Origin of the sequence: Pseudomonas sp. R3-56 (genome assembly GCF_051132075.1) — a bacterium.
GTDB lineage: Bacteria > Pseudomonadota > Gammaproteobacteria > Pseudomonadales > Pseudomonadaceae > Aquipseudomonas.
This window is the reverse complement of record NZ_CP071657.1, coordinates 5,852,964-5,910,200: the sequence shown is the minus strand read 5'-3', so window position 1 is coordinate 5,910,200 and position 57,237 is coordinate 5,852,964. Positions and strand designations below refer to the sequence as shown.

The window sequence follows — 57,237 nt, the reverse complement described above, 5'->3', positions numbered from 1 at the left end:
CGGTCGAGGCGATGCGTATGCCCAGGACAATCTGGTGCTGTTCAGCTGGGCCAAGCAAAACCCCGGCTATCGCGTGCTTGAGCAGAAACTGGGTGCCGAAGCGCCGATTGCCCCGGCGGTGAAGAAGGGCAATATCGAGCTGCGCGACTGGGTCAATGCGGAACTGGCGAAGCTGGGTGAAGAGAAATATTTGCTCAAGCTGTACGACCAGTACGTGCGCAAGGAACTGAGCGATGACACCAAACCTGAAAGCGTGATTGTCGAGGGTGGCAAGTGGCAGGGGTGAGCCGCTGATTTTTGGGTAAATCTTCCGATCGCCATCGCGAGCAAGCTCGCTCCCACATCTTCAGTGAACACAGTTCTGTGGCCATACGGAAATCCTGTGGGAGCGAGCCTGCTCGCGAAAGCGTCAGTCCAGGCAACCGAAAACCCCGTGGCGAGGGAGGAACACCGACCACTGTGGGAGCGAGCCTGCTCGCGAAAGCGGTTTGTCAGTCACTACTTATTCAGGCCAATGCCACGCCGGCTCATCCAGCATCCGCTGTCCGACGATTGCGGTCTGTCCCAAGTCTTTTTCCAGCACGATGCAATTGCAGTTTTCATCCTGCTCCAGCGCGGCGATCAGGCGTGTGGCATGGGACACGACCCAGACCTGGCAGTTGGCCGAAGCGCGGATGATCAAGCGTGCCAAGGCCGGCAACAGATCCGGGTGCAGGCTGGTTTCCGGTTCGTTGAGCACCATCAGCGAGGGCGGGCGCGGCGTGAGCAGGGCGGCTACCAGCAGCAGGTAGCGCAGGGTTCCATCGGACAGCTCGGCGGCCGATAACGGTCGCAGCAGGCCGTGTTGCTGGAAGGCGATGGCGAAACGCCCGCCCTGCAGTTTGTCGATGTGCAGTTGAGCGCCAGGAAACGCATCGCCAATGGCGGCGTGCAGGGCTTCGTAGTCGCCTATCTCCAGAATAGTTTGCAGCGCTGCAGCCAGGTCGCGTCCGTCGTGGTGCAACACCGGGGTGCGAGTGCCCAGTTGCGGCTGGCGCACCGGGGCGTCGGCGTCGCTGCGAAAGTGGTCGTAGAAGCGCCAGCGACGAATGAACTCGCGCATCTGCAAAACTTCGGGCGAAGCGCGCAGGCTGCCGACCTGGTCGAACAGGCTATCGAAGGTCGGGGTGTGTTGGGCCAATACGTCCCACGAACGGCTTTCACGGGCGCGGATCATCGGCCCGTTGCGGTCCACCAGCAAGCTGGCAGGCCTGTACACCGGTCCGGCCCAGATGCATTCGCGCTTGATTTCAGGGTCCAGTGAAAACGCCGAACGACTGGGTTCCGGCAGGCCCAGGGCGATCGAATAGCTGAAGTTTTCCCCGGCAAATCCGAGGCGCAGGCGCATGCTGCCCTGACGCACGATGCCCTGCACAGGTATCTCGCCGTTACGCATGCGACGGCTTATTTCATCCGGGCCGGCCCAGAAGGTCGAGCCCAGCCCACCTTCACGGGCCAGAGCATTGACCACGCCACCTTGCGCCGTCTCCGCCAACAGGCGCAGGGCGCGATACAGATTCGATTTGCCACTGCCGTTGGGCCCGGTGATCAGGTTCAGCCTGCCCAGCGGGATGACCAGTTTGTTGATGGACCGGTAGTTGGCCACCGCCAGGGTCGTGAGCATGCGAATTCCCTTCGTACATGGATGTCACAGACGAGTCTGCCCGATTCCTGTGCATTCGGTGAACCCTGTTCTAAGCTCACAGTCGTATCGTCACTGGTACGTCCGTACAACGCAAAGGAGTCTGCATGGCTGGTCCTGGAATCAAATTGATTGTTGGCTTGGGCGTGTGTGCGGTGTTGACGGGGTGCGGTGACAAGAAGCCCGAGGAAAAAGCCTTGCCACGGGTTTTCGTGCAGCAGGCCATACCTTCCGAATACGCCGCCTCGGTGACGCTTACCGGCGATGTCCAGGCTCGCGTGCAGGCTGACCTGTCGTTTCGTGTCGGCGGCAAGATCATCGAGCGCAAAGTCGACGTCGGCGACCGAGTCTCGGCCCGGCAAGTGCTGGCCCGGCTCGATCCACGTGACCTGCAGACCAACGTCGATTCCGCCGAGGCCCAGGTGGCCGCCGAACAGGCGCGGGTCAAGCAGAGTGCGGCGGCATTTGTGCGCCAGCAGAAGCTCTTGCCCAAGGGCTACACCAGCCAGAGCGAATACGACGCGGCCCAGGCGCAACTGCGCAGCAGCCAGAGCGCGCTGACGGCGGCCCAGGCACAACTGGCCAATGCCCGCGAACAGCTGAGCTACACCGCACTGATCGCCGAGGCGCCGGGCATCATCACGGCGCGCCAGGCCGAAGTGGGCCAGGTGGTCCAGGCCACGGAGCCGATCTTCAGCCTGGCCCGGGACGGTGAGCGCGACGCGGTGTTCAACATCTACGAGTCGCTGCTGAGCGAACCGCCATCGGCGCCGGACATTGTCATCAGCCTGCTCGACAACCCTGCCATCAAGACCACCGGTACGGTGCGCGAGATTACGCCGGCGGTGTCCGCCGAGACCGGCACCGTGCAGGTCAAGGTCACGCTCAACGACTTGCCCGAAGGCATGCGCCTGGGTTCGGTGGTCAGCGCCACCGCCAAATCCGCAGGAAAAACCGCCGTGGAACTGCCCTGGTCGGCGCTGACCAAGAATCTCAGTGATCCGGCCGTGTGGCTGGTGGACGGCGAAGGCAAGGCGCAATTGCACAATGTCACCGTCAGCCGCTACCTGACCGGCAAGGTCATCGTCAGCGACGGGCTCAAGGGCGGCGAAAAAGTCATCATTGCCGGCGGGCAGTTGCTTCATCCGGGCATGCGCGTCGAGATCGCCGAAAACAACTATGAGAAAAACCCGCCAGGAGCCCAGCCATGAAGCGCCTGTGGATGGTCGCGGCCGGCCTGCTGCTGGCCGCCTGCTCGAAAGAAGAAGCGCCGCCGGAGCCGGTGCGGCCGGTGTTGTCCATTGAGGTCCGAGCCTTGGACCAGCAGGCCCTGGGACGCTTCGCCGGGAATATCCAGGCGCGCTACGAAACCAACATGGGTTTTCGTGTGCCCGGGCGCATCGCCAGTCGCAACGTCGATGTCGGCGTGGAAGTGAAGAAGGGCGACCTGCTCGCAACCCTCGACCCCACCGACCAGCAGAACCAGTTGCGCGCCGCTCAGGGCGACCTGGCGCGGATCGAGGCGCAGTACATCAATGCCCAGGCCAATGCCCGTCGCCAGCAGCAATTGTTCGACCGTGGCGTCGGTGCCCAGGCGCAACTGGACATCGCCCAGACCGACCTGAAGACCACCGCTGCCTCCCTGGAACAGGCCAAGGCCACGGTGGAACAGGCCCGCGACCAGCTCAACTACAGCGAACTGCGTACCGACCATGACGCGGTCGTCACCGCCTGGACGGCCGAGGCGGGGCAGGTGGTGACCGCCGGCCAGCAAGTAGTGACGCTGGCCCGCCCGGACGTCAAGGAAGCGGTGATCGACTTGCCCGCCGGGCTGGCCGAGCGCCTGCCCGAGGATGTGGTGTTCAAGGTCGCCGCACAGCTCGATCCGGCGACCCACACCACGGCCATCGTGCGCGAGATCGAGCCTCAGGCGCAAAGCGCCACCCGTACCCGCCGCGCGCGCCTGACCCTGACCGATACCCCGCCGGGCTTTCGCCTGGGCACCGCCATCAGCGTGACCCTGAGCTCGGCCATCGAACCGCGCATCGAGCTGCCGCTCAGCGCGTTGCAGGAAGTCGACGGCAAGGCGCGAATCTGGCTGATCGACCCGCAGAGCCAGACAGTCTCGCCACGAGAAGTACAGATTATCGAGCGATCGGCCGGATCGGTGCTGGTCGCCAACGGCATCAAGCCTGGCGACCGCGTGGTCAGCGCCGGGGTGAACAGTCTCCAGCCGGGGCAAAAAGTGAAACTCGACGAGGACGCACGATGAAAGGGCCTTTCAACTTATCCGAATGGGCCCTGCGGCATCAGTCTTTCGTGTGGTACCTGATGTTCGTCGCATTGCTGATGGGCGTGTTCTCGTACATGAACCTGGGCCGCGAAGAAGACCCGTCGTTCACCATCAAGACCATGGTCATCCAGACCCGCTGGCCCGGCGCAACCCAGGAAGAAACCCTCGACCAGGTCACCGACCGCATCGAGAAAAAACTCGAAGAGCTCGATTCCCTCGATTATGTGAAGAGTTACACCCGGCCCGGGGAGTCGACGGTGTTCGTGTATCTGCGCGATACCACCGGCGCGGAGGAAATCCCGCAGATCTGGTACCAGGTGCGCAAAAAGATCGACGACATCCGCGGCGAATTTCCCCAGGGCCTGCAGGGGCCGGGGTTCAACGACGAGTTCGGCGATGTGTACGGCTCCGTGTACGCTTTCACCGGCGACGGCCTGTCGATGCGTCAGTTGCGCGATTATGTCGAACAGGTGCGCGCCGAGATCCGCGACGTGCCCGGCCTGGGCAAGGTGGAAATGGTCGGCGAGCAGGACGAAGTGCTGTACCTGAATTTTTCCACGCGCAAACTCGCCGCACTGGGCATCGACCAGCGCCAGGTGGTGCAGAGCCTGCAGTCGCAGAACGCCGTGACCCCGGCAGGGGTGATCGACGCCGGGCCGGAGCGGATCTCCGTGCGCACGTCCGGCCAGTTCCAATCGGAAAAGGACCTGGCCAACGTCAACCTGCGACTCAATGATCGTTTCTATCGCCTCGCCGATATCGCCGACATTCGCCGTGGTTACGTCGATCCCGCCACGCCGATGTTCCGCTTCAACGGCACGCCGGCGATCGGTCTTGCCATCGCCATGAAGAAGGGCGGCAACATCCAGGAGTTCGGCAAGGCGCTGCATGCGCGCATGGACGAACTGACCGCGGACCTGCCGGTGGGGGTCGGTGTGCATACGGTGTCGGACCAGGCCGAAGTGGTGGAGGAAGCCGTTGGCGGCTTCACCAGCGCCTTGTTCGAGGCGGTGATCATCGTTCTGGTGGTCAGTTTCATCAGCCTCGGCATCCGCGCCGGGCTGGTGGTGGCCTGCTCGATCCCGCTGGTGCTGGCGATGGTGTTCGTGTTCATGGAATACAGCGGCATCACCATGCAGCGGATTTCCCTCGGTGCATTGATCATCGCCCTTGGTCTACTGGTGGACGATGCCATGATCACCGTGGAGATGATGGTAACGCGCCTGGAAAAAGGCGATTCCAAGGATCAGGCCGCGACGTTTGCCTATACCTCGACCGCCTTTCCGATGCTCACCGGGACCCTGGTGACCGTGGCCGGCTTCGTGCCCATCGGCCTGAACGCCAGTTCGGCTGGCGAATACACCTTCACCCTGTTCGCGGTCATTGCCGTGGCGATGCTGGTGTCCTGGATCGTCGCGGTGCTGTTCGCCCCGGTGATCGGCGTGCACATTCTCAGTCCCAACGTAAAGCCCCACAGCAACGAGCCGGGGCGGGTCGGACGGGCCTTCAACGGTGGCCTGCTGTGGGCGATGCGCAATCGCTGGTGGGCAATCGGGATCACCGTGCTGCTGTTCGCGTTGGCGGTATTCTGCATGCGCTTCGTACAGAACCAGTTCTTCCCGTCCTCGGACCGCCCGGAGATCCTGGTGGACCTCAACCTGCCGCAGAACGCCTCGATGGACGAGACGCGCAAGGCGGTCGATCGCCTGGAGGCCACCCTCAAGGGCGACCCGGACATCGCGCGCTGGAGCACTTACATCGGCGAAGGCGCCATTCGCTTCTACCTGCCGCTGGACCAGCAACTGCAGAACCCGTACTACGCGCAACTGGTGATTGTCAGCAAGGACCTGGAGTCACGCGCGGCCCTCAGCGAACGCCTGCAAAAGCGCCTGCGTGAAGATTTCGTCGGCATCGGCAGCTACGTGCAGGCGCTGGAAATGGGCCCGCCGGTCGGTCGGCCGATCCAGTACCGGGTCAGCGGCAAAGACATCGACCAGGTGCGCAAGCATGCCATCGAGCTTGCCACCGAACTGGACAAGAACTCGCACATCGGCGAGATCATCTACGACTGGAACGAGCCGGGCAAAGTACTGCGCATCGACATCGCCCAGGACAAGGCGCGGCAACTGGGATTGTCTTCGGATGACGTGGCCCGGCTGATGAACAGCATCGTCAGCGGCTCGCCGGTGACCCAGGTCAACGACGATATCTACCTGATCGACGTGGTGGGTCGCGCCGAAGACGCCGAGCGCGGTTCGCCAGAAACCTTGCAGAACCTGCAGATCGTCACACCGGGCGGGACCTCGATTCCGCTGCTGGCCTTTGCCACGGTGCGCTACGAGCTGGAGCAACCACTGGTGTGGCGCCGCGACCGCAAGCCGACCATCACCATCAAGGCTGCCGTGCGCGATGAAATCCAGCCGACGGACCTGGTGCGGCAACTGCAACCGGACATCGACAGGTTCGCCGCCAGATTGCCGGTAGGCTACAAGGTCGCCACCGGCGGCACGGTGGAGGAAAGCAGCAAGGCCCAGGGGCCGATCGCCAGCGTGGTGCCGCTGATGTTGTTCCTGATGGCGACGTTCCTGATGATCCAGTTGCACAGCGTGCAGAAATTGTTCCTGGTGGCCAGTGTCGCGCCCCTGGGCTTGATCGGCGTGGTCCTGGCGCTGGTGCCGACGGGCACGCCCATGGGCTTTGTGGCGATCCTCGGGATCCTTGCGCTGATCGGCATCATCATCCGCAACTCGGTGATCCTGGTGACCCAGATCGACGAATACGAACGTGACGGCTATGAACCCTGGGATGCGGTGGTGGAAGCGACCGAGCACCGGCGCCGGCCGATCCTGTTGACGGCGGCGGCGGCGAGCCTGGGGATGATTCCGATCGCCCGGGAAGTGTTCTGGGGCCCGATGGCCTACGCGATGATCGGCGGGATCATCGTCGCCACGCTGTTGACGCTGCTGTTCCTGCCAGCGCTGTATGTGGCCTGGTACAAGATCCGCGAGCCCAAGCGCGAGTGACACGGCTGCGGCACATCCAACCTCAATGCAAGCTGACCCACCGCTTTCGCGAGCAGGCCAGCCCGGTCTCTCCGAATCTTTACTTGCGCAACAACCGCAACCCATTGAACACCACCAGCAAGCTCACTCCCATGTCGGCAAATACCGCCATCCACATGGTGGCGAACCCGGCGAAGGTCACCGCAAGGAAAATCGCCTTGATCACCAACGCCAGGGCGATGTTCTGCTTGAGGATGCTCGACGTCTGCCGCGACAGCCGGATGAACGCGGGAATCTTGCGCAGGTCGTCATCCATCAGCGCTACGTCAGCGGTCTCGATGGCGGTGTCGGTGCCGGCCGCCGCCATGGCGAAGCCGATTTCCGAGCGGGCCAGGGCCGGGGCATCGTTGATGCCGTCGCCCACCATGCCGACCCGGTGACCCTCGGCATAGAGCTTCTCGATGACTTGCAGCTTGTCTTCCGGCAACAGGTCGCCGTGGGCTCGGTCCATGCCCACCTGTGCGGCAATCGCCTCGGCGGTGTGGGCGTTGTCGCCGGTCAGCATCAGCGTCTTGATGCCCAGGTCATGCAACTGCCGGATCGCTTCGCGGCTGGAGTCCTTGACGGTATCGGCCACGGCAAACAGGGCCAGAGGCCTGGTGCTGCCGAGCAGCAGCACGACGGACTTGCCTTGTTTTTCCAAGGCGAAGAGTTTCGCTTCCAGCTCGGGAGAGCACAGGCCCAGGTCTTCCACGAGGCGATGGTTGCCCAAGTGATAGGTCTGGCCGCCGATGTCGCCGCGAACGCCGCGCCCGGCAAGCGCCGCGAAGTTATCCACAACCTGCTGCGCCAGTTGTTTATCCACAGCCGCGTAGGCAATCGCCCGGGACACCGGATGGTCCGACCGCGCCGCGAGGCTGGCGGCCAGGGCCGGTGCGGTGGTTTCCACGCTGGGGTCCAGAGCCAGGTAATCGGTCTGCACCGGTTTGCCGTGGGTGATCGTGCCGGTCTTGTCCAAGGCCAGGTAATCGAGCTTGTGGCCGCCCTCCAGGTACACGCCGCCCTTGACCAGGATGCCTTTGCGCGCCGCTGCCGCCAGGCCGCTGACGATGGTCACGGGGGTGGAAATCACCAGTGCACATGGGCAGGCGACCACCAGCAGGACCAGCGCCCGATAGATCCAGTCGAACCAGACTGCGCCCATGAACAGCGGTGGGATAACGGCCACAGCCAAGGCCAGGGCAAACACCGCCGGGGTGTAGATTGTCGAGAACCGGTCAACGAAGCGCTGGGTCGGTGCCCGGGCGCCCTGGGCCTGCTCCACGGCATGGATAATCCGCGCCAGGGTGGATTGATCGGCCGCGGCGGTCACGGCGTATTCCAGTTCGCCGGCCTGGTTGATGGTGCCGGCAAACACTTTGTCGCCCACGGTCTTGTCCACCGGCAGGCTTTCGCCGGTGATCGGCGCCTGGTCGATGGTCGAACGGCCTGCGACCACATCGCCATCCAGCCCGACGCGTTCACCGGGGCGAACCCGCACCCGCGCGCCAAGAGCGACGCTCTTCACTTCCTGGACCTGCCAACTGCCATCGGCCTGCTGCACGGTGGCCTGTTCCGGCGCCATCTGCATCAGGCCGCTGATGGCGTTGCGCGCGCGGTCGAGGGACTTGGCCTCGATCAGTTCGGCCACGGTGAACAGGAACATCACCATCGCCGCTTCCGGCCATTGGCCAATCAACACCGCGCCGGTTACGGCGATGCTCATCAGGGCGTTGATGTTCAGGTTCAGGTTCTTCAGGGCGATCCAGCCCTTCTTGTAGGTGGCGAGGCCACCGCTGAGGATCGACACCAGCGCCACCAACGCGACGACCCAGTTCGGCGCTGCGTTGGTGAAGTGAATCACCTCGGCGCCCAATGCCGTGACGCCGGACAACGCCAGGGGCCACCATGGTTTGGCTGGGGCGGGCGGGGTGTGAGTCGGTTTGTCCTGGCCAGCCGTCAACGGTTCCGCCTGCATTCCCAAGGACTCGATGGCCTTGATGATCGGCGTGTCGCTGGGCAGGTCATGGGTTACGCCCAGCACGCGGTTGATCAGGTTGAATTCCAGTCGCTGCACGCCTTCAAGTTTGCCGAGCTTGTTCTGGATCAGTGTCTGTTCGGTGGGGCAGTCCATGGCTTCGATGCGAAAACTGCTCAGCCGCGCACCGTCCGTCGGCGTTTTGTCGAGCGTGACTACCGCCGGCGCTGCCTTGGATGAGCAGCAGGAGTGCCCGTGCTCATGGCCATGGGCGGGTCGGGGTGTATGGATGGAATCGTTCATCGGGTTACGTCCGTGAAAAGTGCCTGTTGCGCAGTAAAGACCCTGTAGCCACTATAGGGTCAAGCACCTATTTGGAGTTCATCCGATGAAGATTGGCGAACTGGCGAAAATCACCGACTGCCAGGTCGAGACCATCCGCTATTACGAACGTGAGGGTTTGCTGCCGGAACCGGCCCGCAGTGACGGCAATTATCGCGTCTACACCCAGGCCCATGCCGAGCGGCTGACGTTCATCCGCAACTGCCGGACCCTGGACATGACCCTGGAGGAAATCCGTAGCCTGCTGGCCTTGCGCGACAGCCCCCAGGACCAATGCGAGAGCGTCAACGCACTGATCGACGAACACATCCACCACGTCAAGGCGCGCATCGACGGCCTGCTGGCCTTGCAGGCGCAACTGATCGACCTGCGCCATCGCTGTGGCGAAGGGCCGGATCTTGAGCAGTGTGGGATCTTGCAACGGTTGGAGGTGAGCGGGGCGGTGGCGCCGGAGGTGGAGCATTCACATGTGGGCAGGAGTCATGGGCATTGACCTGATTCTGAAATAACGGAGACCAGGTGGGAGCGAGCCTGCTCGCGAAAGCGGTGGATCAGTCACATAAATATTTGTATGTGATGACGCTTTCGCGAGCAGGCTCGCTCCCACAGAGGGGTGGTGGTGTTTTTTAGACCGCCATCGGCGCGGTCATCGGCGCATGGTGTTGGTAGCCTTCGAGGGAGAAGTCGCTCGGTTCGACCTGCTCCAGCCACTCGGGCTGGTATACGCCGGTCTTGGCAAACTCCGGCACGCGCTCGGAAATCACCAGTCGGGGCATCGGGAACGGCTCGCGCGTGAGCTGTTCATTGAGCATGTCCAAGTGGTTTTCGTAGACATGGGCATCGCCGATGAAATAGGTGAACCAGCGCGGCGTATAACCGGTCAGGCGACCAATCAGGCTTAGCAGCGCGGCGCCTTCGGTGAGGTTGAACGGCGTGCCCAGGCCCAGGTCGTTGGAGCGGATGTAGAGGGTCAGGGAAATTTCCCGGGTCTCGACATTCGGATGGAACTGATACAGCAGGTGGCACGGTGGCAGGGCCATTTCATCGAGCTGGGCGCAGTTCCAGCCGTGGAACAGGATGCGCCGGCTGCCCGGGTCGTTGATGATGGTGTCGACGCACTGGCGAACCTGATCGATGGCCTTGTACAGCACCACGTAGGCCTGGCCGTTTTCTTCGCCTTCGGCGATCTGCCGATAACCCTGGGCCAGCGTCTGCTCGATGGCGGCCGCGTTGCTCAGCGGTATCTGCTTGTAGGCCGGCCACTTGCGCCATTGCACGCCGTAGATCTCGCCCAGGTCGTCCTCGCCCTGGCGGAACGGGTTGGCCAGCCATTGCGCATTTTCGTTGGCATTCTGGTCCCAGACCTTGCAGCCCAGGGCCCGGAACTCGGCGGCATTGTTCACGCCACGCAAGAAACCGCACATCTCGCCGATCGCCGACTTGAAGGCCATCTTGCGCGTAGTGATGGCGGGAAAGCCTTCCTTCAGGTCATAGCGCAGCATCGCGCCAGGGAAACTGATGGTGTTCACGCCGGTGCGGTTGGCTTGCTTGGTGCCGTTCTTGATGACGTGAGCCACCAGGTCGAGATATTGCTTCATGGGTTACCTGTGTCCTTGAACCCGGGGCCAGCGCCCCGGGGTCCGAATTTTAAACCTTGGCCGCCGCAGCCGGTGCACGGTTATAAGCCAGCCAGATCAGCGCCAGACCACCGATGATCATCGGCAGGCATAGCACCTGGCCCATGGTCAGCCAGTTCCACGCCAGATAGCCGAGCTGGGCGTCCGGCACGCGGACGAACTCGACGATGAAACGGAAGATCCCGTAGAACAGCGCAAACATGCCCGACACCGCCATGGTCGGCCGCGGTTTGCGCGAGAACAACCAGAGAATCAGGAACAGTGCCACGCCTTCCAGGGCGAACTGGTACAGCTGCGACGGGTGGCGGGGCAGTTGGGCCGGGTCGCTGAACGGCGGGAAGACCATCGCCCACGGCACGTCCGTCGGCTTGCCCCACAGCTCGGCGTTGATGAAATTGCCGATGCGCCCGGCGCCCAGGCCGATCGGCACCATCGGTGCGACGAAGTCCATCAGTTCGAAAAACGACTTGTTGTTGCGCTTGCCGAACCACAGCGCCGCCAGCATCACGCCGATGAAGCCCCCGTGGAACGACATGCCGCCCTTCCAGACTTCAAAGATCAGCGTCGGGTTGGCCAGGTAGGCGCTCAGGTCGTAGAACAGTACATAACCCAGGCGCCCGCCAACGATCACGCCCATGGACAGCCAGAACACCAGGTCCGAGAGCTTCTCTTTGTTCCAGGTCGGGTCAAACCGGTTGAGCCGGCGCGAGGCCAGCCACCAGGCACCGCCGATACCGATCAGGTACATGAGACCGTACCAGTGGATTTTCAGCGGGCCGATGGCCAGGGCAACCGGATCGATCTGCGGGTAAGGCAGCATTGATATTCCTCATGAACGTCAAAAATACCCGGGCGAAGCTGCCACCTCGGGATTAAGCCAGGATTGCGTCAGAGCAGGAAACTCAAGCCCACACTGAACAACAAAGCGGCGAACAGCCGCTTGAGCAAGCGCGGCGACAGGCGATGGGCCAGTCGCGCGCCGAAACGGGCAAAGATCATGCTCGTCAGGGCGATGCCCAGCAGTGCCGGCAAATATACAAAACCGAGACTATGGGGCGGCAACAGCGGATCCTGCCACCCCAGAATCATGAAACTTAACGCACTGACCAGGGCGATGGGCAGCCCGCAGGCCGACGAAGTCGCCACCGCTTGTTGCATCGGCACGCTGCGCCAGGTCAGGAACGGCACGGTCAGCGAACCGCCGCCGATACCGAAAATCGCCGAGGCCCAGCCGACAACCGTGCCGGCCAGGCCCAATCCGACCTTGCCCGGCACGGTACGGCTGGCCTTCGGCTTGAAATCCAGCGCCAGTTGCAGGGCAACGAGCATGGCGAATACGCCGATGATTTTTTGCAGATGCGGGCCGGAGATCGCTTCGGCGGTAATGGCGCCGAAACCGGCACCGATCAGGATCCCGACGGTCATCCAGGTAAAGATCTGCCAGCGCACCGCGCCTTTGCGGTGATGCTCGCGTACGGCATTCACCGAGGTAAAGATGATCGATGCCAGGGACGTACCGACAGCCAGGTGCGTCAACACCTGCGGGTCGAAACCCTGCAAGGTGAAACTGAACACCAGCACCGGGACGATGATCATCCCGCCGCCGACGCCGAATAGCCCGGCGAGTACACCGGCACAGGCGCCGAGCAGCAGATAAAGCAGAAATTCCACCAGCGTCGCCTCGACCATCGCAAACAAGAGCGGCATGGTAACGGATCGAGGGGCCTGGGCTCCACTGAAGGCGATGGATGCGTTGGTGATGTGTCGGTAAAGTAGGCACCACGAAAGCGGAGCTCGGATTTTTCACAGGACAACCTGATGTGCCTGATCGTATTTGCCTGGCGGCCCGGCCACGCCCAGCCGCTGATCGTGGCGGCTAACCGCGACGAGTTCTATGCGCGCCCGACGCTGCCATTGGCGCAGTGGCCTGACGCGCCGCATGTGCATGCCGGTCGCGACCTGGAAGCGGGCGGCACCTGGCTCGGGGTCGGCGCCGGGGGCCGCTTTGCCGCGCTGACCAACATCCGCGATCCTGGCCAGCTCCCGGCGTTCAAGTCTCGCGGCGAGCTGGTGGCGCGGTTCCTGACCGGGAATCTGTCGATCGTCGATTATCTGAGCGAAGTCGTGCCGCGCGCCGGCGAGTACGGTGGCTTCAACCTGCTGCTGGGCGATGGTGCCGAACTGTGGCACTACAACGCACGCGATACACGCCCGCAGTTGTTGACCGAAGGGATCTACGGATTGTCCAACGCCGGGTTGAACACGCCCTGGCCGAAATTGCTCAAGGCCCGGACGGCGTTGAGTGAGGTGCTGCATGACCCGCAACCCCAAGCGCTGCTGACGCTATTGAACGATCCGCAACCGGCCCCGGTGGCGGAGCTGCCGGACACCGGCGTGGGACTGTCCACGGAAATGCTGCTGTCGAGCGTGTTCATCGCCAGCCCGGCCTACGGGACGCGGGCGAGCACGGCGCTGATCGTTAATGCTGACGGGACGCGGCAAATGGTCGAGCGCAGTTTCGGGCCGCATGGGGGGCATTTGGGGGAGGTGGAGCTGCTCGTTTAATGCCGACGATAACCCCGTGGCGAGGGAGCTTGCTCCCGCTGGGCTACGAAGTAGCCCCTAAGCTTTTGGGCGGGCTTCGCCCGCCAGCGGGAGCAAGCTCCCTCGCCACAAATGCTCGCCGCGGGATCTAAAGGGTCTTGTTCGAAGCCGGGTTGATCATCCGCGCCAACCCGAGGTTTTTCAGCGCCAACTGCAAGGAGCTATGGATCACCTGCGGATTGTCGATGGTCATCAGCTCCGCCAGCAGCTCCTGGGCCTTGCTGAGGTTGATCTGGCGCAGCATCCATTTCACTTTCGGCAGGTTGGTGGCGTTCATCGACAGGCTGTCGAAGCCCATCGCCATCAGCAGCACCGCCGCCGCCGGGTCGCCAGCCATTTCGCCGCAGATGCTCACCGGCTTGCCCTCGGCATGGGCGTCGCGAACGACGTTCTGCAAGGCTTGCAGCACGGCCGGGTGCAGGTAGTCGTAGAGATCGGCCACCCGTGGGTTGTTGCGATCCACGGCCAGCAGGTACTGGGTCAGGTCGTTGGAACCTACCGACAGGAAGTCCACCTGCCGCGCCAGTTCCTTGGTCTGGTACACCGCTGCCGGAATCTCGATCATCACGCCCACCGGCGGCATGGGTACGTCGGTGCCTTCGTCGCGCACCTCGCCCCAGGCCCGGTGGATCAGGTGCAGGGCTTCTTCCAGCTCATGGGTGCCAGAGATCATCGGCAACAGGATGCGCAGGTTGTTCAGGCCTTCGCTGGCCTTGAGCATGGCGCGGGCCTGGACCAGGAAGATTTCCGGATGGTCGAGCGTCACGCGGATCCCGCGCCAGCCGAGGAACGGGTTGTCTTCCTTGATCGGGAAGTAGGACAGCGATTTGTCGCCGCCGATGTCCAGGCTACGCATGGTCACCGGTTGCGGATGAAACGCGGACAATTGCTCGCGGTAGATCGCCAGCTGTTCCTTTTCGCTGGGGAAACGCTGGTTGATCATGAACGGCACTTCGGTGCGGTACAGGCCCACGCCCTCGGCGCCACGCTTCTGCGCCCGGGCCACATCGGCCAGCAGGCCGGTGTTGACCCACAGCGGCATGCGATGGCCATCGAGGGTTATGCACGGCAGGTCGCGCAGGGCATCCAGGCCCAGGGAGAGTTGCTTCTCTTCCTCCACCACATCGGCAAACTGCTTGCGCAACACGTCGCTGGGGTTGGTGTAGACCTCGCCGTGGTAGCCGTCGACGATCATCTGGATGCCGTCGACCTTGGAATACGGCAGGTCCACCAGGCCCATGACCGTGGGAATGCCCATGGCCCGGGCCAGGATCGCCACGTGGGAGTTGCCCGAGCCCAGTACCGAGACCAGGCCCGCCAGCTTGCCTTCCGGCACTTCGCCGAGCATCGCCGGTGTCAGCTCTTCGCTCACCAGGATGGTGTTGTCGGGGTAGACCAGGGTCTGCTGACGCTCTTGCTGCAGGTAGGCGAGCAGGCGGCGACCGAGGTCCTTGACGTCGGAGGCGCGCTCGCGCAGGTAGGCGTCGTCCATCAGTTCGAAACGGTTGACGTGGTCGGTCACCACCTGGCGCAACGCGCCCTGGGCCCATTGGCCGGTCTTGATGACCGTGGTCACTTCGCTGCCCAGGGAGGCATCGTCAAGCATCATCAGGTAGACATCGAACAGCGCGCGCTCTTCAGGCCGCAGTTGCGTCGCCAGCTTGGCAGACAGGGCGCGCATGTCGGCTCGCACGCCTTCGATGGCGGTCTTGAACAAGCCCAGCTCGGCATTGATGTCGGCGATGGTCTTGTCCGGCACCACGTCGAGGTCGGCGGGTGGCAGCATGACCACCGCGGTGCCCACCGCCGCGCCCGGTGAACCCGGCACGCCGACGAACTTGGCTTCCTGGATGCCCTTGCCCTGGCGGCCCAGGCCGCTGATCGAGCCGGTAGCCTCGGCGTGGGCGATAACCCCGGCGAGTTGCGCGCTCATGGTCACGAGGAAGGCTTCTTCGCCCTCGTCGAACTGGCGGCGCTCTTTTTGCTGGATGACCAACACGCCGACGACGCGGCGGTGGTGAATGATCGGCGCGCCGAGGAACGATGCGTAGCGCTCTTCGCCGGTCTCGGCAAAATAGCGATAACGAGGGTGATCGGCGGCGTTTTCCAGGTTAAGGGGTTCTTCCCGGGTACCGACCAGGCCGACCAGGCCTTCGTTGGGCGCCATGCTGACCTTGCCAATGGAGCGCTTGTTCAGGCCCTCGGTCGCCATCAGCACAAAACGGTTGGTCTCGGGGTCCAGCAGATAGACCGAGCAGACCTGGCTGCCCATGGCCTCTTTGACGCGCAATACAATAATCCCCAACGCCGCCTTGAGATCCTTGGCGGAGTTAACTTCCTGGACGATCTTGCGCAGCGTATTGAGCATGGCTCGGGGTCGAACTCCGTCGTCAGTCGCGCGTCAGCAGGCGCGGGGCAAGCTCTTTGAGAGCGCGTCGATACACCTCGCGCTTGAATGTCACCACCTGGCCCAACGGATACCAATAACTGACCCAGCGCCAGCCATCGAATTCCGGTTTACCGGTCAAATCCATCCGCACCCGCTGCTCGTTGGAGATCAGGCGCAGGAGAAACCATTTCTGCTTCTGGCCGATACACAGCGGTTGGCTGTGCGTGCGGACCAGGCGTTGCGGCAAACGATAGCGCAACCAGCCTCGGGTGCAGGCGAGTATTTCGACATCCTCTCGCTCCAGCCCCACTTCTTCGTTCAACTCGCGGTACAAAGCCTCTTCCGGCGTCTCCTGGGGGTTGATCCCTCCCTGTGGAAACTGCCAGGCGTCTTGATTGATACGGCGAGCCCATAGCACCTGTCCGGCATCATTCGTAAGAATGATCCCCACATTGGGACGGAAACCATCGGGATCGATCACGGCAACAACCTCGCAAACGCATGTCGCCGCATTGTTCCACAAAGGTTGTGAAAGCAGCAACGAGGCTGCCCACCTTATGTGCACTCTTGTGAAAAGTCCGTATTCTGGGCGCCTTTCTCAAGAAATTTCAGCGAGTAACTGCAATGCGGCTGGCTTTATTCGACTTGGACAACACGCTGCTGGGCGGCGACAGCGATCACGCCTGGGGCGATTACCTCTGCGAGCGCGGGTTTCTGGATGCCGTCACCTACAAGGCGCGCAACGATGAGTTTTACCAGGACTACCTGGCCGGTAAGCTGGACAACGCCGCGTACCTGAATTTCTGCCTGGAAATCCTCGGCCGTACCGAGATGGAGGTGCTGGCGCAGTGGCATCTCGAGTACATGCGCGACTGCATCGAGCCGATCGTGTTGCCCCAAGCCATCGAGCTGCTGAAGAAACACCGTGATGCCGGCGACAAGCTGGTGATCATCACCGCCACCAACCGCTTCGTCACCGCGCCGATTGCCGAGCGTCTGGGCGTCGAAACCCTGATCGCCACCGAGTGCGAAATGATTGACGGTCGCTACAGTGGGCGCAGCACCGACATCCCCTGTTTCCGCGAGGGCAAGGTGACCCGGCTGAACCGCTGGCTGGAAGAGACCGGGTATTCGCTGGACGACAGCTACTTCTATAGCGACTCGATGAACGACTTGCCGCTGTTGGAAGCAGTGACGCACCCGGTGGCGGTCGATCCGGATCCGAACCTGCGGGCCGAGGCCGAGAAACGCGGCTGGCCGGTGATCAGCCTGCGCGACTGACCTCTCACGCAGGCTTGGCCACCATCAGGTAGAAGATCACCATGAACGCGAGGAACGCCGGCCAGCCCAGCGCAAACCACCAGCGCATGTAGGTGCTGGCCTTGAGCGGCATGGGGGTGCCGCCCTGCAAGGCTTGCTCGGCCATTTTGTGCACGCGGATCTGCAACCAGACCACCGGCAGCCAGCAGGCGCCCGCCAGGCAATAAAGGCCGATGCTCCACATCAACCAGCTCTGTTGCAGTGGCCAGCCGGCCACATGCATCAGGGCCAGGCCGCTCAACGGCTGGAACACGGCGGTGGTGGCCGTGAACGCCCAATCGGCGAAGACCAGATGCTTGAAGGTGACGGCAATGACTTCAAGCTTGCCGCTGCGCCAGGCCCGCAGCGCGTAGTAGGCGGACCCCGCGCCCAAGCCGAAGAGGATGGTCGAGGACAGGATGTGCAGGGTTTTCAATAGCACGTAAATGCTCATCGGCGCGGTTCAGTCCAAAGCAGCCATAAAGTCGCGACTATCAGCACCAGGTTCTTGGCGACAGCCGCATAAGGGTCAAACCAATAGTGTGGCAGGATAAAACTGATGCACAGCGTGTAGCCGAGCATCAATCCCAACTGCAACCGCAATGCCTGGCGGCGCCAGCGCTTGGATAGCATGCCCACGCCCAGCGCGCCGTCACACAGCGCGCCGGCGATTACCGCAAGCTTCGCCCAGGCGCCGTGGGCACCGGCTTCGGCCATGATACGCAAGCCCCAATCGTAGCCGGGGCCGAGGCAGACGATGGCGGTACCCAGCCAGATGATCGCCAGTACCGCGAGCATCAGCGGGCGGATCGCTCTGAGGCTGCTCTGGGCTGCGCTGGGCCAATCCTGCAAGCGGGTTTGTACGGGGGCGGCGTAATACCCGCAGATTGACGCGAGTGCCGCGGGGTCGGCCAGATTGTCCCGTTGTGCCAAGGCCAGGCTTTGCCTGTTCAACGCCCGCCAGCCGAACCGATCCCCAAGCCGGCTACCCGGTTCAGTCAACAGCGCAGGGGCCTTGATGTAGCGGGCCGGCGCCCAACCTTGGAAGGCGCGCAGATGATCGATGAGTCGGGCCAGCGTCATCGGCTCCGGTCCTACCAGCGGCAACACCACCGACTCGGTCGGCCATTGCCGCAGCAGGGCGAGCACCGCGCCCACCAGGTCATCGACATGTACGGGCTGGATGCGCGCTTGAAGATTCAGCAAGGGAATCAACGGCCACGGCGAAAGGCCTTCCATCCAGCCGCTGCTCGCGCCGCCTGGCCCCACCACCAATGAGGGCCGCAGCACCACCGATACGCTGTCCAGGGTGCAAAGGTATTCATCAGCCAAGCCTTTGCTTGCCAGAAACGGCACGTCGGATTGGGCACTCGCGCCCAGCGCGGAAATCTGCAGTATCCGGACGCCGCGGCGCGCGGCCTGGTCGAACAGCGCTCGCGCGCCCCGATCCTGGACCAGGCTCAGGGCCTGGGTGTCGACGCTGAGCAGGCCGGCCGCGTTGATCAGCAAGTCGACGTCCAGGGGCAGGGTAAAGTGTTCAGGGTTGCCTGCCAGTACGCCGAGATCCAGCTGCCGCCATTCAACCCCAGGCCAACCTGGCGCCTGGGGTTCACGGCTGGTTGCGATGATCGAGTGGCCAGCGCTGTGCAACGCTCGCAGTAGATGGCGCCCGATAAAACCGCCGCCTCCCACTAGTAGGATCTTCATGACCGTCCCTGTCGCTTAAATCGGCTTGGCACCCATCAGCGCGGCGATGGACAGGAAGCCGACACCACCGATGATCGCCAATGCCAGGGTAAACCTGCTGCCGCCACCGCTGCCCAAGCGCAGACGATTGAGCCTTGCCAGCAGCCAGAAAACGCAGAGCGTCGCCACCGTGTAGATCACGCTGGAACCCAACAGCCAGCTTTGCCCCAACGGCCAGCCCACCAGGTGAACCAGCCACCAGCCGGTGAACGGCATGCTCAGCATGCAGACCAGCATCACGCACCAGGCCAACAGCCAGGGACGCCGCAGCGTGCTGGCCGGTCCCTCGCTGCGTTTACGCCAGGCCAGGACGGCAAGGACTGCACCGCAAGCCAGCAGCAGGACCGTGGCCGCGACGTGCAGGACTTTCAAGGTCAGCAGAGTTTCCATGGAATTTCCTTAAGGCCGATGTCCTTCAGCGTAGCCCTTCAACCAAGAAACAGCTGATAGGCCGGGTTATCGCTTTCATCCCAATACGGATAGCCGATTTCTTCCAGGGCGGCCGGTACCAGGTGGCGTTCATCGTGAGGCACTTGCAGCCCGGCGACCACGCGACCATCCGCCGCGCCATGGTTGCGGTAGTGGAACATCGAGATATTCCAGCGCCCGCCCAGCTTGTTGAGGAAGTTGAACAACGCGCCCGGACGCTCCGGGAACTCGAAACGCAGCACCACTTCGTCGATGACGTGGGCGGCGTGTCCGCCGACCATGTGGCGGATGTGCAGCTTGGCCAGCTCGTTGTCGGTCAAGTCCAGCACCGGGAAGCCTTGCTCGGTCAGGCTGGCGATCAACTTGCTGCGCGGATCGTTTTCCGGATGCGTCTGTACGCCGACGAAGATGTGCGCTTCGCTGCCGGTGTTGTAGCGGTAGTTGAATTCGGTGATCTGGCGTTTGCCGATGGCTTCGCAGAAGGCCTTGAAGCTGCCCGGCTGCTCAGGAATGGTCACGGCGATGATCGCCTCGCGCCCTTCGCCCAGCTCGGCGCGCTCGGCCACATGGCGCAAGCGATCGAAGTTGACGTTGGCGCCGGAATCGATGGCCACCAGGGTCTGACCGCTGATGCCCCGCGATTCGACGTACTTCTTGATCCCGGCCACTCCCAAGGCGCCGGCCGGCTCGGTGATCGAGCGGGTATCGTCGTAGATATCCTTTATAGCTGCGCAGATCTCGTCGGTGCTGACGGTGATCACTTCGTCCACGTAGTGCTTGCAGATATCAAAGGTGTGCTGGCCGATCTGCGCCACGGCCACGCCGTCGGCGAACAGGCCGACGGTCGGCAATACCACGCGCTCACCGGCGGCCAGGGCCGCTTGCAGGCAATTGGAGTCATCCGGCTCGACGCCAATGATCCGGATCTCGGGGCGCAGGTATTTCACGTAGGCCGCGATGCCGGCAATCAGCCCGCCACCGCCCACCGGGACGAATATCGCATCGAGGCGCCCGGGGTGCTGGCGGAGGATCTCCATCGCCACGGTGCCCTGCCCGGCGATGGTATGAGGGTCGTCATAGGGATGGATATAGACGTAGCCTTTTTCGTCGACCAGCTTCAGCGAATACGCCAGCGCCTCGGGGAACGAGTCGCCATGCAACACCACTTTACCGCCGCGGGAGCGTACGCCTTCGACCTTGATTTCCGGGGTGGTCTTGGGCATGACGATGGTGGCTTTGACGCCCAGCACCTTGGCTGCCAGCGCCAGGCCCTGGGCGTGGTTGCCGGCCGAGGCCGTGACTACGCCACGGGCGCGCTCTTCGTCGCTGAGTTGGGTCAGCTTGTTGTAGGCCCCGCGAATCTTGAACGAGAACACCGGCTGCAGGTCTTCACGCTTGAGCCAGACGTCATTGCCCAGCCGCTCGGAGAGCTGGCGAGCGGTCTGCAACGGGGTTTCTACGGCAACGTCATAAACGCGCGAGGTGAGGATCTTCTTGACGTACTGTTCGAGCATCGGAAAGCATCACTGAGCGGGTTGGGCAGGGCCAGGGAGTCTAACCCGGCTTTTGGCCGGGCGACCACACGAATTAAGGCACTTGCCACACTGGATCTGTGCCAAACAGGCAATGACCAAGGCTGCTCCGACGCCTATAATGCCGGCCTTTCGTTCCCTCTCGGCACCCTCGGAGCCCGCATGACCCAGGATCAACTCAAACAGGCCGTGGCCCAGGCCGCCGTCGACCTCATCCTCCCGAAGCTGGATGACAAGAGCATCGTCGGGGTCGGCACCGGCTCGACCGCCAATTGCTTCATCGACGCGCTGGCGCAGCACAAGGGTGCGTTCGATGGCGCGGTCGCCAGCTCCGAAGCCACCGCCGCGCGCCTCAAGGGCCACGGGATCCCGGTGTACGAGCTCAACACCGTGAGCGACCTGGAGTTCTACATCGACGGCGCCGATGAAAGCGATGCGCACCTGAACCTGATCAAGGGCGGTGGCGCTGCATTGACCCGCGAGAAGATTGTCGCGGCAGTCGCCAAGACCTTCATCTGCATCGCCGACGCCAGCAAGCTGGTGCCGGTACTCGGCGCCTTCCCGCTGCCGGTGGAAGTGATCCCCATGGCCCGCAGCCACGTCGCCCGTCAGTTGGTGAAACTGGGCGGCGATCCGGTGTATCGCGAAGGTGTGCTGACCGACAACGGCAACATCATTCTCGACGTCCACAACCTGCAGATCACCAACCCGGTGGAGCTGGAAAGCCAGATCAACGCGATTGTCGGCGTGGTCACCAACGGCTTGTTCGCCGCGCGTCCGGCGGATGTGCTGTTGCTGGGGACTGCTGAAGGGGTGAAGACGCTGCGGGCTGAATAACCCGGCGGATAGTTATTGGTTCACACCGGACCCTGTGGGAGCGAGCTTGCTCGCGATGGCGAAGGCACATTCGACATCCATGCAAGCTGACCCACCGCTATCGCGAGCAAGCTCGCTCCCACATGGGGTCTGTGCGAGCTTAAGGCTGCTGCTTCTTGAACACATAAAACAGATTCGGCTCACTCACCACATACAGGTTGCCATCGTCATCCATGGCCAGGCCTTCAGCCTGGGGGACGGTTTTCTGCAGGCCGTGGCGGCCCTTGCTCAACGACAGCGTGCTCAACGGACGGCCGTTGATATCCAGCTCGATGATCAACCGCGACTCGTCGGACAGCGCCATCAGGTGACCGCTGCGCTCATCGTATTGCAGGCTTGAAAGGTCGCGCACAAAGAGCCCGGCGTCACGCTTGGGATTGTTGACGACGTGCACCGCATAGGATTTTTCCAGGTTGTGGTGGGGAAACCCGTGGACCTCGTAGATCAGCATCGGGTCGCGCTCCTTCGCCACGAATAGTCGCTTGCCCAGGGAGTCGTAGGCCAGCCCTTCGAAACCCTTGTTGCTGCTCATGTGCACCCCGAGCGAGATCTGCTCGGCTTCGGTCGCGTCCAGGAACCGGGTGTCGTCGTCCAGATGGATCTTGATCAGCCGTTGTTGGCGCTCGTCGGTGATGACATAGATGTTCTCGCTGATGAATTCTACCGCTTCCGAATCACCAAACCCGACCAGGGCTATGCGCCGCAAGATTTTGCCGTCCAGCGACAGCTCGATCAGCTCGGAATTCTTGTTGGTCACGGTGAACAGGGTCTTGCGGATCGGATCGAAGGTCAGCGCCGAAACGTCATCGTCCAACCCTTCGATCACCTGCGCCTCAAGCGCGACCTGGTACTGATCCAGTGCGATTGCCTGCTCGTTGACGGGGTGCCACAGGCTGCTCATGTTGAACCAGGCGCGTTCGAACAGGCGCAGGTACTGGCCCGCCGTGATCAGGGTGATCAGCACGATGGCCAGCAACAGCAGGAACAGTGGCTTGGGACGGACAAGTCGACGCATGTAGGAGGGCTCGGATAAAAACAGGTGGTTGGAAATACCACGACTGCCTGAACTGAAGCTTAATGGCCGCGTGCCACATCCTACACGATGGTCGGAGTTGTCTTACGAAGTCGCGCTGTCAGTGCTGTTTTTCGAAACGGTAGAACAGGTTCGGTTCACTGACGATGTAGAGGGTGCCGGCTTCATCGACAGTGACGCCTTCGGCGCGAGGGATCGTGTCCTTCAGGCCGTTGAAGCCGCCGAGCAGGGTCATGAAACTGACCTGATCGCCTGCTTCGTCCAGTTCCAGCAATAAATGGGAGTCGGCCGATAGCACCAGCGTGTGGCCGGTGCGCGGGTCTACGGCCAGGGCGGACAGGTTGCGCAGGTCGAGTTCGTTGCTGACATGGATCTGCTTGTCGCCCTTGAGCAACTGGCTCCCGTCGCTTTTCCAGGTGAACAATGCCGGTGGGCGCTCTTCGCCAAGGATCAGCTGCTGATTCTTCGGATCCCAGACGATGGCTTCGAATCCCTTGTTCTGGTTCTTCGACGTACCCAGGTCATATTGGGGGAAGTCCTTGATGTTCAGCTCGCGGGTATTGGCATCAACCTGGACGATCGACAGCGTGTGCTTGCGTTCATCGGTGATGGCCAGCAGGCCGTTTTCCATGAACGCCACGCCTTCAGGGTTGCCCCAGCCCACCAGCGGCATCTTGCGCAATACGTCACCCTGCAGGTTCAGCTCCACCAGGAACGGATTTTTGCCCATCACCGCGAACAGGGTCTTGGTCTGCGGGCTATAGGTCAGGTCGGACGCTTCGTCGTCTTCCATTCCCGGGAGCGCCTTGGCGTCAATGACAGCGTGGTAATCAGGCAGCCAGATGCTTTCCCGACGCTCGGCCTGGCTCTGGAAGCGCTCCGACACCCAAAGCAGGCCCCGGTCGTCCCAATGCATGGCGAATGCCAGGCCATAAGCGCTGGCGCCCGCGATCAGCAGCCAGACATACCAGGGCAGGGCGAAGCGAGAGCGACGGGATGCTTTGGGGGTGGGCAGTGCTTGGGTCTTGGCCATCAGGGGACACGTTCCAGGGAATTCGGCTAGGGGCTGGCTGGCTCAGATGCCGCATTGCCCGGAATTATCCGGATGGCATGTGAAAAAAACGGTAAAAATACGGTCTTCAGGAAGCGCTGTATTTCTCATGTGGGAGCGGGCTTGCTCGCGAATGCGGTGTGCCAGACGACATTTATGTGTCGGATACATCGCATTCGCGAGCAAGCCCGCTCCCACATATGATCGGCAGCGTCACAAGACCGAGTTAACGAACACTGCTCTCGAAGCGGCTCGCGCCCGGCAGTTCCAGCACCAGCTCGTCACCGACGTTCAACGGCCCGACGCCGGCCGGCGTGCCGGTCAGGATCACGTCGCCGGCCTGCAGCGAGAAACAGCCGGCCATGTACTGGATCATCGGCACGATGGGGTTGAGCATCAGGCTGCTGTTGCCGTCCTGGCGCACTTCGCCATTGATGACCAGGCGAACGGGGATGTCGGTCAGGTCGGCGAAGGTGTCCTTCGAGACGAACGGGGCGATCACCGCCGCGCCGTCGAAAGACTTGGCGACTTCCCAGGGCAGTCCCTTGCCCTTGAGCTCGGCCTGCTTGTCCCGCAGGGTCAGGTCCAGGGCCGGAGCGAAGCCGGAGATCGCGTCCAGTACTTCCTCAGCGCTGGGCCGGGTGGACAGTGGCTTGCCGATCAGCACGGCGATTTCCGCCTCGTAATGCACCGACCCGCGGTCGGTGGGAATGCTGAAACCGCCTTCCAGCGGCACCACGCAGCTGCCTGGCTTGATGAACAGCAAGGGCTCGGTGGGCACCGGATTATCCAGTTCCTTTGCATGCTCGGCATAGTTGCGGCCAATGCACACCACTTTCCCGATCGGGAAATGAATACGCGTACCGTCGACATACTGGTGCTGATAGCTCATAACCGACTCCTGCCTTTGGATTTTCATCAGGTGTTTATAAGGGTCAAACCGCGAAGATCTTGCCCGGGTTCATGATGCCGTTGGGGTCGAAGACTGCCTTTACCGCTTTCATGTACTCGATCTCCACCGGCGAGCGACTGTAGGTCAGATAGTCGCGTTTGGTCATGCCCACGCCGTGCTCGGCGGAAATCGAGCCGTTGTACTTCTCGACGGTCTCGAACACCCATTTGTTCACCGTCGCGCATTTGGCGAAGAACTCATCCTTGCTCAGGTTTTCCGGCTTGAGGATGTTCAGGTGCAGGTTGCCGTCGCCGATGTGGCCGAACCATACGATTTCAAAGTCCGGGTAGTGTTCGCCGACAATTGCATCGATTTCCCGCAGGAATGCCGGAACCTTCGAGACGGTTACCGAGATGTCGTTCTTGTACGGCGTCCAGTGGGAGATGGTTTCGGAGATGTACTCGCGCAATTTCCACAGGTTCTGCAACTGGGTTTCGCTCTGGCTCATCACGCCGTCCAGCACCCAGCCTTGTTCGACGCAGTGCTCAAAGGTTTCCAGCGCGTGGTTGGCGACTTCTTCGGTGGTGGCCTCGAATTCCAGCAGGGCGTAGAACGGGCAGTCGGTCTCGAACGGCGCCGGCACGTCGCCGCGACCGAGGACCTTGGCCAGGGCCTTGTCGGAGAAAAACTCGAATGCGGTCAGGTCAAGTTTGCCCTGGAAGGCATGCAGCACCGGCATGATCGAATCGAAATCCGGCGTGCCGAGCACCATCGCGGTGAGGTTTTTCGGCGCCCGATCCAGGCGCATGGTGGCTTCGACCACGAAGCCAAGCGTGCCCTCGGCGCCGATGAACAGCTGGCGCAGATCGTAGCCGGTGGCGTTCTTGATCAGGTCCTTGTTCAGCTCCAGCACGTCGCCCTTGCCGGTGACGACTTTCATGCCCGCCACCCAATTACGCGTCATGCCGTAGCGAATGACTTTGATCCCGCCGGCATTGGTGCCGATATTGCCGCCAATCTGGCTGGAACCGGCCGAAGCAAAATCCACCGGATAGTACAGGCCATGTTCCTCGGCCTTGTTCTGCAGTTGTTCGGTGACCACGCCCGGCTGGCACACGGCGGTGCGGTCGGTCAGGTTCACGTCGAGAATCTGGTTCATGTAGTCGAAGGACACCACGACTTCGCCATTGGCCGCCACGGCCGCGGCGGACAGTCCGGTACGCCCGCCCGAGGGGACCAGCGCGACCTTGTGTGCATTGGCCCAGCGCACGATGGCCTGGACCTGTTCGATGGTCTTGGGAAAGACGATGGCCACCGGCGCCGGAGCGAAATGCTTGGTCCAATCCTTGCCGTAAGCATTCAGGGAGTCGGCATCGGTCAGGACCTTGCCAGGCTCAACCAGGGTCTTCAGCTCATCTATCACGGCAGGATTGGTCATCGACAGAACTCTCGAACAATTCATGGTCATCCTGAGAACGCTTCACGTCGCAGGAATGGGTGTTTGTGGGGGGCATATGCTAGCATACCGACCCCGCAGCGTAGTGCCCAACGGCTGTTCTGCGGCGACGGCTGTCATGCCGGTCGGGCCGGCCCAGGCTGCCCGATTCCCTGCCATTTTTCTCCGGGACACAGGTTTACGCAGATGAGCAAGACTTCTCTCGATAAGAGCAAGATCAAGTTCCTTCTTCTCGAAGGCGTCCACCAATCGGCTGTCGACGTCCTCAAGTCGGCGGGCTACACCAGCATCGAGTACATCACCAGTTCTCTGCCGGAAGCCCAGCTCAAGGAAAAGATCGCCGATGCTCACTTCATCGGTATCCGCTCCCGTACTCAACTGACCGAAGAGATCTTCGACCACGCCAAGAAACTGGTCGCGGTCGGCTGCTTCTGCATCGGCACCAACCAGGTTGACCTCAACGCGGCCCGTGAACGCGGTATCGCGGTGTTCAACGCGCCGTACTCCAACACCCGTTCCGTTGCCGAGCTGGTCCTGGCCGAGGCGATCCTGCTGCTGCGCGGCATCCCCGAGAAAAACGCTTCCTGCCACCGTGGCGGCTGGATCAAGAGCGCGGCCAACTCCTTCGAAATCCGGGGCAAGAAGCTGGGTATCGTCGGCTACGGCTCGATCGGCACCCAGTTGTCGGTACTCGCCGAAGGCCTTGGGATGCAGGTGTTCTTCTATGACACCGTGACCAAGCTGCCGCTGGGCAACGCCACCCAGGTCAACGACCTGCACGAATTGTTGGGCATGTCTGACATCGTCACCCTGCACGTACCGGAAACCCCGGCCACCCAGTGGATGATTGGCGAGAAGGAAATCCGTGCCATCAAGAAAGGCGGGATCCTGATCAACGCTGCGCGTGGCACCGTGGTCAAGCTCGACGCCCTGGCCGAAGCGATCAAGGACAAGCACCTGATCGGCGCTGCCATCGACGTGTTCCCGGTGGAGCCGCGCTCCAACGACGACATCTTCGAGAGCCCGCTGCGTGGCCTGGACAACGTGATCCTGACCCCGCATATCGGCGGGTCCACCGCTGAAGCCCAGGCCAACATCGGTCTGGAAGTGGCGGAGAAACTGGTCAAGTACAGCGACAACGGTACTTCGGTATCGTCGGTGAACTTCCCGGAAGTGGCCTTGCCCGCTCACCCTGGCAAGCACCGCCTGCTGCACATCCACGAGAACATCCCGGGTGTGATGAGCGAGATCAACAAGGTCTTCGCGGAAAACGGCATCAACATTTCCGGCCAGTTCCTGCAGACCAACGAGAAGGTCGGCTACGTCGTGATCGACGTCGATGCCGAATACTCCGACCTGGCGCAGGAGAAGCTGCAGCACATCAACGGCACCATTCGTTGCCGCGTGTTGTTCTAAGCAGGCTGGACTTGCAATAAAAAACGGGAGCCCCGCAGGGGGCTCCCGTTTTTTTATCTGGCACAACCTGGAAACCCTGTGGGAGCGAGCCTGCTCGCGAAGGCGCAATATCAGCCAATACAAATATGCTGACAGACCGCTTTCGCGAGCAGGCTCGCTCCCACAAGAGAAGCTGCGTTTTCAAGCCGGTGTTACTTCACATTCACTGTGATTTTCTCGGACACGATCGACGGGTCGAATGGCATATGGCCGCTGTCGCCCAGGATCAATTGCAAGGTGTGCTTGCCCGGGGCCAGTTTGATGGTGGCCTCGGTTTGTGCCTTGCCGAAGTGCATGTGGTGGGCGTCGGTCGGAATCGGCGCGCCTTCCTTCGGCACGTCGTCGACATCGATCAGCAAATGGTGATGGCCAGTGTTTTTGGTCACATCGCCCGCCGGAGCCAGGGCGATATCCTTGACGCCGAACTTGACCTTGAATTCCTGGCCGACGGTGGCGCCATCTTCCGGGGAAACGATGAACACTTCTGCACCCTTGGGGGCCGGGGTCGCCGCTGTTGCCAGCATCGAGGTGCCCAACAACAGGCCAGCCAACGCGGCACGAGACATAAAGCTTTTCATTTTTTTCTCCAGTTTTTCGATGAAATCCGCTGAGTCATGACAACTTCATGAACAATCGTTGTCGAAGCCTGCAACAACCATAGCAAAGCGAGCCTGAGACGAGCGTCGCTTGTATAAATTCTAGGAGTGACCATGCGTTTCCTGCCTGGCCTGATCTGCCTGCTACCCCTTTTGAGCCCTTTGGCCCATGCCGAATTGATCGACGATATCAACGACCGGGGCGAGTTGCGCATCGCTCTTGAGGCCAACGCGGCGCCCTTCAACTTCAAGGAAGACGGCAAACTCACCGGCTTCGAAGTGGAGCTGGGCGAAATGCTCGCGAGCGAACTCGATGTACGGGCCGATTTCGTTGTCACCGATGCGGAGGATTTGCTGGCCGGTGTGGAAACCGGCAAATACGACGTCGCCATCAATCACATAGCAATGACCCCGGAACTGGCGGATCGTTTCGATACCAGTACCCCCTACAGCCAACCCGATGCGCAGTTGCTGGCGAGCAAGGACGAGTCGCAACGTCCGCTGGTCATGGCACAGTCGTTCCAGGCGCAGGAAAAGAAAGGCCCGCCGCCCAGCCTGGTGATTCCATTCCAGAAGGACAACCCGGCGTTCAAGGCCAGCCTGGACAATGCCCTGGCGCGGATCAAGGAGGATGGGCGGCTGGAGCAGTTGTCGCAGAAGTGGTTGAAACGACCTGAGTGACAAATGGAATCAGCCGTGGCGAGGGAGCTTGCTCCCGCTGGGCTGCGAAGCAGTCCTAATCCGGATCAGGTGATTTCCCAGGCAGACCGCATCAGCCGCCTTGCGACGGCTGCGCCGTCGAGCGGGAGCAAGCTCCCTCGCCACGGGGGTAGCATTCATCCGCTCGATTGATCTGTCTTCAAGGCTTACGCCACACACTGGCCAACCAAGGCTGCTGTTCCCGTGGCAGCCCCGCTGGCCGGTAATAATGCTCCAGCTCCACAAAACCTGCCGCGCCCAGCAGCCTGCGCCAGGCGTCGAGGTCGTGGTAGGCGCCGAAGCGCTGGCCGTTCCAGCCTTCCTGGTTTTCGCCCCGTGGATTGGAGCTGAACAGGACGCCTCCAGCCTTTAGCGTGGCGTGCAGCTGCCTGAGCACGCGGGGCAGTTCCTGGACTGGAATATGAAACAGCACCGCGTTGGCAAAAATCCCATCAAAGCGTCCATCTGGCAGGTCGAGTTTCAGGAAGTCCTGTTGCCACACCTCGCACCCGCTGTCCTGGCGGGCCATCCGGGCGAATTCTTCGGAACCGTCCAGGCCGACCGCGACATGGCCCATGCCGGTGAACGTACGCAAATCCCGCCCCGGACCGCAGCCGAAGTCGAGAATATGAAACGGCGCCTGGCCCTGAATGTGGCGCAGCAACGCATCGATGTTCTGGCTGACATCATGATCGCGGGTGCCTTCGCGAAAATTCTCGGCCACGGCGTTGTAATGACCCAGGGTCGTGGCGGTGATGACGTGCAGGTCTTCGGCAGTGTGTTTCATGATCGCGGGCTTTGCTGGGGAGTGTTTGACGACTATACCGCAAGCCCGCCGGCCGCCAATCGCGAGCAGGCTCGCTCCTACAATGAGTCGCGCTTCAGCGTTTGTTCAGGCCGCGCGCCAGACGATCGCCCCCCAACTGGATCACCGCGACCAGCGCCACCAGCAGCACGATCACCGTGAGCATGATCTGGCTGTCGAACCGCTGGTAGCCATAACGGTAGGCGATGTCACCCAGGCCACCGGCGCCGATCGCCCCGGCCATGGCCGAGGAATTGATCATGGTCACCAACGTGATGGTAAAGCCGCCGACGATGCCTGGCAGCGCCTCCGGCAGCAATACGTGCCAGACGATATGCCAGCGCCGGCAACCCATGGCCTGCGCCGCTTCGATCAGGCCGTGGTCGACTTCCCGCAGGCTGACTTCGGCGATGCGGGCAAAAAACGGCGTCGCGGCGATAGTCAGCGGCACCACCGCAGCCCACACGCCGTAGGTCGTGCCGACAATCAGCCGAGTGAACGGAATCAGCGCCACCATCAGGATCAGGAACGGGATCGAGCGAAACAGGTTCACGAACGCGCCCAAGGCACGGTTCAGCGCCGGTGCCTCGTAAATGCCGCCCTTGCCGCTGGTGACCAGGATAACCGCCAGCGGAATGCCCGCCAGCAACGCGATCAATGACGACACACCGACCATGAGGAACGTGTCGATGAAGCCCTGCAATAAGCGATCAAGCCACATAACCCAGCACCTCCACCCGTTGCGCCCATGCACCTGCCCGCTGACGCAACTCCTCGGCGCCCAGTGAGGAGCCGCTCACGGCCAGCAGTAATTGCCCCAGCCCATGTCCCTGGATCCGTTCGATGCCGCCGTGCAACAGTCGCACCCGGCCACCGAGGGCGCCGAACAGGGCTGCGAGGTCCGGTTCGTCGCGGGCGGTACCGGTGAATTGCAGGCGCAGCACCGTGGCGGCGTCCGCCGAGGCCGGTTGCGGCTGCAAGCGGTTCTGCAGTTCTTCAGGCAGCGCGTGCTGCAACGGCGCCAGCAGCGTCCGGCTGACCTCATGTTGCGGGTTGCCGAAGACTTCCCAGACCGGCCCCTGCTCAACGATCCGCCCTTGTTCCAGCACCACTACCCGGTCGCAGACTGCGCGGATCACCGCCATCTCGTGGGTAATCAGCACGATCGTCAGGCCCAGCCGCTGGTTGATCTCCCGCAGCAGGCCGAGGATCGATTGAGTGGTCTCCGGATCCAGCGCCGAAGTGGCTTCGTCACACAGCAGGATCTGCGGATCGTGGACCAGCGCCCGGGCGATGCCGACCCGCTGCTTCTGCCCGCCTGAGAGTTGTGCCGGATAGGCCTTGTGCTTGCCATCCAGACCCACCAGTTCGAGCAGCTCGCGGACCTTGCGCTGGCGTTGCTCCTTGGGCACCCCGGCGACTTTCAGCGGCAGCTCGACGTTCTGCCAGACGGTCTTGGCCGACATCAGGTTGAAATGCTGGAAGATCATGCCGATGCGCCGGCGCAGCTCGACCAGGCGATCCTCATCGAACTCGCCGATATCCACCTGATCGATCAGCACCCGACCGCTGGTGGGTTGCTCGAGGCGGTTGATGGTACGGATCAGCGATGACTTGCCGGCGCCGCTGCGGCCGATGATGCCGAACACCTCGCCGCGCTGGATCGCCAGGTCGATGCCGTGCAGCGCGTTCACCGGTCCTTGGGCGCCCAGGTAGGTTTTGCCCAGTGCAACAAAACGCACGTGGGCCCGGTTGAGCTGTGGGTGCAGCTCGGTGCTTTCGGCGCTTCGGCGCGTGGGCGTTTGCTGTTCAAGCAAAGCGTTGACGGCATTCATATCAGCTTTCCCAGCCGGCTTGATAAAGCTTCCCATGAGCCTTGTCCAAGGCTGCGCGCACGGCCGGGGAGTGCTGATAGATATCGACGAACTTGATCAGCCGCGGGTCGCTTTTGCTCTTGGGCTGGATCACGAACTGGATGACGTATTCCTTGTGATCGAGGCCGTCGAACAGCAACGCGGACGTCGCGTCGAAGGTATTTGCCAGGCGGATATAGGCCGGATAACCCTGCACCAGATCGGCGTCTTCATAGGCGCGCACCAGTTGCACGGCTTCGACCTGCAGGATCTTGATCTTCTTCGGGTTGGCGACAATGTCGTCTTCGGTGGCCTTGTAGCCGACGCCCGGCTTGAGCTGGATCAGCCCGGCCTTGGCCAGCAGTTGCAAGCCGCGACCGCTGTTGATCGGGTCGTTGGCAATGGCGACGCTCGCGCCTTCGGGCAGCTCGTCGAAGCTTTTGTATTTTTTCGAGTAGAGGCCGACGTTGTTGATGATGCCCGGCGCGAACGGCACCAGGTCGAACCCAGCGGCGGCCTTGGCGTTTTCCAGGAAGGGAATGTGCTGGAAATAATTCACGTCAATGTCACCCGAAGCGAGGCTGACGTTAGGCGCGATCCAGTCACTGAATTCCACCAGCTCGACCTTCAGGCCTTGTTTGCCGGCCTCTTCGACAGCGGCCTCCAGAGGAATGGCGAAGGCGGCGGTGGTGCCGATTTTCAACGGGGCGTCGGCGGCGAACAGCGCTGAGCTGAACAGGCCGAGGGCCAGGGCCAGTGCTTTGACTGGCAGGGTCAGGAGTTGCTTGGTCATGTCGGTTGTTCCAGTCATTAATGAGTCATGTGCTTTTGTGGCGAGGGAGCTTGCTCCCGCTGGGCTACGAAGTAGCCCGAGCTTTTTTGGGCGGGCTTCGCCCACCAGCGGGAGCAAGCTCCCTCGCCACGGTCATCGCCGGTAGTTCGAGCCAGTGTGTTGGCCGGGTAGTCGCGCTTGCGCGTGAAACAGCTTTTCCCGCAACGTCCCCCCGTCGTATTCGGTCTTGTACGACCCGCGGCGCTGCAGCTCGGGAATCACCAGGTCGATGAAATCCACGTAGCTTTGTGGCGTGACGATGCGGGTCAGGTTGAAGCCGTCGAGGCCGGTCTCGGCGGTCCACGATTCCAGCTCGTCGGCGACCTGTTCGGGCGAGCCGACAACGGTGATGTAGCGACCGCCCAAGGCGTGTTGCTCCAGAAGCTTGCGTCGGGTCCAGTCGTTGTTCTGCAAGGTCTTGGTCGCGGACTGGATGGCGTTGCTCTTCACGTACTGGATCGGTTCGTCCAGTTCGTACTCGGAAAAATCGATGCCCGTCGACGCGGAGAAATGCGCCACGCCGGCCTCGGCGCTGGCATACCCCAGGTACTCGGCATGCTTGGCCCAGGCCGCTGCTTCGGTCTCGCCGACAATCACGTTCAGGCCCATGAACACCTTGATGTCCTCGGCATTGCGTCCGGCCGCGACGGCGCTGGCGCGGACCTTGTCCACCTGGGCCCTGGTCGCCGGCTTGTTCTGGCCGCTGATGAACACGCACTCGGCATGGCGCCCGGCGAACAGCAGCCCGCGCTCGGAGCTGCCGGCCTGGAACAGCACCGGTGTGCGTTGGGGCGACGGCTCGCAGAGGTGATAACCCTCGACCTGATAAAACTCGCCCTGATGCCTGACCTTGTGCACTTTTTCTGGCTGGGCGTAGATCCGTTGCTGGCGATCGTTGAGCACCGCGTCGTCTTCCCAGCTGCCCTCCCAGAGTTTGTAGAGTACCTCCAGGTACTCGTCGGCCTGGTCATAACGGCGGTCGTGCTCGACCTGCGCGCCAAGACCCATGGCTTTCGCGGCGCTGTCCAGGTAACCGGTGACAATATTCCAGCCAACCCGGCCACGGCTCAGGTGATCCAGCGTGCTCATGCGTCGGGCGAACAGGTACGGCGGCTCATAGGTGAGGTTGGCGGTGAGGCCGAAGCCGAGGTTGCGGGTGACGGCAGCCATTGCCGAGACCAGCAGCAATGGGTCGTTGACCGGCAGCTGGATCGACTCTTTCAGCGTGACCTCCACCGATTGCTGGTAAACGTCATAGACCCCGACGATATCGGCAATGAACAACCCGTCGAACAGGCCGCGCTCCAGCAGCTGGGCCAGCCCGGTCCAGTATTCGAGCGTGTTGTACTGGGTCGAGGTGTCCTGCGGATGCGTCCACAAGCCGTGGTTGATATGGCCGATGCAGTTCATGTTGAACGCGTTGAGGAGGATTTTTTTCTTGCCGAGGGCCATCAGATGGTCCCTCGCAATGGTGGTTTTTCGTCGTTGAGGTAGAAATTGCCGACCGCGTGATATTTCCAGCGCACCGGGTCATGCAGCGTATGCACCCGGGCGTTGCGCCAGTGACGATCCAGGCCATGTTCGGCCAGGGTCGCCTGGCTGCCGGCCAGTTCGAACAGCGTGCTGCCGGCGGCCAGGGAGATTTCGGTGCTGATGGCCCGGGCTTCGGCCACGGCAATCGAGGCCGCCGCCACCGTTTCGGCGTTGCTGTCGGCCTGGGCGCGGTCGAGGAATTCGCCGGCGCGCTCCAGCAAGGCTTCGGCGGCGTGCAGGCGAACGCCCAGGTGACCGAAGCTCTTGAGCGTATGCGGATCCTGGGTGGCGACATCGCTGGTGGCGTCGATCCACGGCCGGGTTTTGCTGCGGACAAAATGTAACGCATCTTCATAGGCGGCGCGGGCAATGCCAGTGTCGATGGCGGCATGGAGAATCTGCGCCAACGGGCCCACCGGAGTAGGGCGTTCGAAGGCGCTCTGGAACGGCACGACGTCTTCGGCGGCGACATGCACGGCTTCGAACACTACCGAGCCGCTGCCCGTGGTGCGCTGGCCGAAACCGCTCCAGTCGTCGATAACCGTCAGGCCCTGGCTGCTGCGCGGAACGAACGCCAACTGCTGCACGCCGTTCTCGTCCACCACCGAAGTAGGGATGCGCTGGGCATAGATCGCCCCGGTGGCGTAAAACTTGCGGCCGTTGATGCGGTACCCGTCGCCATCGCGAAGCAGTTGGGTGGTGCGCTCGTGAGCAGTCCTGGTTCCCAGCTCCGCCAGGGCGTTGCCGAACCGCTGACCGCCCAGCACTTCGGCATACAGCCGTTGCTTCTGGGCTTCGCTACCGTTTACCCGCAGCACTTCCAGGGCGTAGTAGTGGTTCTGGGGGATTTGCCCGAGCGAGCCATCGGCCTGGGCGATCAGCGCCACGACCTTCGCCAGCGTGACGTTGGAAACGCCCGCGCCGCCGTAGGCCTTGGGCACGCTGATGCCCCACAGGCCGGAGCGGGTGAAGGCTTCCAGCTCCGGGTTCGGCAGGCGCCGTTCGCGATCGCGCAGGGCGCTGTCGCGCTTGAAGTCATCGGCCAGGTCGCTGGCGACAATGAGGGCTTGTTCATCGCTGGTGATCACCGCGACGTGTTGGGAAAGCGTCATGTGCTGCTCCAATGGTCGGGTCGTCAGATCCAGGAATGTCGGGCGGGCAAGGTCCCGTTCAGGTGGTAGTCGCCGATTGCGTGGTATTTCCAGCGCACCGGGTCGTGCAGGGTGTGGACTCGCGCGTTGCGCCAGTGGCGGTCGAGGTTGAACTCGGCAAGGGTGGCGCGGCTGCCGGCCAGCTCGAAGAGTTTTTCGCTGGCTTGCAGGGCGATTTCGGTGGTCAGCACCTTGGCTTCGGCGACGGCTATCGAAGCGCGGGCGGCGGACTGTGCCGTGATCGGCGCGGCGTTGACCTGGTCCAGTACATGCCCCGCCTTGCGCAACAGAGCCTCGGCGGCATGCAGTTCGATTTTCAGCTTGCCGACGTCGGCGATTACGTACAGATCGTCGCTGGCCCGCTCGACCTTGGCATCGATCCAGGGCCGCGCGCGTTCGCGAACGAAGGCGATAGCGTCATCGATAGCGCCGCGGGCGATACCCAGGTCAATAGCCGCCTGGATCAGCTGCGAGAAGGCGCCTTGCACGTTTGGCGCTTCGTTGATGCGCCAGTTGTCCAGGACCAGTTCGGCGTCGACCCGCACATTGTTCAGCAGCACGGTGCCGCTGGCCGTGGTGCGCTGGCCGAAGCCCGACCAGTCGTCGACGATGCGCAGGCCCGGGGTGCCGCGCCGGACGAACGCCAGCACCTGGCGACCTTCGTCATTCAATGCCTTCACGGCGACCCAGTGGGCGAACAGGGCGCCGGTGGAGTAGAACTTCTGTCCATTGATGACGAAGCCATCGCCATCGGCGGTGATCCGCGCCTTGAGGTCCAGGGTGTTGCGGGTGCCGCGCTCCGGCCCGGCGTTGCCGATGCGCCAGCCTTCGAGCACGCTCTGGAGAGAGTTTTCTTTTGCCGTTCGGTGCCCGTGGCGAGAATCAGCTGGAGCACGCCGAACTGGTTCTGCGGGATCTGCCCGAGGGCCGGATCGGCTGCGGAAATGATTGCGAACACTTCGGCGATGGTAACTGAAGAGACTTGCGGCCCGCCGTACACACGAGGAACGGCAATGCTGCCAAGCCCGCTGCGGGTGAATTGCTCGATTTCCGCCCAGGGCAGCTTGCGCTGCTGATCGCGGCGCGCGGCCTGCTGGCGAGCAACCTGTGCGAGTTCATGCGCGGCCTTGATTGCCTCGGCATCGGTGCGCAGCACCTGTGCCGGCAATAACAATGGAGCGACATCCAGGTCGCTATGGACCTTTGCTTGCGCCAGATCGGACATTACAGCCACTCCGTGGCTGCGTGCAGTGTCTTGGCGCCCTGCACTGGGGCGATTGTGTTCCGTACCATACCCACCTCACATCTCAAGAAAACACCGCGATGAATGCGGTGGCGAAAATCAAGAATGTCCGGTGGTCCGGTCGATATACCCTAAACGCGCATAAAATTTTTCTGAACTATCTTTTAGGAATATCGATAGGCTGGATTTAAATTCAGGGAGCCTGCATGGGCGAAACGGCTCTTGTGGTGAGGGAGCAGACATACCTGCCACAAAAACCGATTACTTTTTGACGGCGCGCTTCAACGGCCATCAACGACGTTTTGGACGGGGCTCTTCAGATTCGCATTCGCGCAACCGATCTTCAATGTCCGCGGCGGTGCCCAATGGGAGGTGTTCCCTACCCGATCAAGGATGCAATAGGTCACTTCCAGGCGCAGGTCTTCTCCGGCTTCAGTGATTATTTCCGGTGGCACCCAGACATGGATCGGCTGGCCCACCTCGCAAGGTTTGATCCGAGGCAAGTCCATGCGTACGTCGCCCCAGCGCACGGTGATCGCATCGTCGGCGGCCATGTTCAGGTAGGGCTCGATGGTCAGCGGTACGCCACGCTTGATCTGATTCGGATTGACGCCCTGGCGACGGATGGCCTGGGGGATACGCACCGGTGCCAGGCTCTGGTTTTCATCGCCGATCAAGGTCGAAGGCCGACCTCCGGGGCAGTCGAGTTTGACTTGTACCTGTTGCGGAGCCGACAGCGCCGGCCCACGCCCAACCCGCATGACGCGATAATGGATGCGTGACGTCCCGTTGACGACGAAGCTTTCCGGTATCCGCAGCGTGATGCCGCCATGGGTATCCGCCTCGGCTACCTGGCGGGAGCCGACGTAGCAGTTATCCCAGAACAGTTCGATCAGATCGCCCGCGTCCATGCCGGAATAAGGTGTGATGAGCACTTCCAGCCGAGCGGCGCTGGTGATGTTGATACCGGTAGGCAGGGTGTTGGCCAGCGCGGGCGCGGCCAGTTCGAGGATCGGTGACGTACATGTCATGGTGTTCTCCTTGGTGTCCATATCGAGCTGTTTGATAAAGGTCAAAGGCACGGATAAACGCGGCATTGTTTATTGCGTTGCAATAAAATCATGAACTTTCAGTGCAGGACTGGGGGAATTAAAATAATGCGCGTCGCCTGTTGGCTTCTAGATAAGGGTTGGGCAGTTACAGTGTCAATAGAAGGGCGGGATTAATGCTTGATTGGCCAACTCTTCAGAAGTTTCCTACGCGATGCAGTCAGTAATACTTGCTGTCAGACGCCACTTTCCTTGCCCCGGCGTCTGTCGCATTGCTTACGGTAGCTGAAGGCGGGAGACAACGGGCGAGGGGTCCGACATAAGTGTTACGCAAGGTATACGCATGTCGTGCTGACAAGTTTCTCAACTGAGGGCGCGGCTGTAAGTTGTTTCGTAGCGGTCAAGAGTATGACATCCGAGTTATCCACTTCCTTCCATGGAAGTGTGCCGGATAACTTATTGCGCGGCGTGTGCGGAGAGGAACTTACTGAGGAATTGTCGAGTACGCTCTTCTTTAGGGGCCGCGAACAAAGCCTTGGCTTCCCCTTGCTCGACGATCACACCTTTATCGAAGAACACCACGCGATTGGCCACGTCCCGGGCGAAGCCCATTTCGTGGGTGACGATCACCATGGTGCGTTTTTCTTCGGCCAGGCCGCGAATGGTCGCCAGTACCTCGCCCACCAGTTCGGGGTCGAGGGCCGAGGTCGGCTCGTCGAACAGGATCACCGCCGGCTCCATCGCCAGCGCCCGGGCAATTGCCACGCGCTGCTGCTGGCCGCCGGACAGGCGCCGCGGGTAGGCGTCCTCCTTGCCGGCCAGCCCGACCTTGGCCAGGAGCTTGCGCCCTAGGGCTTCGGCTTCGGCACGGGGAATTTTTTTCACCACCTGGGGGCCTTCGGTGACATTTTCCAATGCGGTGCGATGGGGAAACAGGTTGAAATTCTGGAATACGAACCCTACCTGCTGACGCAAACGCCTGACCAGGCCCTGTTGCTGGTTCAGCGGGCGGCTGCCATCGATCTCGATGTCGCCGACCTTGATCCGGCCACTGCTGGGCTCTTCGAGAAAGTTCAGGCAGCGCAGGAAGGTGGTCTTGCCCGAGCCGCTGGGGCCGATGATCGCTACCACTTCGCCTTCTTCGATCTTCAGGTCGATGCCGTTGAGCACTACCTGACCCTTGAACTGCTTTGTCAGTTTTTCCACGACAATCATCGGTCAGGACTCCTGGTCATACCGATTGACCCGGGCTTCCAGGACGTTCTGCAAGTGCGAAAGCACGGTGGCAAGAACCCAATAGATCAGCGCGGCGGCAAGGTACATGGTGAAGATTTCGAAGGTTCTGGCGGTGATCAGCTGCGCCTGGCGGAACAGCTCCGGTACCTGGATGGTCGCCGCCAATGCAGTGTCCTTGACCAGGGATATGAAGCTGTTGCCCAACGGTGGCAGGGCTGTGCGTGCGGCTTGCGGCAGGATGGCCCGACGCAGGGTCTGCGCGCGGGTCATGCCGATACTGGCCGCCGCTTCCCACTGGCCGCGTTCGATGGAGCTGATCGCGGCCCGCAGGATTTCGCAGGCGTAGGCCGCCATGTTCAGCGAGAAACCGATCAGGGCCGCCGGCAATGGGTCCAGCTCGATACCCAGTTGCGGCAAGCCGTAATAGATCACGAACAACTGCACCAGCAACGGCGTGCCGCGAAAGAACGACACGTAGATGCGGGCAATCCAGTTCACCGGTTTGAAGCGCGACAAACGCATCAGCGCCAGGCCAAACCCGAGCAGCAAGCCGAAGAACATGCCGCCCAGGCTGAGGATGACCGTGTAATACGCGCCCTTGAGCAAAAAGGGCGCGGAGTCCAGCGCGAGTTGAAGAGCTGCTTCCATTATTGAGTGACGTCAGCGCTGAAGTATTTTTCCGAGAGCTTTTTCAGCGTGCCGTCGGCGCGCAGTTTTTCAATGGCCTTGTTCACGGCTGCCAGCAGCTCGGGCTCGCCTTTGCGCAGGGCAATGCCAGACTCCTGGCGAGAAAAGGCTTCGCTGGTGACGGTGGTGTCCTTGGCTTTCTTGGCGTATTCCAGCGCGGCCAGGCGGTCGATCAGGATGGCGTCGATGCGGCCGACACGCAGGTCCTGGAACTTGGTTGGATCGTCGTCGTAGGTTTTGACCTGGGCGCCCGGCACTTCTGCCTTGACCCACTGCTCATAGTTGGTGCCCAGGCCCACGCCGACTTTTTTGCCGTCCAGGTCAGCGGCCTTCTTGATGTTCAGTTCGTCGGCTTTTTTGGTCAGTACCAGCGCCTGGATCCCGGAAACAGTGTACGGCTCGGAGAAGTCGTACTTTTTCTTGCGCTCTTCGGAGATGGTCACCTGGTTCACCACCGCGTCAAGGCGCTTGGATTCCAGGGCGGCGAGGATACCGGCCCACGGGGTCGTTTGCAGCTTGACCTTGACCCCCAGTTCCTTGGCCAGGGCTTCGGAAAATTCCACTTCGAAGCCAGTCAGTTTGCCGCTGTCATCAACAAAACTGAACGGTGGATAAGTGCCTTCCAGGCCGATCTTGATCTCACCAGCGTCCTTGATTTTTTGCAGCTGCTCACCGGCAACCGCTTGCCCCATCAGCCCGGCGCTCAATGCCAGGCCCAGCGAACCCACCAGCAGGTTGCGACGTAATGCGGAAAAATTCATGACAAGCCCCTGTATTTTTATGATGACGTTTATCTGGAAGAGAAAGGCGTAGCCGCGATCCGAAAGAATTGCCACATCCTGCCCTAAAAGCAGGGTTTGCGTCTCGTGGCAAATACGCCTGCGGCGCGACTATAGGTTGGGTCGTATAGATTGGAAAATAATATTAAATCACGACCCTATTCCAATATGTAATCAACATCATGTGGGAGCGAGCCTGCTCGCTCCACAGCGACATTTACCGAGCGTGGAACACCGAGTCATAGGCAAACAGCGCCGGTGCACCGCCGGTATGCAGGAAGATGATCGGGCCGTTTTCAAAGCGGTCGCGACCGATGCCGTCGAGCAGCCCGGCCATGGCCTTGCCGGTATAGACCGGATCGAGCAGCAGGCCTTCCTGGCTCGCCAGCAACTTGACCGCCGCCAGCGTACCGGCGTTGGGCTCGCCGTAGCGGGGGGCGAAGTACTCGTCCCACAGGTTCACCTTGAAGGCCGGCGGCAGGGCCATTTCCAGCAACTGCGCCGTACGTTCGGCGAGCCCCTGGACTTTCGGAAACTGGTCTTCCTCGCTGCGTGAAACCGTCACGCCAATCACGGGAAGGTCCGGCAGGGTTTCGCTCAGTGCCAGCGCCAGGCCGCCATGCGTGCCGGCACTGCCCGAGGCCAGCACCACGGCGGCGAATTCAAGCCCGGTGTCCTTGATCTGTTCGGCCAACTCCAGGCCCGCGCGCACATAGCCCAAGGCACCCAGGGCATTCGACCCGCCAATCGGCACCAGGTAAGGTTTTTTCCCGTTGCTACGCAGGCGGCCGGCAAGGGCCTGCAACTGTTCGTCGGCGTTGTCCAGGTTTTCAACAAGTTCGACCTTGGCGTCGAACAGCTCCAGCAACAGCCGATTACCGTTGCCCAGGTAATTGCTTTCCTCGGTACCGATGGGGTTTTCCAGCAACGCCACACAACCCAGGCCCAGCTTCGCGGCCAGGGCAGCGGTCTGACGGACATGGTTGGACTGGATCGCGCCGGCTGTGACGAGCGTGTCGGCGCCTTGGGCCAGGGCGTCGGCGGCAAGGTATTCAAGCTTACGCAACTTGTTGCCGCCCAGTGCCAGAGGCGTCAGGTCGTCGCGCTTGACGTAGATGTCGCGGCCGAGCCAGGCGGAGAGACGGTCGAGTTTTTCCAGAGGCGTCGGATGGCTGAGCAGGTCGAGACGATGGAAGCGAGACAACTGTTCTTTGATCATGAGTCCGTACTGGCTGTAAGCGATATCCGGACTATAGGCAGCTGAGTATTCACGGGCAACCGGCATGTGGGCGTTGAGGATGACACTTAATAAGGCAATCAACGGACCCGTGGCGAGGGAGCTTGCTCCCGCTGGGCCGCGCAGCGGCCCCAAAACCTGCCAGATGCGGAGCGTCAGACCCACCGCATTCCCCGGGTTACGACTGCTTCGCAGCCGAGCGGGAGCAAGCTCCCTCGCCACAGGCGCATCATTCTCTCAACTGAACCGCTCCCACAGGATTTGCGTCACCACTGAACGAATGATCTGCGAACTGCGTCATACCCACCCATGGGCTAGTGTAGGAAACGTGCCATTGAGCCCTGCGATTAGTCCTTGGCAGCCTATTCATGTTTAACTTGAACGTTCATTCAAGTTAAACCATTGGTTTGCTGCCCGCTCACAACAGGAGGCTTGCCTTTGCCGAGTCCGTTTGCGCACGTCATGATTTCGCTTTGCGAGGTGCTCCGTCGATGAGTACTTCGTCCCTCCCATCCAGCGGCCTGGTCCGCATGAATCCGCCGGTGTTTTATTTCGCCGCGACCTTCATCCTGCTGTTCGGCCTGGTCGTCATTGCCGTGCCGGAGCAGGCCGGCGCCTGGTTGCTGGCCGCGCAGAACTGGGCGGCCAATACGGTCGGCTGGTATTACATGCTGGCGATGACCCTGTATCTGGTCTTCGTGGTGGTCACCGCCTTGTCCGGCTACGGCAAGATCAAGCTCGGTGCCGACCACGACGAGCCCGAGTTCAGCTACCTGTCCTGGGCCGGCATGTTGTTTGCCGCCGGGATCAGCATCACCTTGTTTTTCTTCTGCGTTTCCGAGCCCCTGACCCATCTGGTCCAGCCGCCCCAGGGCGAAGCCGGCACCGCCGATGCGGCGCGCCAGGCGATGCAGATCCTGTTCCTGCACTGGGGTTTGCACGGCTGGGGTGTGTTCGCTTTTGTTGGGATGGCCCTGGCGTACTTCGCCTACCGACACAACCTGCCGCTGGCCTTGCGGTCGGCGTTGTACCCGCTGATCGGCAAGCGCATCAACGGGCCGATCGGTTATGCGGTGGACGGTTTCGGCATCATCGCGACCGTGTTCGGCCTTGGCGCGGATATGGGCTTTGGCGTGCTGCACCTCAATTCCGGTCTGGATTACCTCTTCGGCATTGCTCACACCCAGTGGATCCAGGTCGGGCTGATCGTGCTGATGATGGGCGCGGCAATCATTGTCGCCGTGGCTGGCGTCGACAAGGGCGTGCGCGTCATGTCCGATATCAACATGCTGCTGGCCTGCGCGCTGTTGCTGTTTGTGCTGTTCGCCGGACCGACCCAGCATCTGCTCAACACGCTTATCCAGAATCTCGGCGATTACCTCGGCGCCCTGCCGATGAAGAGTTTCGACCTGTATGCCTACAACGAGCCCAGCGACTGGCTGGGCGGTTGGACAGTGTTCTATTGGGCATGGTGGATCGCGTGGTCACCGTTCGTGGGGCTGTTTATCGCACGGATATCCCGTGGCCGGACGATCCGTGAATTCGTGTTCGGCGTGCTGCTGATCCCCTTGGGTTTCACCCTGGCGTGGATGTCGATTTTCGGTAACAGCGCCATCGATCAGGTCCTGAACCATGGCATGAGCGCCCTGGGCATGTCGGCCCTGGACAACCCGTCGATGAGCCTTTACCTGCTGCTGGAAACCTACCCGTGGAGCAAGACGGTAATTGCGGTCACGGTGTTCATCAGCTTCGTGTTTTTTGTCACGTCCGCCGACTCCGGCACCGTGGTGCTGTCGACATTGTCGGCCAAGGGCGGCAGCCCCGATGAGGACGGGCCGAAATGGCTGCGGGTGTTCTGGGGCGCGATGACTGCCCTGGTGACCAGTGCCTTGCTGTTCTCCGGCAGCATCGATGCCTTGAAGTCGGCGGTGGTGCTGACGTCCTTGCCGTTCTCGCTGATTCTGCTGCTGATGATGTGGGGCCTGCACAAGGCGTTCTACCTGGAGTCGCAGAAGCAGATCGCGCAGTTGCATTCCCTCGCGCCGGTGTCGGGCTCCCGACGGGGCACTGGCGGTTGGCGTCAGCGCTTGAGCCAGGCGGTGCATTTTCCTTCCCGCGACGAGGTGTATCGCTTTCTCGATACTACGGTGCGCCCGGCCATCGAGGAGGTGAAGGCGGTATTCGCCGAAAAGGGCCTGACGGTGGTGACCCAGCCAGACCCGGCCAACGACAGCGTCAGCCTGGAAATCGGCCACGGCGAACAGCATCCGTTCATCTACCAGGTGCAGATGCGGGGTTACTTCACGCCGTCCTTCGCCCGGGGTGGCATGGGCTCCAAACAGATCAACAATCGTCGCTACTACCGCGCCGAAGTACACCTGAGCGAGGGCAGCCAGGACTACGACCTGGTGGGGTATTCCAAGGAGCAGGTCATCAACGACATCCTCGACCAGTACGAGCGGCACATGCAGTTTCTGCATCTGGTGCGCTGAAAAAATAATTGGCATCGCACCGACGCCATCGCGAGCAAGCTCGCTCCCACAGGGTAATGGGATAACCTTTGTGGGAGCGAGCTTGCTCGCGATGGCGGTTTCAGTGGCTGCGCAAAGCCAAGCCTCAGACCAGCCCTCCGTTAGCCCGCAGAATCTGGCCGTTCACCCAACCAGCGGCCGGGCTTACCAGGAATGACACGATGCTGGCGATGTCTTCCGGCTGGCCGAGGCGTTCCAGGGGCGGCATCCTGGCATAGTGCTGGACCTGCTCTTCGCTTTTGCCTTGCATGAACAGCTCGGTGGCGACCGGCCCCGGGGCCACGGCGTTGACGGTGATCTGGCGACCGCGCAGCTCCTTGGCAAATACTTGGGTCAGGGATTCCACCGCGGCCTTGCTGGCGATGTACACCGAGTAGCCCGGCAGGTTCATGCCCACGGTACTGCTGGAAAAATTCACGATGCGGCCGCCATCGTTCAGCCGGGTCGCGGCCTCGCGCAAGGTGTTGAAGGTGCCACGGGTGTTGATGGCGAACGTGCGGTCGAATAGCTCGTCGCTGTGCTGCGCCAACGGCATGACCTGCAGGATGCCGGCGTTGTTGATCAACACATCGACCCTGCCCAGTTGCGCTTCGACTTCATCGAACATCCGGCTGACGTCGGCGGCAACCGACACGTCGGCCTTCACCGCTATGGCCGGGTGCCCGGCCTGACGCAACTGCACCGCCAGCTGCGAGGCCTCGGTGGCGCTGCTGGCGAAGTTGATGGCGACGGCAAACCCGTCGCTCGCCAATTGCCTGGCTATCTGCGCGCCGATCCCACGGGAGGCACCGGTGACGATGGCGACTTTGGCGTTTTGAGCAGTCATGGCAAGGATCTCCTTGAGATTTGTGATGGGTTGAAGCCAGATTCACATGTTTACGTGCGGCGATAAATGCAGGAGAGTTGCCTTGACTGTTCAACATTCCTCAACAATCAGGGCTGCAGATGGATCAGGTCAAGGCGATGAAGGTGTTTGTCCGTATCTACGAGCGCAGCAGCTTCACCCTGGCTGCCGAAGACCTGAACATGCCCCGGGCCACGCTGACCCACACGCTCAATCAATTCGAAGCCTGGCTGGGTGTTCGTCTGCTGGAGCGCAGCACACGCAGGGTGCGTCCGACCCTCGACGGCGAGGCCTACTACCCGCGTTGCGTGCAATTGCTGGCGGAACTCGAAGAAGCCGAGCTGGCGTTTCGCGGCGTGGCGCCCAAAGGCAAGTTGAGGGTGGACCTGCATGGAACCCAGGCGCGGTATTTCGTGATCCCGGCGTTGCCGCAATTCATGGCCCGCTACCCGGATATCGAATTGTTCATCAGTGAAGCGGACCGCTTCGTCGACCTGATCGCCGAGGGCGTCGATTGCGTCGTGCGCTCCGGTACGTTGGCGGATTCGTCGTTGATCGGCCGGCGTGTCGCCAATCTTCGCCAGATCACCTGTGCCAGCCCCGCTTACCTGCGCCAATACGGTGAACCGAAAAGCCTGGAGGATCTCAAGCAGCACAAAGCGGTGAACTACGTCTCGCGCACCACCGCCAAGCTTTATCCATTCGAATTCATGGTCGACGGCGAGCTCAAGGAGGTTTCGATCGGGGGCACGTTGTCGGTGTCCGGGGCAGAAATCTATGCGGCGTCGGCGATCGCCGGCATGGGCCTGATCCAATGCCCGTATTACCGAATGGAGGAGCCGATCCGCCAAGGCCTGATCCGCGAAGTGCTCGCCGCGACGCCTCCGCCGTCCATGCCGGTGTCGGTGGTTTATCCACACAACCGACACATGTCACCGCGGGTACGGGTGTTTGTGGATTGGGTGGCGGAGGTGTTTGCGCAGGCGCGATGACTGGATTGTGGTAACGGTGCATCAGTTGGAGAGTTGAGCTAATATTTTTCAGAGTGTGTATTGTGTGTATCAGAACCCTCTTTCACAGCTAGAGTTTTCCGGCAGAGCTGTCGAATAAGGCATAGGTGATGCGAAGTCGGGAAATGATCAGGAAGATCGAAGAGGATGGTTGGTATCTGGTATCTGGTGGCGGTCAAGGGTAGTCATCATCAGTATAAACACGCTTTCAAGGCTGGGAGGGTGACGATCAAGCACCCTGACGCCGATCTGCCCAGAGGCACGATCAATAGCATTTTGAAACAGGCGGGCCTGAAATGAAGGTCATGACCGATTACGAAATCCCCGATGGGGATGCATTGTTATCAGACCGGTTGCTGCGGTTGCCGGGTCTGGAGGAAGGATTCGTCCACATGAAATTTCCGGTCGTTCTGCACAAGGATGCCGATTCCGAATACGGCGTGACGGTCCCAGATGTGCCGGGTTGTTTTTCCGCAGGCAGTACGGTGAGCCAGGCATTCGAAAATGTGAGAGAAGCGCTCTCGTTGCACTATGAAGGCCTGATAGCCGACGGCGAACCGCTGCCAAAGATCCATGAAATTGACGATCATCTCGACGATCCGCAATACGCCGGGGGGATATGGGGCGTGGTTGAGTTTGATGTCACGCCCTATTTCGGAAAGTCGGTGCGGTTCAACGCCACACTGCCCGAGCAATTGCTTGAGCGTATCGATCAAACCGTGCGACGAGACCAGCGTTACAGCTCGCGTTCGGGTTTTCTGGCAGCAGCGGCCTTGCGCGAACTTTCGACCTGACTGGTGCGTCTGTGAAATGTTAGCTTCTGCCACCCGCCGTCCGAACAGAGAGCTTTTTCGATGACCTACACCGCTGCGCAAAACCGCTACGAATCCATCCCTTACCGCCGCGTCGGGCGCAGCGGGCTGGTACTGCCGGCCTTGTCACTCGGCTTGTGGCACAACTTCGGCGACAGCACGCCGATCGACACTCAGCGGGCCTTGTTGCGCACGGCGTTCGACCTGGGTATCAACCACTTCGACCTGGCCAACAACTACGGCCCGCCCTACGGCAGTGCCGAAATCAATTTCGGCCGGTTGCTGCGTGAAGATTTCCAGCAATACCGCGATGAGCTGATCATCTCCAGCAAGGCCGGCTGGGACATGTGGCCAGGCCCTTATGGCCAGGGCGGCGGTTCGCGCAAATACGTGCTGGCCAGCCTTGACCAGAGCCTTCAGCGCCTCGGTCTGGATTACGTGGACATCTTCTACTCCCACCGTTTCGATCCCGACACGCCACTGGAAGAAACCGCCAGCGCCCTGGCCACCGCCGTGCAGCAGGGCAAGGCCCTGTACATTGGCATTTCTTCCTATTCGGGCGTGAAGACCCGGGAAATGGCGGCGCTGCTTCAGGAATGGAAAGTGCCGCTGTTGATCCATCAGCCGGCCTACAACCTGCTCAACCGTTGGGTCGAGAAGGACTTGCTGGACGCCACCGAGGAACTGGGCACCGGCGTGATCGCCTTCACGCCGCTGGCGCAGGGCCTGCTGACCGACAAATACCTCAAGGGCATTCCCGCCGATGCGCGGGTCAATCGCCCGGGCGGCGGTTCGTTGCAGGCCTCGCATCTGTCAGGTGAAAACATCGCCCACGTACGCGCCCTCAACGAGATCGCCCAGCGTCGCGGCCAGAGCCTGGCGCAAATGGCCCTGGCCTGGACATTGCGCGATCCGCGGGTCACCTCGGCCCTGATCGGCGCCAGCCGACCGGAGCAGATCGTCGAGAACGTCGGGGCGCTGCAAAATCTCGAGTTCAGCGCCGAAGAACTGGCCGAGATCGACCGGTTTGCCCAAGAGGGCGGGATCAACCTGTGGGAGAAGCCTTCGACGGCTGAGTGATTCCAGCCGGTTTATCAGGTTGAACGCAGGACCCGTGGCGAGGGAGCTTGCTCCCGCTGGGTCGCGAAGCGGCCCCCAGTTCATGTTGCTTGCGCATGATGAACTGATCCGAGATTTTGGGGCTGCTACGCAGCCCAGCGGGAGCAAGCTCCCTCGCCACGGGGATATGAGCCGTGGCGAGGCACTCACCTGAAAAACGGCGCATCCCCCAACACCGTCGCCCGGTGCATCACCCGCCGGTTGGGGCGGTAGTCGTCCACGGCGAAATGCTGGGTCACGCGGTTGTCCCAGAACGCCACGTCGTTGGCCTGCCAGCGCCAGCGCACGGTGAACTCCGGACGCGTCGCGTGGGCAAACAGCAGTTTCAGGATCGCCTCGCTTTCGGTTTCCGACAGCTCGTTGATGCGCGTAGTGAAGCCTTCGTTGACGAACAGTGCGCGGCGGCCGCTCACCGGATGAGTGCGAATCACCGGATGCGACAGCGGTGGATTCTTGCGCCGTGCTTCTTCCCAACGTAGCCGATCTTCCGCCGTGTTGCCAAAACGTTCCAGCGGGAACGAACGGGTAAAGTCGTGGGTCGCCGTCAGGCCCTCCAACAGGCTTTTCAATGGTGCCGACAAGGCTTCGTAGGCCGCGATGCCGCTGGCCCACAACGTATCGCCGCCGAATGCCGGCAGCAGCTTGGCGCTGAGTACCGCGCCCATGGCCGGGGTCGGCAGGAAGGTCACGTCGGTGTGCCACACCGCGTTGTCGCGCACATCGGTGACGGCGGTGTCGAGCACCAGCACTTCGGGCTGCTCCGGCACGTTGGGGTAGATCGGGTGAATGTGCAGGTCGCCAAAGTACGCGGCGAAACGGGCCTGTTGTGCGGGTTCGATCGGCTGGTCGCGGAAGAACAGCACCTGATATTCGAGCAGTGCCTGCTCGATGGTGTCACGGTCTTTCGGGGCCAGTGGCTGGCTGATATCGATCCCGCTGATCTGCGCGCCGAGGGCAACGCTCAGAGGGGTAACGGTCGGACGGCTCATCGTCGTTCTCTCGGATCGGCGCCGAATGGTCGGCGTGGTCAATAAAGGTTCAGTGGGCCTGGCCGTGCCACGGCACCAGTTTGCGTTGCAGGGCGCGCAGGCCCATTTCCATGGCAAAGGCGATCAGCGCAATCACAAGGATCCCCAGCACCACGACATCGGTGACCAGGAACTGCGCTGCCGACTGCACCATGAACCCCAGGCCGCTGGTGGCCGCGATCAGTTCGGCGGCGACCAGCGTCGACCAGCCCACGCCCAGGCCGATGCGGATACCGGTGAGGATGTCGGGCAGGGCGCTGGGTACGATCACATGGCGAATCAGTTGCGCCCGCGTGGCCCCCAGCGATTGAGCAGCGCGCAGTTTGGCCGGGTCGACGGTGCGCACGCCGGTTGCAGTGGCGATGGCGATCGGGGCGAAAATCGCCAGGTAGATCAGCAGGACTTTCGACAGCTCACCGATGCCGCACCAGATCACGATCAGCGGCAGGTAAGCCAGGGGTGGAATCGGCCGGTAGAACTCGATCAGCGGATCGAGTACGCCGCGGGCAATACGGTTGGCGCCGATGGCGATACCCACCGGCACCGCCGTCAACACCGCGAACAGCAGGCCCAGGCCAATCCGCCCGAGGCTTGCGCCGAGGTGCTGCCAGAGTGTGGAGTCCATGTAGCCGCTGGTGGCCAGCAGCCAGCCTTTTTGCAGCACGGCGGAGGGCGGCGGCAGGAAGAGCGGTTCGATCACGCCGCTGGCGGTTACGGCCCACCAGAGCAACAGCAGCGCCACCAGCGTCAGGCCGCTGATCCATCGCGTGCTCAGGGTACGGCGCGCGATGACTGGAGGGCGGGCGGCCACGGCGTCGCTGGCCACGGCTGGAACTTCATAGCTGCTCATGCGCGCTCCTGTTGCCGAGTGGCGCTGCGTTGGGAGAACACTTTCGCCAGCACATGCTCGCGGGTTTCGATGAAGCGCGGGTCGGACTTGATCGACCGCGCCGATTCCCCCGCGCCGTAGCGGCGCCCGAAATCCAGGCTCAGGCGCTCGACGATTTGCCCCGGATCGGGGGCCAGCAGGATCAGGTCGGTGGCAAGGAATACCGCTTCTTCAATGTCATGGGTAATCAGGAACACCGGCTTGGCGGTACGTTGCCAGACTTGCAGCAGCAGTTCCTGCATCTGTTCACGGGTGAACGCGTCCAGGGCGCCGAAGGGTTCGTCCATCAGCAATACCCGTGGATCGGCCGCCAGCGCGCGTGCCAGCCCGACTCGTTGCTTCTGGCCGCCCGACAGCTGCCAGACACGGCGCTTTTCGAAACCGGCCAGGTCCACCAGGGCGAGCATTTCCCGAGCGCGAGCCTCGCGCTTCTCCCTGGCAACTCCCGCCAGTTCCAGGCCGAACCCGACGTTTGCCAACACGTCTTGCCAGGGCAACAGCGCATCGTCCTGGAACACTACGCCGCGCTCGGCACCCGGGCCTCTGACGGGAATGCCGTCCAGGGTGATCTGTCCGGCGCTGGGTTCCACAAACCCGGCAATCAGGTTGAGCAGCGAAGTCTTGCCGCTGCCGGAGGGGCCGAGGGCAACCAGCAACTGCTGCGGGCCCAGGGTCAACGAAATATCCGCCAGTACCGGTTTCGTTGCGCCGGGGTACTGTGCGCTGATGCGCTCCAGCTGTAGCAAGGCCATCTCGACGTCTCCTGTTTGATCAGCGGGTGATGTATTTGGCGCTGACGTATGGCGCGTAGTCCGGCAGCACGGCTTCAACCTTGCCTTGCTCCTTGAGGAACGCGGCGGTGTTGGTGATGGCCTGGGTGGTTGGGGCTCCGAGGCTGACCACCTGGTCGGCGGCCAACGGGAATACGTTGCCTTGCAGCAGCAATGGAATGTCGCTGGCCTTGGCGCCGGAGAGTTTCACCAGCTTGTCGATGTTCGATGCGTCGGCCAACCAGGCCTGCGGGTCCTTGCGGTACTGGGCGTAGGCGTCCAGGGTGACCTTGGCGAAAGCCGTGACGATCTCGGGATGCTTCTGGGCAAAATCCTTGCGCACGATCCAGGCGTCGAAGGTTGGCGCGCCGAACTGGGCCAGTTCAGCGGAGGTGATCAGCACCTTGCCGTTTTCCTTGGCCACGCCCAGGGCCGGGTCCCAGACGTAGGTGGCGTCGATATCGCCGCGCTTCCAGGCGGCGATGATGGCCGGTGGCGCGAGGTTGAGCACGGTGACTTTCGACGGGTCGATGTTCCAGTGTTTCAGCGCGGCGAGCAGGCTGTAATGACCAGTGGAAACAAACGGCACGGCGATTTTCTTGCCGATCAGGTCCTGCGGGGTCTTGATGCCGGAGCCATCACGGGCGACCAAGGCTTCGGCGGCGCCGATCTGGGTGGCGATGAGGAAGGTTTCCACCGGAACCTTGCGGGTGATGGCGGCGGTCAGCGGGCTGGAACCCAGGTAGCCGATCTGCACGTCGCCCGAGGCGATGGCGGCGATGATGTCGGCGCCGTTGTCGAATTTTCGCCAGTTGATCTTGGCCTGGGTGGCTTTCTCATAAGCGCCATCGGCCTGGGCGACTTTGGCCGGGTCGACGGTGGTCTGATAGGCCACGGTCAGGTCGGCCGCCTGGGCGAAAAGGCTCGCCGCGGCCAGGGAAGCGGCCGCGAGAAGGCGAAGGGGGAAACGCAAAGACATGGGGAAGCTCCTCAACAGGCCGCCGGAGAGTCGGCGTTGGAGGAGACTAAATGATCTAAGAATTAGTAAATAAATAACTTTTTCGAATTAGCTTATTTTCGAAAAAATCTGCTGAGAATGGCTTAGGACTCTTGTGGCGAGGGGATTCATCTCCGTTGGGTCGCGAAGCGACCCCAAGGATTTCGGCTGCAAGCTGTGGCGAACCAGCGTAGCCTCTGGGGACTGCTCCGCAGTCCAGCGGGGATAAATCCCCTCGCCACATTGGCGATTCAGTTACTGATCGCCAAAATGCTCGCCTGATACGAACCCACGAAGACGTCGAAATCGCCCACCTCGTTCTGCTCCAGCTCGGTTTGCTGGACCAAGGACTGGCGAGCGGTTTCTTCGAACGCGACTTGCTCTTCGGTCGACAACGGTTCGGCGCGGAAGAACTCGGCGTGGGCCTTGCTCTGGCGCAGGGAGAACTGGGCGAAGCTTTCCTGGTGCTCGGCCATGGCGGCCAAGACCTTGGCGGACGGCGTCAGCGACGGGTCGCGGACTTTTGCCTGTTGCGCGTCGAGAGCCTGGCGATGGGCATCACCGCCTTGGCTCTGGTCAAGCAGGGCGGCAAGCGGAGCAATCTTTTCCAGCAATTCCATGGCCCAGGTTTGCATGTCCACCGATTGACCCTGGCGCTGCAATTGCAGGCCAGGCTTGCGGCCTTCCTTGACCACGGTCAGGAAGTTGCTCGTGGCGTTGCTGCACTCGTTATTTTCCAGTTGCGGGCTGTCGTTGAGGCCGCAGTACAGCAGGAACGCATCGAGGAAGCGCGACTCGGTCAGGTCGATGCCCATCGGCAGGAACGGGTTGATGTCCAGGCAGCGCACTTCGACGTACTGTATTCCTCGGGCCATCAGCGCCTGGATCGGCCGCTCGCCGGTGTAGGTCACGCGCTTGGGGCGGATGTTGGAGTAGTACTCGTTTTCGATCTGCAGGATGTTGGTGTTGAGCTGCACCCATTCGCCGTTCTGGTGAGTACCGACTTCGACATAAGGAGCATAGGGCGTTGCCACGGCTTTGCGCAGGCTGTCGGTGTAGCTCGCCAGGTCGTTATAGCAAGGTGTCAGGCCGGCTTGGGCGTTGCTCTGGTAACCCAGGTCGCTCATGCGCAGGCTGGTGGCGTAGGGCAGGTACAAGGTGTCCGGGTCCAGTTGTTCCAACTGGTGCGGACGGCCGCGAAGGAAACCGACATCCAGGGCCGGCGAGGCGCCGAACAGGTACATCAGCAACCAGCTGTAGCGGCGGAAGTTACGGATCAGCGCGATGTAGGCCGAGGACTGGAAGTCGCGGTCGCTCACGTCGCTGGCTTCGTCCTGGCGCAGCAGGGGCCAGAGCTTTTCCGGGAGGGAAAAGTTGTAGTGGATCCCGGCGATGCATTGCATGGTCTTGCCGTAGCGCAGGGCCAGGCCCTTGCGGTAGACATACTTGAGTCGACCGATATTCGAGGTGCCGTAGTAGGCGATCGGAATGTCTTCCTCGGCCGGCAGCGGACACGGCATCGAAGGGCTCCACAGGTACTCGTCGCCGAGCTTGCTGTAGACAAACCGGTGGATCCTGTCGAGGCTGTGCAGGGTGTCGGCCGGGTTGGCCAGGGCCGGCGTGATGAACTCCAGCAGCGACTCGGAATAGTCAGTAGTGATCTGTTCGTTGGTCAGCGCCGAGCCCAGGGATTCGGGATGCGGGGTCTGCGCCAGGCGCCCGTCGCCCGTGACGCGCAGGCATTCACGTTCGATACCGTGCAGGCACTGCTCGAGCAGGGAGAGGTTGGCGCGCTCGCCGAGCAGGGCCAGGCGGCGGTTTAAAAGGTCGCTCAAGTTGAATTCCTTCACGCGTCAGTCGCCCCAATATGGGGGTGGGCAAGACGGTCTACAAGGGTGAAGTTGAAACTGGCGTTTTCGCCTGGTTTTTGTGCTGCCAAAGACAGATCGTCGCAGCCCCTGTGGGAGCGAGCCTGCTCGCGATGGCGGTATGTCCGTCAATTTTATATTGACTGGTCCATCGCTATCGCGAGCAGGTTCTCTCCCACAATAGAGGTCGGCACGGCATTCATGGCGTCGAAATTACCCTAAATCGATGACAGCGAGCTATAGGACAGCGAACGTGCCTTGCGCTTTTGCGACCAGCTTGTCGCCCTGCATCACCTCGGCCTCGACCACCAGCGTGCGCCGGCCCGGGTGGATGACCCGGGCGGTGCACAGCACTTCGCCGTCGGACACGGCGCGAATGTAGTTGATCTTGCACTCGATGGTTGCGCTCTGCTGGTCGAAGCCATGGACGCTGGAGCAGGCCAGCCCCATGGCAATGTCCACCAGGCTGAACAGCGCCCCGCCGTGCAGCTTGCCACCGCGGTTGCGCAACGCCGGCTCCAGACCCAGGGCGACTTGCGCCACCCCGTCCCCGAGGCTCTGCAGACGGCAGCCGAGCAGCTTGAAAAACGCGCTCTCCACCAACCCGGCCGGCGCCTCCATCAGCGTTTCTTCAGTTGCTTGGCGTTGGCGAACAGCGAGGCCATGGCGTTATTCGCCGGGGCCGCGGTGGCAGTTTCCTTGCGCGGCGCGGTGTTCTGCGACTGGCGTGGCGCGGCGCCTGGACGGGCACCGCGGGCGCCGTCGATTTTCTCTCCGGGCGTGTCGCTCATGCGCATCGACAGCCCCACGCGTTTACGCGGGATGTCGACTTCCATGACCTTTACTTTCACCACATCACCGGCCTTCACGGCTTCGCGCGGGTCCTTGATGAATTTCTCCGACAAGGCCGAAATATGCACCAGGCCGTCCTGGTGCACGCCGATGTCGACGAACGCGCCGAAGTTGGTGACGTTGGTCACCACGCCTTCGAGGATCATGCCCGGTTGCAGGTCCTTGAGGTCTTCGACGCCTTCCTGGAATTCAGCGGTCTTGAATTCCGGACGTGGGTCGCGGCCCGGTTTCTCCAGCTCTTGGAGGATGTCAGTCACGGTGGGCAGGCCGAAGGTTTCGTCAGTGAATTTCTTCGGGTCCAGGCGCTTGAGAAACGCCGCGTCGCCGATCAGCGAGCGAATGTCGCGGTCGGTCTGGGCGGCGATGCGTTGCACCAGTGGATAGGCTTCCGGGTGAACTGCCGAGGAGTCGAGCGGGTTGTCACCATTCATGACGCGCAGGAAGCCGGCGGCCTGTTCGAAGGTTTTTTCACCCAGGCGCGGGACTTTTTTCAACGCGGCGCGGGTCTTGAACGCGCCGTGTTCGTCGCGGTGGGTGACGATGTTCTGCGCCAGCGTGGCGTTCAGGCCGGAGATACGCGCCAGCAATGCTACCGAAGCGGTGTTCACGTCCACGCCCACGGCGTTCACGCAATCCTCCACCACGGCGTCCAGGCCACGGGCCAGCTTCAATTGCGATACGTCATGCTGGTACTGGCCGACACCGATGGATTTCGGGTCGATCTTCACCAGTTCCGCCAGTGGGTCCTGCAGGCGACGGGCGATGGACACCGCGCCACGGATCGACACGTCCAGGTCCGGGAATTCCTTCGAGGCCAGTTCCGACGCCGAATAAACCGAAGCGCCGGCCTCGGAGACCATGACCTTGGTCATTTTCATGGCCGGGTATTTCTTGATCAGCTCGGCGGCCAGCTTGTCGGTCTCACGGCTGGCGGTGCCGTTGCCGATGGCGATCAGGTCCACCGAGTGCTTGGCGCACAGGGCGGCAAGGATAGCGATGGTCTGGTCCCATTTGTTATGCGGCACATGCGGGTAGACCGTGGCGTGGTCCAGCAGCTTGCCGGTGGAATCCACCACGGCCACCTTGCAGCCAGTGCGCAGGCCCGGGTCCAGGCCCAGCGTGGCACGCGGCCCGGCCGGTGCGGCCAGCAGCAGGTCGTGCAGGTTGTGGGCGAACACGTTGATCGCCTCGGTCTCGGCGTTGTCGCGCAGTTCGCCCAGCAGGTCGGTTTCCAGGTGGGTGTAGAGCTTGACCTTCCAGGTCCAGCGCACCACTTCGGCCAGCCACCTGTCGGCGGCGCGGTTCTGGTTCTGGATGCCGAACTGCTGGCCGATCATGCCTTCGCACGGGTGCATGGTGCCGGGCAGTTCTTCGCCGACTTTCAGCGATGAGCTGAGGATGCCTTCGTTGCGACCGCGGAAAATCGCCAGCGCCCGGTGCGACGGTACGCTCTTGAGGGGCTCGTCGTGTTCGAAGTAATCGCGGAACTTGGCGCCTTCCTCTTCTTTGCCGGCGATGACGCGAGCACTCAGGATCGCCTCCTGCTTGAGGTAGTTGCGCAGTTTTTCCAGCAGGTTCGCGTCTTCGGCGAAGCGCTCCATGAGGATGTACTTGGCGCCTTCCAGCGCAGCCTTGATGTCCGCCACGCCTTTTTCGGCATCGACGAAACGCGCGGCTTCGGCTTCCGGCGCCAACGTGGGGTCGTTGAACAAGCCGTCGGCCAGTTCGCCGAGGCCGGCTTCCAGGGCAATCTGGCCCTTGGTGCGGCGTTTCTGCTTGTAAGGCAGGTACAAGTCTTCCAGGCGGGTCTTGGTATCGGCCAGCTTGATGTCGCGTTCCAGTTGCGGGGTCAGCTTGCCCTGCTCCTGGATGCTCGCCAGGATGCTGATGCGCCGTTCGTCGAGTTCTCGCAGGTAGCGCAGGCGCTCTTCCAGATGACGCAGCTGGGTGTCATCGAGGCTGCCGGTCACTTCCTTCCGGTAACGGGCGATGAAAGGCACCGTGGAGCCTTCATCGAGTAGCGCGACGGCCGCTTCGACCTGTTGCGGGCGTACGCCGAGTTCCTCGGCGATGCGGCTGTTGATGCTGTCCATAAAACCACCTGACAAATTGTGAATCAGGCCCGCCGCCACAATAACGGGGCGCGGCGAGGCTGGTTGAGCGGCCTGGCTTGCGTCGCTGCCGGGGGCAGGGGACGGCCAGTGACCCGCTGAATTCAAAAAGTGCTGCCTGGCCAGGGAGAACGGTGCGCCGGTATAACGATCCGGCATCCCCTGGCGCAAAAGGCCGCGCATTATAACCAGCGTTCCGCTGTTCGGGGGTGTCGTGACCTGCGGGATGGATGGGTGAGCTACTGAAGATAGAGGAAAAATCTGCTAACAATGCACTCGGTGCGTATAACGGCAGCTAAGCCATAATGCGCGCCAAGATCAAAGGAGCTTCCTATGAGCAGCACCGCACAAACTGCTGAAGGCGAAAAAATTCTGATTGTTGACGACGATCCGGGGCTGAGCAGCCTGCTGGAGCGCTTTTTCGTCAGCAAGGGCTATCGCGCCCGCACCGTACCGAACACCGAGCAAATGGACCGGCTGCTGGCCCGTGAGGTTTTCAACCTCGTGGTCCTCGACCTGATGCTGCCTGGCGAGGACGGCTTGACGGCCTGTCGCCGCCTGCGAGGCGCCAACAACCAGATCCCGATCATCATGCTCACCGCCAAGGGCGACGAACTGAGCCGTATCAAGGGCCTGGAGCTGGGCGCCGACGATTACCTGGCGAAGCCGTTCAACCCGGATGAGCTGATGGCCCGGGTCAAGGCTGTCCTGCGTCGCCAATCGGCGCCGGTGCCGGGCGCACCGGGCAGCGAAGACGAGAGCGTGACCTTCGGCGACTATGAACTGTCGCTGGCCACCCGCGAGCTCAAGCGCGGCGATGAGATCCATATGCTCACCACTGGCGAGTTCGCCGTGCTCAAGGCCCTGGTGATGAACGCCCGCCAGCCGCTGACCCGGGACAAGCTGATGAACCTGGCCCGTGGCCGCGAATGGGATGCGCTGGAGCGCTCCATCGACGTGCAGATTTCCCGT

The 57,237-nt window shown here is 62.0% G+C and carries 49 protein-coding genes and 3 pseudogenes (2 of these 52 running past the window's edge); 16 read left to right on the top strand and 36 right to left on the bottom strand.

Annotated elements, in window-relative coordinates; genetic code table 11:
- Positions 1-286 carry the 3' portion of a transporter substrate-binding domain-containing protein gene (locus tag J3P96_RS26805; RefSeq protein WP_434654204.1) on the top strand. The gene continues 596 nt to the left of window position 1, outside the view, so 286 of the gene's 882 nt are visible here — the last part of the coding sequence; the start codon falls outside the window, past its left edge; it ends in the stop codon at positions 284-286.
- Between the two features lie 216 nt (positions 287-502).
- Here the strand turns inward: J3P96_RS26805 and J3P96_RS26800 are convergent, their stop codons facing one another.
- A complete protein-coding gene (locus J3P96_RS26800) occupies positions 503-1,663 on the bottom strand; it encodes an AAA family ATPase (RefSeq protein WP_434654201.1) in 1,161 nt (386 codons plus the stop codon).
- Positions 1,664-1,788: 125 nt separating this feature from the next.
- Here J3P96_RS26800 and J3P96_RS26795 point away from each other — a divergent pair, with 125 nt between their 5' ends.
- Genes J3P96_RS26795 through J3P96_RS26785 form a run of 3 tightly spaced genes read left to right on the top strand, consistent with a single transcriptional unit; the run spans position 1,789 to position 6,997 of the window.
- Positions 1,789-2,892 (top strand): efflux RND transporter periplasmic adaptor subunit, encoded by a 1,104-nt coding sequence (locus J3P96_RS26795; RefSeq protein ID WP_434654199.1) that lies wholly within the window; start codon positions 1,789-1,791, stop codon positions 2,890-2,892.
- Positions 2,889-3,953, top strand: coding sequence for an efflux RND transporter periplasmic adaptor subunit (locus J3P96_RS26790; protein ID WP_434654196.1), 1,065 nt, complete (start codon positions 2,889-2,891; stop codon positions 3,951-3,953). The genes J3P96_RS26795 and J3P96_RS26790 overlap by 4 nt, the downstream gene beginning before the upstream one ends.
- Complete coding sequence (locus J3P96_RS26785) at positions 3,950-6,997, top strand: efflux RND transporter permease subunit (RefSeq protein ID WP_434654194.1); 3,048 nt, start codon at positions 3,950-3,952, stop codon at positions 6,995-6,997. Before J3P96_RS26790 ends, J3P96_RS26785 begins: the two co-directional genes overlap by 4 nt.
- Positions 6,998-7,076: 79 nt before the next feature.
- Here J3P96_RS26785 and J3P96_RS26780 read toward each other — a convergent pair whose 3' ends face one another.
- On the bottom strand, positions 7,077-9,296 hold the full coding sequence (locus J3P96_RS26780) for a heavy metal translocating P-type ATPase (protein WP_434654191.1): 2,220 nt from the start codon (positions 9,294-9,296) through the stop codon (positions 7,077-7,079).
- An 85-nt stretch (positions 9,297-9,381) separates the two neighbouring features.
- On the opposite strand from J3P96_RS26780, the gene cadR reads away from it, so the two are divergent.
- Complete coding sequence (gene cadR, locus J3P96_RS26775; RefSeq protein WP_434654189.1) at positions 9,382-9,828, top strand: Cd(II)/Pb(II)-responsive transcriptional regulator; 447 nt, start codon at positions 9,382-9,384, stop codon at positions 9,826-9,828.
- Positions 9,829-9,961: 133 nt separating this feature from the next.
- Here cadR and J3P96_RS26770 read toward each other — a convergent pair whose 3' ends face one another.
- The 3 genes from J3P96_RS26770 to J3P96_RS26760 form a co-directional block, all read right to left on the bottom strand.
- Entirely contained in the window at positions 9,962-10,933 is a 972-nt protein-coding gene (locus tag J3P96_RS26770; protein WP_434654186.1) for a thymidylate synthase, read from the bottom strand.
- Between the two features lie 49 nt (positions 10,934-10,982).
- Positions 10,983-11,792 (bottom strand): prolipoprotein diacylglyceryl transferase, encoded by an 810-nt coding sequence (gene lgt / locus J3P96_RS26765; RefSeq protein WP_434570407.1) that lies wholly within the window; start codon positions 11,790-11,792, stop codon positions 10,983-10,985.
- Between the two features lie 68 nt (positions 11,793-11,860).
- Positions 11,861-12,643: a sulfite exporter TauE/SafE family protein gene (locus J3P96_RS26760; RefSeq protein WP_305501400.1), complete on the bottom strand. Its 783-nt coding sequence runs from the start codon at positions 12,641-12,643 to the stop codon at positions 11,861-11,863.
- A 147-nt stretch (positions 12,644-12,790) separates the two neighbouring features.
- On the opposite strand from J3P96_RS26760, the gene J3P96_RS26755 reads away from it, so the two are divergent.
- Positions 12,791-13,537 carry an NRDE family protein gene (locus J3P96_RS26755; protein WP_434654184.1) on the top strand — a complete coding sequence of 249 codons (747 nt, stop codon included), beginning with the start codon at positions 12,791-12,793 and terminating at the stop codon, positions 13,535-13,537.
- A 127-nt stretch (positions 13,538-13,664) separates the two neighbouring features.
- On the opposite strand, the gene ptsP is transcribed toward J3P96_RS26755, so the two are convergent.
- Both ptsP and J3P96_RS26745 read right to left on the bottom strand, forming a co-directional pair.
- Positions 13,665-15,944 carry a phosphoenolpyruvate--protein phosphotransferase gene (gene ptsP, locus J3P96_RS26750; protein ID WP_305497566.1) on the bottom strand — a complete coding sequence of 760 codons (2,280 nt, stop codon included), beginning with the start codon at positions 15,942-15,944 and terminating at the stop codon, positions 13,665-13,667.
- A gap of 22 nt (positions 15,945-15,966) precedes the next feature.
- Positions 15,967-16,446, bottom strand: coding sequence for an RNA pyrophosphohydrolase (locus J3P96_RS26745; protein WP_003186867.1), 480 nt, complete (start codon positions 16,444-16,446; stop codon positions 15,967-15,969).
- Between the two features lie 143 nt (positions 16,447-16,589).
- On the opposite strand from J3P96_RS26745, the gene J3P96_RS26740 reads away from it, so the two are divergent.
- On the top strand, positions 16,590-17,246 hold the full coding sequence (locus tag J3P96_RS26740; protein WP_434570403.1) for an HAD family hydrolase: 657 nt from the start codon (positions 16,590-16,592) through the stop codon (positions 17,244-17,246).
- Between the two features lie 4 nt (positions 17,247-17,250).
- Here J3P96_RS26740 and J3P96_RS26735 read toward each other — a convergent pair whose 3' ends face one another.
- The 4 genes from J3P96_RS26735 to ilvA are packed head-to-tail and all read right to left on the bottom strand — an operon-like array spanning position 17,251 to position 20,953.
- On the bottom strand, positions 17,251-17,718 hold the full coding sequence (locus tag J3P96_RS26735) for a DUF2269 family protein (protein ID WP_434654181.1): 468 nt from the start codon (positions 17,716-17,718) through the stop codon (positions 17,251-17,253).
- A complete protein-coding gene (locus J3P96_RS26730) occupies positions 17,715-18,971 on the bottom strand; it encodes an SDR family oxidoreductase (protein ID WP_434654178.1) in 1,257 nt (418 codons plus the stop codon). The genes J3P96_RS26735 and J3P96_RS26730 overlap by 4 nt, the downstream gene beginning before the upstream one ends.
- A gap of 15 nt (positions 18,972-18,986) precedes the next feature.
- The gene (locus tag J3P96_RS26725; protein WP_434654176.1) at positions 18,987-19,400 is read right to left on the bottom strand and encodes a DUF2269 family protein; all 414 of its coding nucleotides are present in this window, start codon (positions 19,398-19,400) and stop codon (positions 18,987-18,989) included.
- Positions 19,401-19,438: 38 nt separating this feature from the next.
- On the bottom strand, positions 19,439-20,953 hold the full coding sequence (gene ilvA / locus J3P96_RS26720; RefSeq protein ID WP_305497561.1) for a threonine ammonia-lyase, biosynthetic: 1,515 nt from the start codon (positions 20,951-20,953) through the stop codon (positions 19,439-19,441).
- 180 nt (positions 20,954-21,133) lie between these two features.
- Here ilvA and rpiA point away from each other — a divergent pair, with 180 nt between their 5' ends.
- Complete coding sequence (gene rpiA, locus J3P96_RS26715; protein ID WP_030140525.1) at positions 21,134-21,808, top strand: ribose-5-phosphate isomerase RpiA; 675 nt, start codon at positions 21,134-21,136, stop codon at positions 21,806-21,808.
- Between the two features lie 139 nt (positions 21,809-21,947).
- Here the strand turns inward: rpiA and J3P96_RS26710 are convergent, their stop codons facing one another.
- The 4 genes from J3P96_RS26710 to J3P96_RS26695 form a co-directional block, all read right to left on the bottom strand.
- Positions 21,948-22,862 (bottom strand): SdiA-regulated domain-containing protein, encoded by a 915-nt coding sequence (locus J3P96_RS26710; RefSeq protein ID WP_434654173.1) that lies wholly within the window; start codon positions 22,860-22,862, stop codon positions 21,948-21,950.
- Between the two features lie 118 nt (positions 22,863-22,980).
- A complete protein-coding gene (locus tag J3P96_RS26705; RefSeq protein ID WP_434602489.1) occupies positions 22,981-23,913 on the bottom strand; it encodes an SdiA-regulated domain-containing protein in 933 nt (310 codons plus the stop codon).
- A gap of 244 nt (positions 23,914-24,157) precedes the next feature.
- Entirely contained in the window at positions 24,158-24,823 is a 666-nt protein-coding gene (locus J3P96_RS26700; RefSeq protein WP_305497557.1) for a fumarylacetoacetate hydrolase family protein, read from the bottom strand.
- 43 nt (positions 24,824-24,866) lie between these two features.
- Complete coding sequence (locus J3P96_RS26695; protein WP_434570389.1) at positions 24,867-26,261, bottom strand: FAD-binding oxidoreductase; 1,395 nt, start codon at positions 26,259-26,261, stop codon at positions 24,867-24,869.
- 204 nt (positions 26,262-26,465) lie between these two features.
- Here J3P96_RS26695 and serA point away from each other — a divergent pair, with 204 nt between their 5' ends.
- Positions 26,466-27,695 carry a phosphoglycerate dehydrogenase gene (gene serA, locus J3P96_RS26690; protein ID WP_039592617.1) on the top strand — a complete coding sequence of 410 codons (1,230 nt, stop codon included), beginning with the start codon at positions 26,466-26,468 and terminating at the stop codon, positions 27,693-27,695.
- 191 nt (positions 27,696-27,886) lie between these two features.
- Here the strand turns inward: serA and J3P96_RS26685 are convergent, their stop codons facing one another.
- The gene (locus J3P96_RS26685) at positions 27,887-28,312 is read right to left on the bottom strand and encodes a DUF4399 domain-containing protein (RefSeq protein ID WP_434654170.1); all 426 of its coding nucleotides are present in this window, start codon (positions 28,310-28,312) and stop codon (positions 27,887-27,889) included.
- A 132-nt stretch (positions 28,313-28,444) separates the two neighbouring features.
- Here J3P96_RS26685 and J3P96_RS26680 point away from each other — a divergent pair, with 132 nt between their 5' ends.
- Entirely contained in the window at positions 28,445-29,011 is a 567-nt protein-coding gene (locus J3P96_RS26680) for a transporter substrate-binding domain-containing protein (protein ID WP_434654167.1), read from the top strand.
- A 178-nt stretch (positions 29,012-29,189) separates the two neighbouring features.
- On the opposite strand, the gene J3P96_RS26675 is transcribed toward J3P96_RS26680, so the two are convergent.
- The 12 genes and pseudogenes from J3P96_RS26675 to J3P96_RS26620 all read right to left on the bottom strand — a co-directional run bounded on the left by J3P96_RS26675 (position 29,190) and on the right by J3P96_RS26620 (position 41,416).
- Complete coding sequence (locus tag J3P96_RS26675; protein WP_434570385.1) at positions 29,190-29,816, bottom strand: class I SAM-dependent methyltransferase; 627 nt, start codon at positions 29,814-29,816, stop codon at positions 29,190-29,192.
- 94 nt (positions 29,817-29,910) lie between these two features.
- Positions 29,911-30,555 (bottom strand): methionine ABC transporter permease, encoded by a 645-nt coding sequence (locus J3P96_RS26670; RefSeq protein WP_368556486.1) that lies wholly within the window; start codon positions 30,553-30,555, stop codon positions 29,911-29,913.
- Positions 30,545-31,669 carry a methionine ABC transporter ATP-binding protein gene (locus tag J3P96_RS26665; RefSeq protein WP_434654163.1) on the bottom strand — a complete coding sequence of 375 codons (1,125 nt, stop codon included), beginning with the start codon at positions 31,667-31,669 and terminating at the stop codon, positions 30,545-30,547. The genes J3P96_RS26670 and J3P96_RS26665 overlap by 11 nt, the downstream gene beginning before the upstream one ends.
- Before the next feature lies 1 nt (position 31,670).
- Entirely contained in the window at positions 31,671-32,480 is an 810-nt protein-coding gene (locus J3P96_RS26660) for a MetQ/NlpA family ABC transporter substrate-binding protein (protein WP_434602491.1), read from the bottom strand.
- Positions 32,481-32,612: 132 nt separating this feature from the next.
- Positions 32,613-33,971 (bottom strand): LLM class flavin-dependent oxidoreductase, encoded by a 1,359-nt coding sequence (locus J3P96_RS26655; RefSeq protein WP_434654160.1) that lies wholly within the window; start codon positions 33,969-33,971, stop codon positions 32,613-32,615.
- The gene (locus tag J3P96_RS26650) at positions 33,971-35,164 is read right to left on the bottom strand and encodes an SfnB family sulfur acquisition oxidoreductase (RefSeq protein ID WP_434654158.1); all 1,194 of its coding nucleotides are present in this window, start codon (positions 35,162-35,164) and stop codon (positions 33,971-33,973) included. The genes J3P96_RS26655 and J3P96_RS26650 overlap by 1 nt, the downstream gene beginning before the upstream one ends.
- Positions 35,165-35,187: 23 nt before the next feature.
- Positions 35,188-36,428: pseudogene (locus J3P96_RS26645) on the bottom strand (SfnB family sulfur acquisition oxidoreductase).
- A 286-nt stretch (positions 36,429-36,714) separates the two neighbouring features.
- Positions 36,715-37,477, bottom strand: a pseudogene (locus J3P96_RS26640) (hypothetical protein); the annotation flags it as partial.
- A 474-nt stretch (positions 37,478-37,951) separates the two neighbouring features.
- Positions 37,952-38,710 (bottom strand): L-cystine ABC transporter ATP-binding protein TcyN, encoded by a 759-nt coding sequence (gene tcyN, locus J3P96_RS26635; protein WP_305497545.1) that lies wholly within the window; start codon positions 38,708-38,710, stop codon positions 37,952-37,954.
- Positions 38,711-38,713: 3 nt separating this feature from the next.
- Positions 38,714-39,379, bottom strand: coding sequence for a cystine ABC transporter permease (tcyL, locus tag J3P96_RS26630; protein WP_434654155.1), 666 nt, complete (start codon positions 39,377-39,379; stop codon positions 38,714-38,716).
- Complete coding sequence (tcyJ, locus tag J3P96_RS26625; RefSeq protein ID WP_434654153.1) at positions 39,379-40,179, bottom strand: cystine ABC transporter substrate-binding protein; 801 nt, start codon at positions 40,177-40,179, stop codon at positions 39,379-39,381. The genes tcyL and tcyJ overlap by 1 nt, the downstream gene beginning before the upstream one ends.
- A gap of 235 nt (positions 40,180-40,414) precedes the next feature.
- Positions 40,415-41,416 (bottom strand): D-cysteine desulfhydrase, encoded by a 1,002-nt coding sequence (locus tag J3P96_RS26620; protein ID WP_434654151.1) that lies wholly within the window; start codon positions 41,414-41,416, stop codon positions 40,415-40,417.
- 548 nt (positions 41,417-41,964) lie between these two features.
- Between J3P96_RS26620 and betT the strand changes: the two genes are divergently transcribed.
- Positions 41,965-43,926, top strand: a complete 1,962-nt coding sequence (gene betT, locus J3P96_RS26615) for a choline transporter BetT (protein WP_434604961.1) — start codon at positions 41,965-41,967, stop codon at positions 43,924-43,926.
- 124 nt (positions 43,927-44,050) lie between these two features.
- Here betT and J3P96_RS26610 read toward each other — a convergent pair whose 3' ends face one another.
- Complete coding sequence (locus tag J3P96_RS26610) at positions 44,051-44,791, bottom strand: SDR family oxidoreductase (protein WP_434602495.1); 741 nt, start codon at positions 44,789-44,791, stop codon at positions 44,051-44,053.
- A gap of 119 nt (positions 44,792-44,910) precedes the next feature.
- Between J3P96_RS26610 and J3P96_RS26605 the strand changes: the two genes are divergently transcribed.
- The 4 genes and pseudogenes from J3P96_RS26605 to mgrA all read left to right on the top strand — a co-directional run bounded on the left by J3P96_RS26605 (position 44,911) and on the right by mgrA (position 47,711).
- The gene (locus tag J3P96_RS26605) at positions 44,911-45,801 is read left to right on the top strand and encodes a LysR family transcriptional regulator (RefSeq protein WP_434654149.1); all 891 of its coding nucleotides are present in this window, start codon (positions 44,911-44,913) and stop codon (positions 45,799-45,801) included.
- Positions 45,802-45,929: 128 nt separating this feature from the next.
- Positions 45,930-46,119, top strand: a pseudogene (locus tag J3P96_RS26600) (type II toxin-antitoxin system HicA family toxin).
- 92 nt (positions 46,120-46,211) lie between these two features.
- Positions 46,212-46,613 carry a type II toxin-antitoxin system HicB family antitoxin gene (locus tag J3P96_RS26595; protein ID WP_305501396.1) on the top strand — a complete coding sequence of 134 codons (402 nt, stop codon included), beginning with the start codon at positions 46,212-46,214 and terminating at the stop codon, positions 46,611-46,613.
- 60 nt (positions 46,614-46,673) lie between these two features.
- Complete coding sequence (mgrA, locus tag J3P96_RS26590) at positions 46,674-47,711, top strand: L-glyceraldehyde 3-phosphate reductase (RefSeq protein ID WP_434654147.1); 1,038 nt, start codon at positions 46,674-46,676, stop codon at positions 47,709-47,711.
- A 185-nt stretch (positions 47,712-47,896) separates the two neighbouring features.
- Here mgrA and tauD read toward each other — a convergent pair whose 3' ends face one another.
- The 7 genes from tauD to J3P96_RS26555 all read right to left on the bottom strand — a co-directional run bounded on the left by tauD (position 47,897) and on the right by J3P96_RS26555 (position 56,247).
- Positions 47,897-48,739, bottom strand: coding sequence for a taurine dioxygenase (gene tauD / locus J3P96_RS26585; protein WP_434654144.1), 843 nt, complete (start codon positions 48,737-48,739; stop codon positions 47,897-47,899).
- A 49-nt stretch (positions 48,740-48,788) separates the two neighbouring features.
- Positions 48,789-49,628, bottom strand: coding sequence for a taurine ABC transporter permease TauC (gene tauC / locus J3P96_RS26580; RefSeq protein WP_434654142.1), 840 nt, complete (start codon positions 49,626-49,628; stop codon positions 48,789-48,791).
- A complete protein-coding gene (gene tauB / locus J3P96_RS26575; RefSeq protein WP_434570356.1) occupies positions 49,625-50,419 on the bottom strand; it encodes a taurine ABC transporter ATP-binding subunit in 795 nt (264 codons plus the stop codon). The genes tauC and tauB overlap by 4 nt, the downstream gene beginning before the upstream one ends.
- A 19-nt stretch (positions 50,420-50,438) precedes the next feature.
- Positions 50,439-51,416 carry a taurine ABC transporter substrate-binding protein gene (tauA, locus tag J3P96_RS26570; protein ID WP_434626565.1) on the bottom strand — a complete coding sequence of 326 codons (978 nt, stop codon included), beginning with the start codon at positions 51,414-51,416 and terminating at the stop codon, positions 50,439-50,441.
- Between the two features lie 269 nt (positions 51,417-51,685).
- Positions 51,686-53,269: a glutamate--cysteine ligase gene (gene gshA / locus J3P96_RS26565; protein WP_434654139.1), complete on the bottom strand. Its 1,584-nt coding sequence runs from the start codon at positions 53,267-53,269 to the stop codon at positions 51,686-51,688.
- Between the two features lie 270 nt (positions 53,270-53,539).
- Positions 53,540-53,923: a PaaI family thioesterase gene (locus tag J3P96_RS26560; RefSeq protein WP_434654137.1), complete on the bottom strand. Its 384-nt coding sequence runs from the start codon at positions 53,921-53,923 to the stop codon at positions 53,540-53,542.
- Positions 53,923-56,247, bottom strand: a complete 2,325-nt coding sequence (locus J3P96_RS26555; RefSeq protein ID WP_434654134.1) for a Tex family protein — start codon at positions 56,245-56,247, stop codon at positions 53,923-53,925. Before J3P96_RS26555 ends, J3P96_RS26560 begins: the two co-directional genes overlap by 1 nt.
- A 351-nt stretch (positions 56,248-56,598) precedes the next feature.
- On the opposite strand from J3P96_RS26555, the gene ompR reads away from it, so the two are divergent.
- Positions 56,599-57,237 carry the 5' portion of an osmolarity response regulator transcription factor OmpR gene (ompR, locus tag J3P96_RS26550; protein ID WP_039592639.1) on the top strand. 102 nt of this gene lie beyond the right edge of the window, so only the first 639 of its 741 coding nucleotides appear in the window; it begins with the start codon at positions 56,599-56,601; its stop codon lies off the right edge, out of view.

Coding starts and splice junctions, on each gene's coding strand:
- J3P96_RS26800 (WP_434654201.1), bottom strand. CDS start 1,663: ATGCTCACGACCCTGGCGGTGGCCAACTACCGGTCCATCAACAAACTG.
- J3P96_RS26795 (WP_434654199.1), top strand. CDS start 1,789: ATGGCTGGTCCTGGAATCAAATTGATTGTTGGCTTGGGCGTGTGTGCG.
- J3P96_RS26790 (WP_434654196.1), top strand. CDS start 2,889: ATGAAGCGCCTGTGGATGGTCGCGGCCGGCCTGCTGCTGGCCGCCTGC.
- J3P96_RS26785 (WP_434654194.1), top strand. CDS start 3,950: ATGAAAGGGCCTTTCAACTTATCCGAATGGGCCCTGCGGCATCAGTCT.
- J3P96_RS26780 (WP_434654191.1), bottom strand. CDS start 9,296: ATGAACGATTCCATCCATACACCCCGACCCGCCCATGGCCATGAGCAC.
- cadR (WP_434654189.1), top strand. CDS start 9,382: ATGAAGATTGGCGAACTGGCGAAAATCACCGACTGCCAGGTCGAGACC.
- J3P96_RS26770 (WP_434654186.1), bottom strand. CDS start 10,933: ATGAAGCAATATCTCGACCTGGTGGCTCACGTCATCAAGAACGGCACC.
- lgt (WP_434570407.1), bottom strand. CDS start 11,792: ATGCTGCCTTACCCGCAGATCGATCCGGTTGCCCTGGCCATCGGCCCG.
- J3P96_RS26755 (WP_434654184.1), top strand. CDS start 12,791: ATGTGCCTGATCGTATTTGCCTGGCGGCCCGGCCACGCCCAGCCGCTG.
- ptsP (WP_305497566.1), bottom strand. CDS start 15,944: ATGCTCAATACGCTGCGCAAGATCGTCCAGGAAGTTAACTCCGCCAAG.
- J3P96_RS26740 (WP_434570403.1), top strand. CDS start 16,590: ATGCGGCTGGCTTTATTCGACTTGGACAACACGCTGCTGGGCGGCGAC.
- J3P96_RS26735 (WP_434654181.1), bottom strand. CDS start 17,718: ATGAGCATTTACGTGCTATTGAAAACCCTGCACATCCTGTCCTCGACC.
- J3P96_RS26730 (WP_434654178.1), bottom strand. CDS start 18,971: ATGAAGATCCTACTAGTGGGAGGCGGCGGTTTTATCGGGCGCCATCTA.
- J3P96_RS26725 (WP_434654176.1), bottom strand. CDS start 19,400: ATGGAAACTCTGCTGACCTTGAAAGTCCTGCACGTCGCGGCCACGGTC.
- ilvA (WP_305497561.1), bottom strand. CDS start 20,953: ATGCTCGAACAGTACGTCAAGAAGATCCTCACCTCGCGCGTTTATGAC.
- rpiA (WP_030140525.1), top strand. CDS start 21,134: ATGACCCAGGATCAACTCAAACAGGCCGTGGCCCAGGCCGCCGTCGAC.
- J3P96_RS26710 (WP_434654173.1), bottom strand. CDS start 22,862: ATGCGTCGACTTGTCCGTCCCAAGCCACTGTTCCTGCTGTTGCTGGCC.
- J3P96_RS26705 (WP_434602489.1), bottom strand. CDS start 23,913: ATGGCCAAGACCCAAGCACTGCCCACCCCCAAAGCATCCCGTCGCTCT.
- J3P96_RS26700 (WP_305497557.1), bottom strand. CDS start 24,823: ATGAGCTATCAGCACCAGTATGTCGACGGTACGCGTATTCATTTCCCG.
- J3P96_RS26695 (WP_434570389.1), bottom strand. CDS start 26,261: ATGACCAATCCTGCCGTGATAGATGAGCTGAAGACCCTGGTTGAGCCT.
- serA (WP_039592617.1), top strand. CDS start 26,466: ATGAGCAAGACTTCTCTCGATAAGAGCAAGATCAAGTTCCTTCTTCTC.
- J3P96_RS26685 (WP_434654170.1), bottom strand. CDS start 28,312: ATGAAAAGCTTTATGTCTCGTGCCGCGTTGGCTGGCCTGTTGTTGGGC.
- J3P96_RS26680 (WP_434654167.1), top strand. CDS start 28,445: ATGCGTTTCCTGCCTGGCCTGATCTGCCTGCTACCCCTTTTGAGCCCT.
- J3P96_RS26675 (WP_434570385.1), bottom strand. CDS start 29,816: ATGAAACACACTGCCGAAGACCTGCACGTCATCACCGCCACGACCCTG.
- J3P96_RS26670 (WP_368556486.1), bottom strand. CDS start 30,555: ATGTGGCTTGATCGCTTATTGCAGGGCTTCATCGACACGTTCCTCATG.
- J3P96_RS26665 (WP_434654163.1), bottom strand. CDS start 31,669: ATGAATGCCGTCAACGCTTTGCTTGAACAGCAAACGCCCACGCGCCGA.
- J3P96_RS26660 (WP_434602491.1), bottom strand. CDS start 32,480: ATGACCAAGCAACTCCTGACCCTGCCAGTCAAAGCACTGGCCCTGGCC.
- J3P96_RS26655 (WP_434654160.1), bottom strand. CDS start 33,971: ATGGCCCTCGGCAAGAAAAAAATCCTCCTCAACGCGTTCAACATGAAC.
- J3P96_RS26650 (WP_434654158.1), bottom strand. CDS start 35,164: ATGACGCTTTCCCAACACGTCGCGGTGATCACCAGCGATGAACAAGCC.
- tcyN (WP_305497545.1), bottom strand. CDS start 38,710: ATGATTGTCGTGGAAAAACTGACAAAGCAGTTCAAGGGTCAGGTAGTG.
- tcyL (WP_434654155.1), bottom strand. CDS start 39,379: ATGGAAGCAGCTCTTCAACTCGCGCTGGACTCCGCGCCCTTTTTGCTC.
- tcyJ (WP_434654153.1), bottom strand. CDS start 40,179: ATGAATTTTTCCGCATTACGTCGCAACCTGCTGGTGGGTTCGCTGGGC.
- J3P96_RS26620 (WP_434654151.1), bottom strand. CDS start 41,416: ATGATCAAAGAACAGTTGTCTCGCTTCCATCGTCTCGACCTGCTCAGC.
- betT (WP_434604961.1), top strand. CDS start 41,965: ATGAATCCGCCGGTGTTTTATTTCGCCGCGACCTTCATCCTGCTGTTC.
- J3P96_RS26610 (WP_434602495.1), bottom strand. CDS start 44,791: ATGACTGCTCAAAACGCCAAAGTCGCCATCGTCACCGGTGCCTCCCGT.
- J3P96_RS26605 (WP_434654149.1), top strand. CDS start 44,911: ATGGATCAGGTCAAGGCGATGAAGGTGTTTGTCCGTATCTACGAGCGC.
- J3P96_RS26595 (WP_305501396.1), top strand. CDS start 46,212: ATGAAATTTCCGGTCGTTCTGCACAAGGATGCCGATTCCGAATACGGC.
- mgrA (WP_434654147.1), top strand. CDS start 46,674: ATGACCTACACCGCTGCGCAAAACCGCTACGAATCCATCCCTTACCGC.
- tauD (WP_434654144.1), bottom strand. CDS start 48,739: ATGAGCCGTCCGACCGTTACCCCTCTGAGCGTTGCCCTCGGCGCGCAG.
- tauC (WP_434654142.1), bottom strand. CDS start 49,628: ATGAGCAGCTATGAAGTTCCAGCCGTGGCCAGCGACGCCGTGGCCGCC.
- tauB (WP_434570356.1), bottom strand. CDS start 50,419: ATGGCCTTGCTACAGCTGGAGCGCATCAGCGCACAGTACCCCGGCGCA.
- tauA (WP_434626565.1), bottom strand. CDS start 51,416: ATGTCTTTGCGTTTCCCCCTTCGCCTTCTCGCGGCCGCTTCCCTGGCC.
- J3P96_RS26560 (WP_434654137.1), bottom strand. CDS start 53,923: ATGGAGGCGCCGGCCGGGTTGGTGGAGAGCGCGTTTTTCAAGCTGCTC.
- J3P96_RS26555 (WP_434654134.1), bottom strand. CDS start 56,247: ATGGACAGCATCAACAGCCGCATCGCCGAGGAACTCGGCGTACGCCCG.